Annotated in this window: 54 protein-coding genes and 1 tRNA gene (2 of these 55 only partly in view); 19 read left to right on the top strand and 36 right to left on the bottom strand. The window is 60.4% G+C overall.

The features are described 5' to 3' along the window. Both F3H58_RS03800 and F3H58_RS03795 read left to right on the top strand, forming a co-directional pair. Positions 1-1332 carry the 3' portion of a serine hydrolase domain-containing protein gene (locus tag F3H58_RS03800; RefSeq protein ID WP_149741243.1) on the top strand. It extends 180 nt beyond the left edge of the window, so 1332 of the gene's 1512 nt are visible here — the last part of the coding sequence; its start codon lies off the left edge, out of view; it ends in the stop codon at positions 1330-1332. Between the two features lie 252 nt (positions 1333-1584). After that, positions 1585-2481, top strand: a complete 897-nt coding sequence (locus F3H58_RS03795; protein ID WP_125145438.1) for a LysR substrate-binding domain-containing protein — start codon at positions 1585-1587, stop codon at positions 2479-2481. A 7-nt stretch (positions 2482-2488) separates the two neighbouring features. Here F3H58_RS03795 and F3H58_RS03790 read toward each other — a convergent pair whose 3' ends face one another. The 9 genes from F3H58_RS03790 to F3H58_RS03750 all read right to left on the bottom strand — a co-directional run bounded on the left by F3H58_RS03790 (position 2489) and on the right by F3H58_RS03750 (position 11417). Continuing rightward, complete coding sequence (locus F3H58_RS03790; RefSeq protein WP_149741242.1) at positions 2489-3355, bottom strand: D-amino-acid transaminase; 867 nt, start codon at positions 3353-3355, stop codon at positions 2489-2491. 19 nt (positions 3356-3374) lie between these two features. Then, positions 3375-4433: a DmpA family aminopeptidase gene (locus tag F3H58_RS03785; protein WP_149741241.1), complete on the bottom strand. Its 1059-nt coding sequence runs from the start codon at positions 4431-4433 to the stop codon at positions 3375-3377. Positions 4434-4577: 144 nt separating this feature from the next. Beyond that, positions 4578-5537 carry a sugar kinase gene (locus F3H58_RS03780; protein ID WP_149741240.1) on the bottom strand — a complete coding sequence of 320 codons (960 nt, stop codon included), beginning with the start codon at positions 5535-5537 and terminating at the stop codon, positions 4578-4580. A gap of 20 nt (positions 5538-5557) precedes the next feature. Beyond that, positions 5558-6616 carry an ABC transporter ATP-binding protein gene (locus tag F3H58_RS03775; protein WP_149741239.1) on the bottom strand — a complete coding sequence of 353 codons (1059 nt, stop codon included), beginning with the start codon at positions 6614-6616 and terminating at the stop codon, positions 5558-5560. 27 nt (positions 6617-6643) lie between these two features. Continuing rightward, positions 6644-7465, bottom strand: coding sequence for a carbohydrate ABC transporter permease (locus F3H58_RS03770; protein ID WP_031233854.1), 822 nt, complete (start codon positions 7463-7465; stop codon positions 6644-6646). Between the two features lie 14 nt (positions 7466-7479). Further along, on the bottom strand, positions 7480-8418 hold the full coding sequence (locus tag F3H58_RS03765; RefSeq protein ID WP_065655583.1) for a carbohydrate ABC transporter permease: 939 nt from the start codon (positions 8416-8418) through the stop codon (positions 7480-7482). Further along, positions 8418-9749 (bottom strand): ABC transporter substrate-binding protein, encoded by a 1332-nt coding sequence (locus tag F3H58_RS03760; protein ID WP_149741238.1) that lies wholly within the window; start codon positions 9747-9749, stop codon positions 8418-8420. The genes F3H58_RS03765 and F3H58_RS03760 overlap by 1 nt, the downstream gene beginning before the upstream one ends. A 105-nt stretch (positions 9750-9854) precedes the next feature. Beyond that, the gene (locus F3H58_RS03755) at positions 9855-10511 is read right to left on the bottom strand and encodes a GntR family transcriptional regulator (protein WP_149741237.1); all 657 of its coding nucleotides are present in this window, start codon (positions 10509-10511) and stop codon (positions 9855-9857) included. A gap of 21 nt (positions 10512-10532) precedes the next feature. Continuing rightward, positions 10533-11417 (bottom strand): dihydrodipicolinate synthase family protein, encoded by an 885-nt coding sequence (locus tag F3H58_RS03750; RefSeq protein WP_149741236.1) that lies wholly within the window; start codon positions 11415-11417, stop codon positions 10533-10535. A 305-nt stretch (positions 11418-11722) separates the two neighbouring features. Between F3H58_RS03750 and F3H58_RS03745 the strand changes: the two genes are divergently transcribed. The 7 genes from F3H58_RS03745 to rutF all read left to right on the top strand — a co-directional run bounded on the left by F3H58_RS03745 (position 11723) and on the right by rutF (position 16999). Beyond that, a complete protein-coding gene (locus tag F3H58_RS03745; RefSeq protein ID WP_065655579.1) occupies positions 11723-12334 on the top strand; it encodes a biliverdin-producing heme oxygenase in 612 nt (203 codons plus the stop codon). 460 nt (positions 12335-12794) lie between these two features. After that, on the top strand, positions 12795-13886 hold the full coding sequence (gene rutA / locus F3H58_RS03740; RefSeq protein ID WP_149741235.1) for a pyrimidine utilization protein A: 1092 nt from the start codon (positions 12795-12797) through the stop codon (positions 13884-13886). Beyond that, the gene (gene rutB, locus F3H58_RS03735; protein WP_060723695.1) at positions 13883-14623 is read left to right on the top strand and encodes a pyrimidine utilization protein B; all 741 of its coding nucleotides are present in this window, start codon (positions 13883-13885) and stop codon (positions 14621-14623) included. The genes rutA and rutB overlap by 4 nt, the downstream gene beginning before the upstream one ends. 26 nt (positions 14624-14649) lie before the next feature. Continuing rightward, positions 14650-15036, top strand: a complete 387-nt coding sequence (gene rutC / locus F3H58_RS03730) for a pyrimidine utilization protein C (RefSeq protein WP_004443491.1) — start codon at positions 14650-14652, stop codon at positions 15034-15036. Positions 15037-15049: 13 nt separating this feature from the next. Continuing rightward, positions 15050-15841: a pyrimidine utilization protein D gene (gene rutD, locus F3H58_RS03725; protein ID WP_188128756.1), complete on the top strand. Its 792-nt coding sequence runs from the start codon at positions 15050-15052 to the stop codon at positions 15839-15841. A gap of 16 nt (positions 15842-15857) precedes the next feature. Next, positions 15858-16448, top strand: a complete 591-nt coding sequence (locus F3H58_RS03720) for a malonic semialdehyde reductase (RefSeq protein ID WP_020810327.1) — start codon at positions 15858-15860, stop codon at positions 16446-16448. A gap of 26 nt (positions 16449-16474) precedes the next feature. After that, the gene (gene rutF, locus F3H58_RS03715; protein WP_149741234.1) at positions 16475-16999 is read left to right on the top strand and encodes an NADH-dependent FMN reductase RutF; all 525 of its coding nucleotides are present in this window, start codon (positions 16475-16477) and stop codon (positions 16997-16999) included. A gap of 272 nt (positions 17000-17271) precedes the next feature. Here the strand turns inward: rutF and F3H58_RS03710 are convergent, their stop codons facing one another. From F3H58_RS03710 to F3H58_RS03700, 3 genes are all read right to left on the bottom strand, one after another. Further along, a complete protein-coding gene (locus F3H58_RS03710) occupies positions 17272-18717 on the bottom strand; it encodes an NAD(P)(+) transhydrogenase (Re/Si-specific) subunit beta (protein WP_149741233.1) in 1446 nt (481 codons plus the stop codon). 19 nt (positions 18718-18736) lie between these two features. Next, the gene (locus F3H58_RS03705; protein WP_149741232.1) at positions 18737-20311 is read right to left on the bottom strand and encodes a Re/Si-specific NAD(P)(+) transhydrogenase subunit alpha; all 1575 of its coding nucleotides are present in this window, start codon (positions 20309-20311) and stop codon (positions 18737-18739) included. A 197-nt stretch (positions 20312-20508) separates the two neighbouring features. Then, positions 20509-22392, bottom strand: coding sequence for an MFS transporter (locus F3H58_RS03700; protein WP_188128755.1), 1884 nt, complete (start codon positions 22390-22392; stop codon positions 20509-20511). A gap of 508 nt (positions 22393-22900) precedes the next feature. On the opposite strand from F3H58_RS03700, the gene F3H58_RS03690 reads away from it, so the two are divergent. Beyond that, positions 22901-23935 (top strand): aspartate-semialdehyde dehydrogenase, encoded by a 1035-nt coding sequence (locus F3H58_RS03690; protein ID WP_003522626.1) that lies wholly within the window; start codon positions 22901-22903, stop codon positions 23933-23935. 221 nt (positions 23936-24156) lie between these two features. Next, positions 24157-24972 carry a lytic murein transglycosylase gene (locus F3H58_RS03685; RefSeq protein WP_003522625.1) on the top strand — a complete coding sequence of 272 codons (816 nt, stop codon included), beginning with the start codon at positions 24157-24159 and terminating at the stop codon, positions 24970-24972. A 177-nt stretch (positions 24973-25149) separates the two neighbouring features. On the opposite strand, the gene F3H58_RS03680 is transcribed toward F3H58_RS03685, so the two are convergent. Together F3H58_RS03680 and pdxY are read right to left on the bottom strand one after the other, a co-directional pair. Beyond that, positions 25150-25791, bottom strand: coding sequence for a carbonic anhydrase (locus F3H58_RS03680; RefSeq protein ID WP_149741231.1), 642 nt, complete (start codon positions 25789-25791; stop codon positions 25150-25152). 175 nt (positions 25792-25966) lie between these two features. Then, positions 25967-26842, bottom strand: a complete 876-nt coding sequence (pdxY, locus tag F3H58_RS03675; protein WP_149741230.1) for a pyridoxal kinase PdxY — start codon at positions 26840-26842, stop codon at positions 25967-25969. A gap of 246 nt (positions 26843-27088) precedes the next feature. Here pdxY and F3H58_RS03670 point away from each other — a divergent pair, with 246 nt between their 5' ends. Continuing rightward, positions 27089-28549, top strand: a complete 1461-nt coding sequence (locus tag F3H58_RS03670; protein ID WP_149741346.1) for a phospholipase D-like domain-containing protein — start codon at positions 27089-27091, stop codon at positions 28547-28549. A gap of 49 nt (positions 28550-28598) precedes the next feature. Beyond that, positions 28599-29444: an endonuclease/exonuclease/phosphatase family protein gene (locus F3H58_RS03665; RefSeq protein ID WP_149741229.1), complete on the top strand. Its 846-nt coding sequence runs from the start codon at positions 28599-28601 to the stop codon at positions 29442-29444. Between the two features lie 32 nt (positions 29445-29476). Here the strand turns inward: F3H58_RS03665 and F3H58_RS03660 are convergent, their stop codons facing one another. From F3H58_RS03660 to F3H58_RS03645, 4 genes are all read right to left on the bottom strand, one after another. Continuing rightward, positions 29477-29674, bottom strand: a complete 198-nt coding sequence (locus F3H58_RS03660) for a hypothetical protein (RefSeq protein WP_188128754.1) — start codon at positions 29672-29674, stop codon at positions 29477-29479. A 288-nt stretch (positions 29675-29962) separates the two neighbouring features. Next, the gene (locus tag F3H58_RS03655) at positions 29963-33157 is read right to left on the bottom strand and encodes an efflux RND transporter permease subunit (protein ID WP_149741227.1); all 3195 of its coding nucleotides are present in this window, start codon (positions 33155-33157) and stop codon (positions 29963-29965) included. Positions 33158-33287: 130 nt separating this feature from the next. Continuing rightward, positions 33288-34478: an efflux RND transporter periplasmic adaptor subunit gene (locus tag F3H58_RS03650; RefSeq protein ID WP_003522618.1), complete on the bottom strand. Its 1191-nt coding sequence runs from the start codon at positions 34476-34478 to the stop codon at positions 33288-33290. A 56-nt stretch (positions 34479-34534) separates the two neighbouring features. Further along, positions 34535-35341 (bottom strand): alpha/beta hydrolase fold domain-containing protein, encoded by an 807-nt coding sequence (locus F3H58_RS03645; protein ID WP_149741226.1) that lies wholly within the window; start codon positions 35339-35341, stop codon positions 34535-34537. A gap of 248 nt (positions 35342-35589) precedes the next feature. Between F3H58_RS03645 and F3H58_RS03640 the strand changes: the two genes are divergently transcribed. Beyond that, the gene (locus F3H58_RS03640) at positions 35590-36489 is read left to right on the top strand and encodes a LysR family transcriptional regulator (RefSeq protein WP_003522616.1); all 900 of its coding nucleotides are present in this window, start codon (positions 35590-35592) and stop codon (positions 36487-36489) included. A gap of 9 nt (positions 36490-36498) precedes the next feature. Here F3H58_RS03640 and F3H58_RS03635 read toward each other — a convergent pair whose 3' ends face one another. Then, positions 36499-37398 (bottom strand): LysR family transcriptional regulator, encoded by a 900-nt coding sequence (locus F3H58_RS03635; protein ID WP_149741225.1) that lies wholly within the window; start codon positions 37396-37398, stop codon positions 36499-36501. A 162-nt stretch (positions 37399-37560) separates the two neighbouring features. Here F3H58_RS03635 and F3H58_RS03630 point away from each other — a divergent pair, with 162 nt between their 5' ends. Both F3H58_RS03630 and F3H58_RS03625 read left to right on the top strand, forming a co-directional pair. Then, a complete protein-coding gene (locus F3H58_RS03630) occupies positions 37561-38742 on the top strand; it encodes an MFS transporter (protein WP_149741224.1) in 1182 nt (393 codons plus the stop codon). 61 nt (positions 38743-38803) lie between these two features. Then, entirely contained in the window at positions 38804-39637 is an 834-nt protein-coding gene (locus F3H58_RS03625) for an aldo/keto reductase (protein WP_149741223.1), read from the top strand. Between the two features lie 150 nt (positions 39638-39787). Here the strand turns inward: F3H58_RS03625 and F3H58_RS03620 are convergent. From F3H58_RS03620 to F3H58_RS03565, 11 genes are all read right to left on the bottom strand, one after another. Further along, positions 39788-39862, bottom strand: a tRNA-Gly gene (locus F3H58_RS03620). A gap of 686 nt (positions 39863-40548) precedes the next feature. Next, entirely contained in the window at positions 40549-41037 is a 489-nt protein-coding gene (gene dps, locus F3H58_RS03610; RefSeq protein WP_003522611.1) for a DNA starvation/stationary phase protection protein Dps, read from the bottom strand. Positions 41038-41159: 122 nt separating this feature from the next. After that, positions 41160-41918 (bottom strand): iron ABC transporter ATP-binding protein, encoded by a 759-nt coding sequence (locus F3H58_RS03605; protein ID WP_149741222.1) that lies wholly within the window; start codon positions 41916-41918, stop codon positions 41160-41162. Further along, positions 41915-42883: an iron chelate uptake ABC transporter family permease subunit gene (locus tag F3H58_RS03600; RefSeq protein ID WP_149741221.1), complete on the bottom strand. Its 969-nt coding sequence runs from the start codon at positions 42881-42883 to the stop codon at positions 41915-41917. Before F3H58_RS03600 ends, F3H58_RS03605 begins: the two co-directional genes overlap by 4 nt. Beyond that, complete coding sequence (locus F3H58_RS03595) at positions 42876-43841, bottom strand: ABC transporter permease (protein ID WP_149741220.1); 966 nt, start codon at positions 43839-43841, stop codon at positions 42876-42878. The genes F3H58_RS03600 and F3H58_RS03595 overlap by 8 nt, the downstream gene beginning before the upstream one ends. Positions 43842-43917: 76 nt before the next feature. Beyond that, positions 43918-44853 (bottom strand): siderophore ABC transporter substrate-binding protein, encoded by a 936-nt coding sequence (locus F3H58_RS03590; protein WP_149741219.1) that lies wholly within the window; start codon positions 44851-44853, stop codon positions 43918-43920. 382 nt (positions 44854-45235) lie between these two features. Continuing rightward, positions 45236-45493 (bottom strand): hypothetical protein, encoded by a 258-nt coding sequence (locus F3H58_RS03585; RefSeq protein WP_003522606.1) that lies wholly within the window; start codon positions 45491-45493, stop codon positions 45236-45238. A 127-nt stretch (positions 45494-45620) separates the two neighbouring features. Beyond that, positions 45621-47138 carry a tripartite tricarboxylate transporter permease gene (locus F3H58_RS03580; RefSeq protein WP_020809148.1) on the bottom strand — a complete coding sequence of 506 codons (1518 nt, stop codon included), beginning with the start codon at positions 47136-47138 and terminating at the stop codon, positions 45621-45623. Positions 47139-47245: 107 nt separating this feature from the next. Beyond that, positions 47246-47740, bottom strand: coding sequence for a tripartite tricarboxylate transporter TctB family protein (locus tag F3H58_RS03575; RefSeq protein WP_149741218.1), 495 nt, complete (start codon positions 47738-47740; stop codon positions 47246-47248). Beyond that, on the bottom strand, positions 47737-48681 hold the full coding sequence (locus F3H58_RS03570) for a Bug family tripartite tricarboxylate transporter substrate binding protein (RefSeq protein ID WP_149741217.1): 945 nt from the start codon (positions 48679-48681) through the stop codon (positions 47737-47739). Before F3H58_RS03570 ends, F3H58_RS03575 begins: the two co-directional genes overlap by 4 nt. A gap of 336 nt (positions 48682-49017) precedes the next feature. Beyond that, complete coding sequence (locus F3H58_RS03565) at positions 49018-50085, bottom strand: ABC transporter substrate-binding protein (RefSeq protein WP_502706411.1); 1068 nt, start codon at positions 50083-50085, stop codon at positions 49018-49020. An 82-nt stretch (positions 50086-50167) separates the two neighbouring features. On the opposite strand from F3H58_RS03565, the gene F3H58_RS03560 reads away from it, so the two are divergent. Together F3H58_RS03560 and F3H58_RS03555 are read left to right on the top strand one after the other, a co-directional pair. Then, complete coding sequence (locus F3H58_RS03560) at positions 50168-50848, top strand: response regulator (protein ID WP_003491888.1); 681 nt, start codon at positions 50168-50170, stop codon at positions 50846-50848. Further along, positions 50845-52239: a sensor histidine kinase gene (locus tag F3H58_RS03555; protein ID WP_149741215.1), complete on the top strand. Its 1395-nt coding sequence runs from the start codon at positions 50845-50847 to the stop codon at positions 52237-52239. The genes F3H58_RS03560 and F3H58_RS03555 overlap by 4 nt, the downstream gene beginning before the upstream one ends. Before the next feature lie 12 nt (positions 52240-52251). On the opposite strand, the gene F3H58_RS03550 is transcribed toward F3H58_RS03555, so the two are convergent. From F3H58_RS03550 to hmuQ, 6 genes are all read right to left on the bottom strand, one after another. Then, the gene (locus F3H58_RS03550; RefSeq protein WP_026363923.1) at positions 52252-52557 is read right to left on the bottom strand and encodes an addiction module antidote protein; all 306 of its coding nucleotides are present in this window, start codon (positions 52555-52557) and stop codon (positions 52252-52254) included. A gap of 2 nt (positions 52558-52559) precedes the next feature. After that, positions 52560-52856, bottom strand: a complete 297-nt coding sequence (locus F3H58_RS03545) for a type II toxin-antitoxin system RelE/ParE family toxin (RefSeq protein ID WP_149741214.1) — start codon at positions 52854-52856, stop codon at positions 52560-52562. Between the two features lie 45 nt (positions 52857-52901). Beyond that, positions 52902-53786: a formyltetrahydrofolate deformylase gene (gene purU, locus F3H58_RS03540; RefSeq protein ID WP_149741213.1), complete on the bottom strand. Its 885-nt coding sequence runs from the start codon at positions 53784-53786 to the stop codon at positions 52902-52904. Between the two features lie 218 nt (positions 53787-54004). After that, positions 54005-54781 (bottom strand): YbaY family lipoprotein, encoded by a 777-nt coding sequence (locus F3H58_RS03535; RefSeq protein ID WP_149741212.1) that lies wholly within the window; start codon positions 54779-54781, stop codon positions 54005-54007. Positions 54782-54957: 176 nt separating this feature from the next. Continuing rightward, positions 54958-55482 carry a heme utilization cystosolic carrier protein HutX gene (gene hutX, locus F3H58_RS03530; protein WP_020809737.1) on the bottom strand — a complete coding sequence of 175 codons (525 nt, stop codon included), beginning with the start codon at positions 55480-55482 and terminating at the stop codon, positions 54958-54960. Between the two features lie 9 nt (positions 55483-55491). Further along, the gene (gene hmuQ / locus F3H58_RS03525; RefSeq protein ID WP_003522597.1) at positions 55492-55839 is read right to left on the bottom strand and encodes a heme-degrading protein HmuQ; all 348 of its coding nucleotides are present in this window, start codon (positions 55837-55839) and stop codon (positions 55492-55494) included. Positions 55840-56026: 187 nt separating this feature from the next. Between hmuQ and F3H58_RS03520 the strand changes: the two genes are divergently transcribed. Further along, positions 56027-56582, top strand: partial view of a heme/hemin ABC transporter substrate-binding protein gene (locus F3H58_RS03520; protein ID WP_149741211.1) — the 5' portion only. 338 nt of this gene lie beyond the right edge of the window; only the first 556 of its 894 coding nucleotides appear in the window; it begins with the start codon at positions 56027-56029; its stop codon lies off the right edge, out of view.

Genomic DNA, 56582 nt, shown 5'->3' with positions numbered 1-56582 from the left:
GTGCGTTACGCCTCCGTCACCAAACACGCTTTCTGTGCCATGGTGCTTGCGCATTCCGATCTGATCGGGCTTGACGATCCGCTCGGCAAGCATCTGCCGGAGCTGCAATCGCCGCTCCGCGAGGTGACGGTGGGGCAGGCGCTGGATATGAGTGGCGGGCTGCCGGATACGCGGGAATGCCTCTCCCTGCTTGGTCTTTCCGTTTACACGGAGACAAAGGCCGGCCCGCTTCTCGAATACTTGTCGCGGCTCACCCGGCTGAATTTCGATGCCGGCAGCGAGGTGTCCTATTCCAATACGGGCTACCGTCTGGTGGAAGCGGCGCTGGAGCGTCGCGGTTTCCGTTTCGATGATTTCGTTCAGACGCAGATTGCCGGCCCCTTCGGCGTGTTCCTGAAGGCGCCGGATGTCTGGAACGATCCGGTCGATGGCCTCGTGCCGGGCTACTGGAGGGCTGAAGACAACTGGCAGCTTTCGGCCGCCGGTCTGCATATTTCCGCTTCGGGTAGCCTTGCCGGCAGCGCCGAAGCATTGACCCGCTGGCTGCAGGGGCTGATGCGGGGCGAGGGCAGTTTTGCGGACGTTCTGGAAAGGCTCTCTGCCGAACGTTCGCTGGCAGATGGGCGGATGAGCGAATATGGCCTCGGCCTGCGCTGGTCCCATCTGGGAGACAGGCGCTTCGTCGGTCACGGCGGTTCGCATCCCGGCTACAAGACTTACTTTCTGCTCGATCCGGAAAACGGCACGGGTTTTGTCGTGGTGTCGAACCGCGAGGATACCAACGGCTTCAAGATCGCACTTGAAAGCATGGCGGCCCTCACCGGCCTGCCTTTGCCCAAGCCGGCCGCCAGCTTGCCGGAAGGCCTTTACGTGACCGAAAGCGGGCCGTGGTGGCTGGAAATCAAGGGCAGTACGTCGACTTTCATTGATGGTGACGACACGCTTTATGAGGATGCGGATGGCTGGGTCTCTTCCCGCTCCGCATCGTCTCCGATGCGCCTCAGGCTAGAGGGTGATGCCATTGTCGGCGAGGCCGGCCACGCCGCCCGCCGCTTCCTGCCGGTCGGCGATCATGCGGTGCCGGATGATCTTTCGGACTCGTGGCGCTCGGATGAGGGCGCCGAATTTTCGATCAGCGGCTCATCGCTGACGATGGGCATCGGCCCCACGCGCCGGAGCATGCCCTTGAAGGCGCTCGGCAATGGCCGTTTCCTTTTCACGCTCATCGATGGGCCGTGGACGAAGCGCGTCTGCCTCAACCGGCTGGGTGACGACCGGATCGAGCTGGTATCAAGCCGGGCGCGGATGATCGAGTATTCCAGAAGCTGCTAACGGTCTGAAACCGATCCCGTTGCGCACGACAAATTCGACGTCATCCTCGGGCCTGTCCCGAGGATCTGCAAGCGATTGATTTTGTTGACGTGCTTAGATCCTTGGGACAAGCCCAAGGATGACGAGAGCGAGGCTCGGGCTGTTTCCTCACAGTCCGAAGTTTCTAGTGGGTTTCAATCAGGTTCCATTGCTCCTAATAAAGACCCGTGTTCCCGGCAGGCCGGGACAACATCTTTGTGGGAGAACAGGCCCTTGGAAGTCAAATGGCTCGAGGATTTCCTGGCGCTGGCCGGAACGCTCAATTTCTCGAAGGCGGCGGATGAGCGGCACGTGACGCAATCCGCCTTCAGCCGGCGCATCAAGCAGCTGGAAGCCTGGGTGGGGGCGACGCTGGTCGACCGCGCTTCCTATCCCTCCCGGCTGACCGAGGCGGGGGTGAAGTTCGTGCCGGTGGCGCAGGAGACGCTGAAGCAGCTTTACCATGCACGGCGCACGCTTCTTCAAGAAGAGGGGGCCGATGCCAGAACGGTGCGGCTGACGGCGTTGCATACCCTCTCCTTCACCTTCTTTCCCGACTGGCTGAAACGGGTGAACGAGAAGGCCGGGCCGCTGTTTTCAGTGTTGAGGCCCGATTCCGGCAGCATGGAGGAAAACCTCAATTCTCTTGTGGACGGGCAGAGTGATTTCCTTCTGACCTATGCCCATCCCGAAGTTCCGATGCTGCTCGACGCACAGACCTTCGAGTTCCGCGTGCTGGGTGCGGAAAACATCATTCCCGTTTCCGCGCCGGCGAAAGACGGTTCACCGCTGCATGAACTCATGGAAAATGCACGAAAACCATTCGCCTATCTGGACTATGAAAAGGCCTCGTTCTTCGGGCCGTTGCTGCGCGATCTGCTGAGCGCGCGCCTGCCGCAATTCGAGCGGGTGCATGAGGGCAGCATGTCGGTGGGGCTGAAAGCCATGGCGATGGCCGGCTGGGGTGTCGCCTGGGTGCCGGAAAGCCTGATGCGGCACGAGCTGGACAGCGGCGCGCTGGTGCGTGCCGCCGATGACAGTTTCGATATTGCCGTCGATATCAGGCTTTATCGTTCGAAGGAGAACCGCCGGCCCGTGGTCGAGCGCATCTGGGCGGTTCTCGAGGGCTGATACCTGCTTAAATCGCGGTGCGGCGGGCGTTTTCGAGGTAGAGCGCGCGCAGGCGGCTTACCATCGGGCCGGGCTTGCCGTTACCCACCGGCTTGCCGTCGATCTTCGTGACCGAAACCACGAAGTTGGAGGCGCTGGTCAGGCAGGCCTCATCGGCATTCAGCGCCTCTTCCAGCGTGAAAGGGCGTTCTTCCAGCGTGAAGCCGGCTTCCCTGGCCAATTGCAGGGCGGCGAGGCGGGTGCAGCCGGGCAGGGTCTTGTTGCTGTTGCCGCGGGTGATGATCTTCTTGTCGGTGGTAATGATATAGGCGGTGGAAGAAGCGCCTTCGGTGACGAAACCATCCTCGATCATCCAGGCTTCGTCACAACCCTCGGCCTTGGCGATGCGCTTTGCCATGACCTGCGGCAAAAGGCAGACGGTCTTGATGTCGCGGCGTTCCCAGCGCTGGTCGGGAACCGATTTGACGGCGATGCCGGCTTCCTCGACCGAGGTGCCGATCAGCTTCTTGGCCTGGGTGAACATCACCAGCGTCGGCTTCAGATCGGCGGAGAACAGGAAGTTGCGGTCTTCCGCACCACGTGTCAACTGCAGGTAGATCATGCCTTCGACGAGATTGTTGTCGGCAATCAGCCGGCGCTCGGCTTCGACGATTTCCTTGGTCGTAACCGGCAGCGGCACGTCGATTTCACGGGCGCTGCGTTCCAGCCGGGCCATATGCAGGTCGCTGTCGATCAGCTTGCCTTCCAGAACGGACGTGACTTCATAAATGCCGTCGCCGAACAGGAAACCGCGGTCGAAGATGGAAAGGCGGGCGTCCGCTTCGGGCAGGAATTCGCCGTTGACGTAAACGATGCGGCCGGATGGGCTAGTCATGAAAACTCCGTCTGGAAGATCAGGCTGAAAGAAGGGTTTTAAGCGTGTCGATGGAAATGGCTTCGACTTTGGAGACCTTGCCGGTGCCGGCATTAAAGCCGGTTGTCGTTTCTGCGGCGCACAGCGAATTGAGGATCGCCTCCTCCGTCGCCTCAATCGATGCTTCGAAGAGCGGCGAAATCGCATCGTTGGAAAGTTCTGGATAGTCTGCGACGGCCTTGCGGCGCGCAGGCGTGCGGCGCAGCCGCTCATCGGTGGAAAATGCCAGCGCATAGTCACCGGAGCCATTGCTGAGTGCTGCACCCGTGCGCGCCAGCCCGCCGAAGCTTCTGGCCGCCAGACGCTTCAGGTTGCGGGAGGAGAGTGACGCGTCGGTGGCGACAATGATGACGATCGAGCCGTCCTTGTCCTTATGGTCAGGGCTGACATAAGGCGTGCCGCAGACCAGCAGATGGCCGCCGTAGTTGGACTGGACGAGAATGCCGAGCGTATAGGTCGTTCCGGCAATGGTGACGATGCGGGATGCGGTGCCGATGCCGCCTTTCATGCCGAAGGCCACCGTGCCGGTTCCGGCACCCACGCCGCCCTCCGCGACGGGGCCTGCGGCCGCGTTTTTGAGCGCGGCTGATATCTCATCGACCGTCGGGCGGCCGGCGCGGATGTCGTTCAGGCGGGAATCGTTGGTTTCGCCGACGACGGCATTGATCGAGACGACTTTCTCATTGCCCGGCTGCGACAGCGTGTGGCGGTTGATCGCCTCGATGGCCCGGCCTGTCGCCAGCGTATTGGTGAGGATAACAGGTGTTTCGAGCTCGCCGAGTTCCTCGATCTGGGTCGAACCGGCAAATTTGCCGAAGCCGTTATAGACGGCGAAGGCGGCGGGCAGCTTGTTCTGAAACAGGTTGCCGCCATGCGGCAGGATCGCGGTTGCGCCGGTGCGGATCGTCTCGCCCTCGATGACGGTCGAATGGCCGATGGTCACGCCTTCGACATCGGTGATGGCGTTGAGCGGGCCGGTTTCGAAATGGCCGGGCCGGAAACCGATATCGCGCAGTCTCGGGCGGGTCGTCTGATGCATCGGGCGATCACTTTTGCGGAATGCAGGCTCAAGGTGGAACAGGCGCGGCTTCATGAAAAGCTTTGCTCTGACTTGACGTTAGACTACTTCGCCGCGAAACGGCATCGCAAAAATGGAATAGTTTTATGCGGGCAATGGATGCGCTCAGGAGGCGCGCAGCGCGGCTTCGCCTTCACGCTCCAGCCATTGCCGCATCGCGTCTTCCGTTTCTCCGCGGGTCGGCGCGCCGATGCGGCCGCCGAAGACGGTGCATTTGAGCGCGGCGGCAACGGAGGAGAGGCGGATGGCGGCGCGGCTCTGCATGCCCTCGGCCATGGCCAGCGCAAAGGTGCCGTGGAAGATATCGCCCGCCGCCAGCGTATCCACTGCCTTGACCTGCATCGTCGTCTGGAAATGCACCGTCGGATCGCCGGCCTCCGTCCACCAGCAGCCCGCCGGACCGGCGGTGACGGCGATGAAGGTTTGCGGATAACGGGCATGCAGCACCGGCAGCATGTCTTTCACCGTTTCAAGCCCCGTCAGCCGGGCGGCGGCGGGTTCGGAAAAGACGATATGGGTTGCGGCAGGGGCGAGCTTCTCCAGCGTTTCCACCGGTGCAACGTCGCCATCCAGAATGGCGGGTTTGCCGAGCATACGCGCCACATCAAGCACATCAAGCGCCAGCTCCGGCCAGCGTACATCAACCAGAACGGCATCGAAGGCAGCAATATCCTCCGGCGTGCAGGCGCGTTTTTTCTCGTGAAGGCGGTGATCGTAGAAAGGCACGATCAGCCGGTCGCCCCTGTTGTCGATGATGATCGTGGACAGGGCCGAACGTGCGCCCGGCGCGACCGTCATGCCTGACGTGTCTATGCCGCTTTCATTGAGATCACGCAGGATGCGGACGCCGGTCTCGTCGTCGCCCACCGCGCCCCACAGGCTGGCGCGGCCGCCCATGCGATGGGCGGCATAGGCAGCACTCGACGCCATGCCTTCGGCGATCTGCAGCATCTCATAGGGCAGAACCTTGCCTTCGCCCTTCGGCATGTCTGCCACACGAAACAGGGTGTCGAGCACGGCGGCACCCACGCAGAGCACATGCTTGCCGCCCGCTTCTTTTACCATTCCCTTCGCTCCAGCCCTGTTCAGATGCGCTTGCCGCTATCCTTGTCGAACAGATGCACCGTTGCCGGATCGATGGCAATGTGGATCGTATCGCCGAAGCGGACATTGAGACGCTCGCGGAACAGGCAGGCGATATCGTCACCCTTGCAATCGAGCTTGGCGTAGATTTCCGAGCCGGTGCCTTCGACCAGTTCGACCCGGCCTTCAATGCCGGTCTCGGCCGCGCGGATATGCTCCGGTCGCACGCCGTAGACGAGATCGCGGCCGCCGAGCTTGCCGAGATCGGCATGGGCGGGCAGCGGCAGGCTGAGGCCCTTTGCGGTGCGGAAGACGCCTTCCTCCACCCGACCACGAATGAAGTTCATGGCGGGCGAGCCGATGAAACCGGCAACGAAGAGATTGGCGGGATTGTCGTAAAGTTCGAGCGGTGCGCCGATCTGTTCGATGACGCCATCATGCAGCACCACGATCTTGTCGGCCATGGTCATGGCTTCCACCTGGTCGTGGGTGACGTAGATGGTTGTCGTGCCGATGCGCTGGTGCATGGCCTTGATCTCGCCGCGCATCTGCACACGCAGCTTGGCGTCGAGGTTGGAAAGCGGCTCGTCAAACAGGAAGACCTGCGGATCGCGCACCAGCGCCCGGCCCATGGCCACACGCTGGCGCTGGCCGCCGGAAAGCTGGCGTGGATAACGGTCGAGCAGTTTTTCCAAGCCCAGAATGGCGGCGGCCCTGTCGACCTTGGCCTTGGTTTCCTCCGCGCTCACCTTTTTCAGCTTCAGTGCAAAGCCCATATTATCCTTCACCGTCATGTGCGGATAAAGCGCGTAGTTCTGGAAGACCATGGCGATATCGCGATCACGGGCGGGCAAGTGGCTCACCTCGCGCGGGCCGATGTGGATCTCGCCGTCGCTCAGCTCTTCCAGGCCTGCGATCATGCGCAGCAGGGTGGATTTGCCGCAGCCGGAGGGGCCGACCAGCACGACGAACTCGCCATCCTTGATGTCGATATCGATGCCATGGATGACGTTGACCGCGCCGAAGCGCTTCTGGACGTTTTGAATATTGACCGGTGCCATGTTTTTGGTTCCCGTTATAATTTGAATTCAGCCGCCCTTGACGGCGCCGGCGGTGAGACCCGCCACGATCTGTTTCTGTGCGAACATGGTCAGCAGCAGCACCGGCAGCGTCACAATCAGAGCGGCTGCGGCCAGCGGACCCCAGCTGACCTGTTCGAAGGACAGCATGTTGTAGACCGCCACCGGCAGGGTGCGCGTTTCGCGGCTGGCCAGCACGATGCCGAAGACGAAGTTGTTCCACGAGAAGATGACCGCCAGAATGAAGGAGACGACGATGCCGGGCTTGGCAATCGGTAGCGCCACCAGACGGAACACCTGCCAGGAGGACGCGCCGTCGATGCTTGCCGCTTCTTCCAGTTCCTTCGGCGTGGTTTCGAAATAACCGATCATGATCCAGACCACGATCGGAACCGTCACCACGAGATGGATGATGATCTGTGGCCAGAGCGTGCCGAGCAGGTTCAGCCATTGGAACAGCAGGAACAGCGGAATGAGGAAGGAGAGGCCGGGCGTCATGCGGGCGATCATGATGACGACGGCCGATTTTTCCGCCTTCAGCCTTGCGATTCCGTAACCGGCCGGCACGCCGATGACGAGCGCCAGAATGGTGGCGGCGCCGGTGACGAGGACCGAATTCCAGAAATAGAGGAAGAAATTATTCTCCTCGAACACCTTCACATAGTTCGACCAGGCAAAGCGTTCGGGAATGAGGATCGGCGGATAGGCGCCGTTGTCGATTTCATATTTCAGCGACAACGAGATCATCCAGATGAAGAACAGGATGACCGGCGAAATCATCACCAGCGCCACGAAGAACAGGCCGATGCGATCAAGCGTCTTGCGTTTCAGGATTTTTGCAGACATCAGCGATCCTCCATCTCGTTCCACTGCGAGCGCTGGCGCACCATCAGAAGCACGAAGGAAAGCGCCACGATGATGATGAAGAAGACGACGGCCATGGCCGAGCCGTAACCGATGTCGTAATAGGCAAATGCCGTGTTGTAGAGATAGATGTTGATGGTTTCCGATGCGGTGCCGGGTCCCCCTTGAGTCATCGCATAGATGATGTCGAAGCTCTTGACGGCATCGATGGAGCGGATGATGACGGCGATCATCAGGAACGGCGCGATCATTGGCATGGTGAGATAACGGAACTTCTGCCAGGCATTGGCGCCATCGATCTCGGCGCTCTCATAGGGTTCGCGCGGCACGGCGGCGAGACCGCCGAGCACGATCAGCATGACGAGCGGCGTCCATTGCCAGGTTTCCACAAGCACCAGCGAGGGAATGACCGTCGACTGATTATAGATCCATTCCAGCGGGCCAATGCCAATGAAAGACAAGAGATAGTTCAAAACGCCGAGTTGCGGGTGGAACATCATGGTCCAGACGAGCGCGATGGCGACCGGGGTCGCCATCATCGGCATGACGAAGACGCCACGCAGGAAACCGCGCAGCGGAAACTGCGCATCGAAAACCAACGCCGCCAATGTTCCGAGGAATAGCGGAGCGACGACCGACAGCACGGTATAGATGAGCGTGTGCCAGAGCGATTCCCAGAACCGGGCGTCGCTGGCGAGCCGGATGTAGTTCTCGAAACCGATAAAGCTCTGCTCCTGTCCGAGCGTCCAGCGATGTGCGCTCATCCAGAGGGTGAACACCCATGGAAAAACGATCACGGCTGATATGACGACAAGTGCCGGTATGACAAAGGGCCAGTAGTTGGGAGCAAGCCTTGCGGGCCTGCTCCCTTCTTTCCGGCTGACGCCTGTTTTGGTGTTTTCGATGCTCACGGAGGCCATTATCCCTCGCTACGCGCCAGAACGGGAGCGAACTGTTCCGTCGCCTTCTTGAGTTCGGCTGCGGGATCCGCGCCGCCGATCATGTTGGTGAGGCCGACGCCGTAGATGTCGCGGAATTCCGTCACCGGAATGATGACGGGCAGCGCAAGCTGCGAGACCTTGCCGGAACCGACGACCGCATCCAGCCAGGCGGCCGGCATCCTCACGCCTTCGCGCACCTTCTGGTCCTCGAGGATCGACTGGCGGAACGGAACGCCGGCACCCGCCTGCAGCAGTCGCGCGCCCATTTCATGTGAGATCGCCCATTGGCAGAAGAGGTAAGCGGCTTCCTTCTTGCTGCTGGCCTCGACGACACCGAGACCATCGCCAAAGGTGCCGGCGGCCTGCGCTGCCGGGCCCTTCGGCATGACGCCGTAACCGACCTTGCCGACCACGCGGGATTTTTCCGGGTTCTCGATTGGCGGCGCAAAACCGACGCCATCGAACCACATGCCGATTTTGCCCTGGAGGAAGGCCGACTGCGCTTCCGCCCAGTTGAAGCCGGAGACGCCGGGAGGGGCGGCCTTGGTCATCAGGCGCTGATAGAGCTTGGCGGCTTCCACCGCTTCCTTGGATTCGGTGTTGACCTTTCCATCCGCGCCGATGGGCTTTGCGCCGTAACCCAGCATCAGCGAGGTCCAGACCGGGGTATTGGCATTCTTCAGGCCACGCGCCACGAAACCATAGGTGTTGGTCGCGGGATCGGTGATCTTTTCCGCCGCCGCCACCAGTTCCTCGAAGGTCTCAGGGTATTTCAGGCCCTTAGCTTCGAAGAGCTCCTTGTTCCAGTAGACGATCCAGTAATCCACCGAGAAGGGCAGCGAGCGCAGCACGCCGTCACTATCCTTGGCAAACAGCATGCCGGCCTCAGCGAAGTCCTTCTCAGCGAGGGATGGATCGGTCAGCGACGGGTCCTTCAGGAAGCCGCTGATATCGGCCAGCCACTTGCCCTTTTCGAACTGGCGCTTCTGCACGTGGTAGCTCAGATGCACCACATCGAAGCTCGGCTTGCCGGAGGAAAGCTCGATCACGACCTTCTGGCGCTGCTGCTGTTCCGGGGTGGCTTCGGCATTGACCTTGATGCCGGTCAGCTCTTCGAATTCGCCGAGATATTTGATCAGCGTTTCGCTGCGCGGGCTTTTGACGAGATTGACCTCAAGCGTGGTGCCGGCGTGTTTTTTCCAGTTCACCGCTGCCGATGCCGGGCGAATGCCGAGCATCGCGCCGCCGCCAAGCGCCGCCGTGCCTGCCAGAAAGGCGCGACGCGTGGGGTTGAGCAATGAATGCGTCATGTCAGTTCTCCTCCAGATTAGCCGGAAATTCTCCTCACCCCGGCTTGTTGCTTATTTTCCTGCAATCCCGGCGCGGGACCCTCTTCAGTCCCTGCCGGAATTACCCTAAACTGCCAGCGCCCTGTCCCTTGCGTTGCGGATATGGGCGGTCAGCCGCTCCACGGCGTCTTCGACGGATCGCCTCTCGATGGCTTCGAGAATGGCGAGATGTTCCTTCATCACCGACTTCACATGGCCGGCAATGCGGAAGCGCTCCTGATTGATGAGGCGCATCTTGATGGAATTGACCCGGTAGGCGTTCGAGATGATCGAATTGCCGAGCGCATCGATGAAGGCATCGTGCATGCCCCAGTCCACCTGCTGCGCATGCTCGTCCAGTTCCGGCGATTCCCCGCCGTTTTCAGCCGCTTCAGCAATATCGCGATGCTGTTTTAAAAGCTTTGCGATGGCCTCGTCGGAGGCCGAGCGGGTAAAGAGCGCGACGGCCTCCTTTTCGAGAAAGATGCGGAACTGGAACGCCTCGCGGATGAGGTTGAGGTCGATATGGGCGACCTGCAACCCCCGCTGCGGCACGGTCTTGATCAGCCCTTCCGCCTCCAGCCGCGGAATGGCCTCCCGGATCGCCCCCAGCGGCAGACCCGTCAATTCCACGAGGCGGCGTTGCGAGATGAACTGCCCCGGGCGAACGTCGCGCGCGAGAAGGTGATGCGTAAAGCTCTCATACGCCCGTTCCCGCAATGTCTGTTCGCCGGTATCTTCCATGCTCAACCTTTCAAGGTCTGTTCAGGCGGCCTGTTTGCGAAACAGCGCATCGAACGCGCCTTCGATCTGCCGCCGGTCCTCGGGTGAAATGGCGACGAGCGGTGCGCGCACGTCCGACCAGATATTTTCCCCTGTCGTGTGTGATACCAGCACCTTGACCGCTGGCGTAACCGGGAATTTCAGAAGTTCCACAACAAGATCTTCGACGCGCTTGTCGTCTTTGCCGTCGACGGCCATGGCACGGACTTCCTGTGTCAGGAAATTGGCGACGCCGGAGATCGCGCCCTGGCCGCCGAGGCGAACCCCCTTCGCCAGATCGCGCTCATCGCCGATCAGGATGGCGAGATCGCCATGTTCTTTCAGCAGACGCTCGGTATGGCTCCAGTTGCCGGAGGAATCCTTGACGCCGGTGACGATGCCGGGGAATGCCTTTTTCAGCCGTCCAACCAGCTCGACCGACAATGTCACCATGGTCACGGAAGGGATGTTGTAGACGAGAATGTCGCGAGCGCCCTTGCCAATCTTTTCGAACACCGCCGAGAACCAGGCAAACAGGCCGTCATCGCCGACATTCTTGAAATAGGAGGGCGGAGCAAGCAGAATATTGCGGGCGCCGGCCTTCAGGGCCTCGGCCGACTGGTCGGCGGCGTCTTCGATGGAATCCACCAGAACGCCGGTGACTAGACGGGAAGGCGCAATGCCCGCCTCAATGAAGCGGGAGAGAATGACCTGCCGTTCACGGCTGCCGACGGAGCATCCTTCGCCCGTGGTGCCGAAGAGTGTGACGCTGTCGCAGCCATTTTCAAGGCAGCGTCGGGCATGGGCGATCATGGCGTCGATATCGACCGTTCCGTCCTTTTTGAAAGGAGTGGTCAGGGCTGCCGAAAGGCCAAATTTCTGGGTCAAGTAAGATGCTCCTCGAAGGTGATTGCGCATTGATAACGCGCTGACATGTTAGTTGTAAAGAGGTAATTGCAGTTTGATTGTTCGGACGATGGGAATCGAGGAATTCGCTTCGTCGTGCGTTGAGCGCCAATGCTGCGAGGCGTTCGTGCGGAAGGGTTGTACAGGGGCAGGGAGGTTGATTTACCTTGGCGACAGCGGGCTTATGCCCTTTGCAGGGCGAGCGGACAAATGCGAAAATAAATTTGACTGTTGGAGTAAAGATTTTTATCAGCAATCTGAATATTAGGGATAAAGGGACCATCACCATGACCATTGCGGAGCCGTCAGCGCCTGTAGCAGACATTGAGCAGAGCCGCGTCAAGCGCCTGAAAGCTGCGACGCGCGGCGCGCATGGCGATCTCGATGCCTTCATCATGGCATCGAAGCCGTTCGAGAGCCGGGAGAACTTCGGCAAATTCGTGGAAACGCAATATCTTTTCCATCGTGACCTCGATGTCTTCTTTTCCAATGCGACGCTCGATGGCCTGCTTCCTGATCTCAAGGGCCGCCGCCGTCTCTCCATGATCGAGCAGGACCTTGCCGATCTCGGTCTTGCCATTCCCGAAACGGCCGAGCCGCGTTTCACCGGTGAAACGCCGTTCGATCTGCCCGAGGCCATGGGTTGGCTTTATGTGGTTGAAGGCTCCAATCTGGGCGCTGCTTTCCTGCTGAAGGATGCGGCCAAGCTTGGTCTGAATGAAGACTTCGGCGCACGCCATCTGGCCGGCGCTCCGGAAGGACGCGGCCTGCACTGGCGCACTTTCACCGCCGCGCTCGATGAAATTTCGCTGACGGTCGAAGAGGAAGAGCGGGTCATCGCCGGTGCGGAAGCCGCTTTCCGGGCCGTACATGCCTATGCGCGGCAACGCCTCGCCTGAGATTTCGGCATAGCTTTGCGATTGTTGTTCTCATCGCGCAGACGTGCCCCGTGGCACGTGTGTGTTCGATTGAGTCGTAAAATCCCTGCACCGTCACCCCGGACTTGATCCGGGGTCCAGTGCGATCAAGTCCTTGATCGCGAAAGGCTCCTCTCACGGCGCAGACGCGCCGTGGCTGGTGCCGGCTCAAGGCCGGCATGACGGAGGGGAGGTTTTCGGACGCCGCGCAACGCTCCGCGACCGATATAAGAGCCGCCCATTTCCCACAGATTGCGTTCGATATTTGCCGAATAAACAGGCAAATAATTTTATCGAATGATAAAATTTTTATCTTTTGGTAAAAATAATTCGCCTCCAAAATTTTATCCATTTGATAAAATTATTTTATTTGGTCTGGCACAGAACCTGCTACTCTTTTGCCAAGTCAGGAGACACCTGATGCAAAAAAGGGAACAGCAAGATGGAAGTTGGTGTTTTTATCCCGATCGGGAACAATGGTTGGCTGCTGTCAGAAAACGCGCCGCAATACAAACCGAGCTTCGACCTGAACAAGGCCATCACCTTGAAGGCGGAGCAATATGGTTTCGAGTTCGCTCTTTCGATGATCAAGCTGCGCGGCTTTGGTGGCAAGACCGAATTCTGGGATTACAATCTGGAATCCTTCACGCTGATGGCAGGCCTTGCCGCCGTCACGTCAAAGATCAAGCTGTTCGGCACCGCCGCGACGCTGGTCATGCCGCCGGCGATCGTTGCCCGCATGGCGACGACGATCGATTCCATTTCCGGTGGCCGTTTCGGCATCAACCTCATTACCGGCTGGCAGCGGCCGGAATATAGCCAGATGGGCCTCTGGCCGGGCGACGATTATTTCGGCGATCGTTACGAGTATCTCGGCGAATATACGACAGTGCTGAAAGAGCTGCTGACGGAAGGTCAGTCGGATTTCAAGGGCAAGTTCTTCCAGATGGATGATTGCCGCATGAAGCCGGTGCCGCAGGGTGATGTGAAGCTCATCTGCGCCGGTTCTTCCAATTCCGGCATGGCGTTTTCGGCCAAGTTCGCCGATTACAGCTTCTGCTTTGGCGTTGGTGTCAACACGCCAAAGGCCTTTGCGCCCACCAATGAGCGGCTTCTGGCGGCAACGGAAAAGAGCGGCCGTGAGGTTAAATCCGTCGTGCTGACCATGATCCTTGCCGAGGAAAAATCCGAGGATGCCTGGGCGAAGTGGGAACACTACAAGGCAGGTGCCGATGAGGACGCGATCAAGTGGCTCGGCCTGCAGAGCGCCGTCGACACCAAATCAGGCTCCGACACCAATGTCCGGCATATGTCCAACCCCGTCTCTGCGGTCAATATCAACATGGGAACCTTGATCGGCTCCTATGAGGAAGTGGCGGCCATGCTGGATGAAATGAGCGAGGTGCCGGGGACGGGCGGCGTGATGCTGACCTTTGATGATTTCCTCGAAGGGGTCGAAAAATTCGGCAAATACGTGCAGCCGCTGATGAAGAGCCGCGCGCATGTTCAAGCGGCACTGGAGGCAGCGGAATGAGCGAAGCCGTCGTGGCAGGTTACAAGGGCCCGGAAAGCCGCTCGGAAAGTGTCACGCTTCCCGCAAGGCCGGAGCCGATTACTCTGAAACCCAGCGAGACCGCCGTTGTCGTGGTCGACATGCAGAACGCCTATTCCACCGAGGGCGGTTATGTCGATCTGGCCGGTTTCGATATATCAGGGGCGAAGGGGACCATCGCCAACATCAAGAAGACTTTGGATGCGGCGCGGGCGGCAGGCGTTCAGGTCATCTACTTCCAGAATGGCTGGGACAAGGATTATGTCGAGGCGGGCGGGCCTGGTTCGCCCAACTGGCACAAGTCCAATGCGCTGAAGACCATGCGCAAAAGGCCGGAACTGCAGGGCCAGCTGCTCGCCAAGGGTACATGGGACTACGCCATTGTCGATGAGCTGCAACCGCAGCCCGGCGATATTCTGGTGCCGAAAACGCGTTACAGCGGTTTCTTCAACACCAATATGGATAGCGTGCTGCGCGCCCGCGGCATCCGCAATCTGGTCTTTGTCGGCATCGCCACCAATGTCTGCGTGGAAAGCTCGCTGCGGGACGCCTTCCACCTCGAATATTTCGGGGTGATGCTGGAGGATGCTACCCATCATCTGGGGCCGGACTATATCCAGCAGGCGACGGTCTACAATGTCGAGAAGTTTTTCGGCTGGGTGGCCACCGTCAATGATTTCTGCGGTGTCATATCGCAGGCCGCACCCGTCACCGATTGATTGAGAAAAACAAAGAGGAGAACGAAATGCCGAAAAAGATCATCGTACCTGTTGGCACCAGCAAACCCATCGCTCCCTTTTCGCCGGGAACACTTGCCGATGGCGTGGTTTACGTGTCCGGCACGCTGCCCTTCGACAAGGACAACAATGTCGTGCATGTGGGCGATGCCAGCGCCCAGACACGCCATGTTCTGGAAACCATCAAGTCGGTCATCGAAACCGCCGGCGGCACGATGGAAGACGTGACGATGAACCATATCTTCATCACCGACTGGGCGAATTACCAGGCCGTCAACACGGTCTATGCCGAATATTTCCCCGGCGACAAGCCGGCGCGTTATTGCATCCAGTGCGGCCTCGTAAAGCCAGACGCGCTGGTGGAAATCGCCACCGTCGCCCATATCGGCAAATAGGGCGAAACGGCAGATGATGCATTTCGAGGTTCATGGCCGGACTGATCCTGACGCGCCTACAATCCTGCTGTCATCGGGACTGGGCGGATCGGGCGCCTATTGGGCGCCGCAGATCGAAGCCCTCTCCGATCATTTCCGGATCGTCACCTACGATCATCGCGGAACCGGCAGGACCGGTGGCGAGGTGCCGCTGGGTGGCGGCATATCGACGATGGCGGATGATGTGCTGGAAATCGTTTCGGCGCTGAACATCGAGAAATTCCACTTCATGGGCCATGCGCTTGGCGGTCTGATCGGCCTCGATATCGCGCTGCGCAGGCCCGGCCTTATCGACAGGCTCGTTCTCATCAATGCCTGGAGCAAGGCGGATCCGCATTCCGGGCGCTGCTTCGATGTGCGGATCGAGCTTCTGGAGAAATCCGGCGTTGAGGCTTTCGTCAAAGCCCAGCCGCTGTTTCTTTATCCGGCCGCCTGGATGTCGGAACATCAGGAGCGGCTGGCGCGGGACGATGCTCATGGCGTCGCGCATTTTCAGGGCAAGGGGAATGTGCTTCGGCGCATCGCGGCACTGAGGGCCTTTGACGTCGATAGTCGCCTCGGCGAGATCGGCAATCCGGTTCTGGTGGTGGGGACGAAAGACGATCTTCTGGTGCCCTACACCCGCTCCATGCGTCTCGCTGAGGGTTTGCCGCAGGGGGAACTCTGCCTTCTCGATTTCGGGGCGCATGCGGTCAATATTACTGAAGCTGACCTTTTCAATGCTCGGCTTTTGCAGTTTCTGCTACCGGCAACACGAACATTCTGACGGGATTTTTAGGACAATGACGACAGCACTCGACGACAAGGCACTTGCAGCACTTTTCACCGCGGCGCGCACCCATAATGGCTGGGCTGACAAGCCGGTCGGCGACGAGACGCTGAGAGAGCTTTACGATCTGACGAAGATGGGTCCGACCTCGGCCAATTGCTCGCCGGGGCGTTTCGTGTTCGTGCGCAGCCAGGAAGCGAAAGAAAAACTGCGGCCGGCGCTTTCTTCGGGCAATCTCGAAAAGACCATGGCAGCACCCGTCACCGTGATCGCCGCCATCGATCGCGAATTTTACGAGAAACTGCCGATGCTGTTTCCGCATGCCGATGCCCGTTCGTGGTTCACCTCCAGCCCGGCCGTGGCCGAGGAGACAGCCTTCCGCAATGCCACGCTCCAGGCGGGTTATCTCATCCTTGCAGCCCGCTCATTGGGACTGGATACCGGGGCAATGTCCGGTTTCGACAAAGGCAAGGTGGATACGGCGTTTTTCGCAGGCACGACGTGGAAGTCCAATTTCCTGATCAATCTCGGCTATGGCGATCCGTCGAAGCTTTTCGGACGGTTGCCCCGCCTTGGCTTCGAAGACGCCTGTGTGCTGGCTTGATGGCCTGTTAAGGAAGGATGGGTTAGATGCAGATGATGTCTCTTGAAAAGGAAGCGGAAATGGAGACGAAGACTGCTGAGCAGCGCAGCCTCGATTATAGAAACGCCATGGCGCGGCTCGGTGCGGCGGTCAATATCGTCACCACGGACGGGGCGGCAGGCCGTGCAGGCTTTGCAGCGACGGCGGTTTGCAGCGTTTCCGACAATCCGCCCACGCTTCTTATCTGCCTCAACCGCAATTCTTCCGCTTACAGGGTGGTGAAGGCCAATGGCGTCGTCTGCGTCAACACGCTCGCCGCTCATCACGAGGTGCTGAGCACGCTTTTCGGCGGCAAGACGCCAGCGGAAGAGCGTTTCGCCGCCGCGAGCTGGGGTGTGCTCGAAACCGGCGCGCCGGTTCTGGAGGACGCGCTTGTCTCTTTCGACTGCCGCATCCGCGAGGCGCATGACGGCGGCACGCATGATATTCTGATCTGCGAGGTTGTGGATATGAAGATCAATGCGGGCGATGAGGCGCTGATGTATTTCAACCGGCGTTACCGGGTGCTTTGAGCGCGGTCTTTTGAAAGTTCGAAGTGGCGGCAGTCTGTCGACAAAGTCCCGCAGAACGGTTCCGTTTGGCGCGGCCGTAGCATCCGCACACCGTCACCCCGGACTAGATCCGGGGTCCAGCGCGATCAAGTCCTTGATCGCGAAAGACTCTTTTCACGGCGCAGACGCGCCGTGGCTAGATGCCGGATCAAGTCCGGCATGACGGACGAAACGTATCGTCGTTTCTCGGAAATTCGAAGGCGTTTCCGGCCTCCCGGGAACGCCCTTTTCATTTACTTGATCAGCGGCAGAAGATCGTTGATCGACTTCTTGGCGTCGCCGTAGAACATGCGGGTATTGTCCTTGTAGAACAGCGGGTTCTCGATACCGGAGTAACCCGTGCCCTGGCCGCGCTTGGAGACGATGACCAGTTTGGACTTCCACACTTCCAGAACCGGCATGCCGGCAATCGGTGAGTTGGGATCGTCCTGGGCGGCCGGATTGACGATGTCGTTGGAGCCGATGACGATGACGACGTCGGTATTGGGGAAGTCGTCGTTGATCTCGTCCATTTCCAGCACGATATCGTAAGGCACCTTGGCCTCGGCCAGCAGCACGTTCATGTGGCCGGGAAGACGGCCTGCGACCGGATGGATGGCGAAGCGCACGGTCTTTCCGTCGGCACGCAGCTTGCGGGTCAGTTCGGAGACCGCGGCCTGCGCCTGCGCCACCGCCATGCCGTAGCCGGGAACGATGATGACGCTGTCGGCGTCATTCAGCGCTGCGGCCACGCCTTCGGCGTCGATCGCCAGCTGCTCGCCCTCGATTTCCATCGCCGGACCCGTCGTGCCGCCGAAGCCGCCGAGGATGACCGAGATGAAGGAGCGGTTCATAGCCTTGCACATGATGTAGGAGAGGATCGCACCCGAGGAGCCGACCAGCGCACCGGTGACGATCAAGAGATCGTTGCCGAGCGTGAAGCCGATGGCCGCCGCAGCCCAGCCGGAATAGCTGTTCAGCATCGAAACGACGACAGGCATGTCGGCGCCGCCGATGCCCATGATCAGGTGATAACCGATGAAGAAGGCGGCAAGCGTCATCAGCACCAGCGTCCATGCGCCGGCGCCGTTGCAATACATGATGAGCAGCACCAGCGACAGGATCGCAGCGCCGGCATTGAGCAGATGCCCGCCCGGCAGTTTCTTCGCCTTGCCGTCCACCTTGCCGGCAAGCTTGCCGAAGGCGACGGCCGAACCAGTGAAGGTGACTGCACCGATGAAGACGCCAAGGAAGACCTCGACCTTCATGATCGCCAGTTCAACCGGCGTCTTGTGGGCGAGAATGGCGGAAAAGCCCGTCAGCAGCGAACGCGCGGTCTCATCGAGCGAGGCGACATGCGCTTCCTCGATATGGGCGTTGAAGCCGATGAAGACGGCGGCGAGGCCGACGAAGGAGTGAAGGGCTGCAACAAGCTGCGGCATTTCGGTCATCTGCACGCGGCTTGCGACGAAGTAGCCGAGAACGGAGCCGCCCGCCAGCATCAGCAGCACCACGAGCCACTGCCCGACGCCCTTGCTGATCTCAGGGCCGAAGACGGTGGCGACGATGGCGAGACCCATGCCGACAATGCCGTACCAGACGGCGCGTTTGGCGCTTTCCTGTCCGGAAAGGCCGCCAAGAGAAAGGATGAAAAGAACGGCTGCGGCAACATAGGCCGCGGAAACGATACCAATGGTCATTGAATGTCCCCTACACGGCTCAGGACTTCTGGAACATGGCGAGCATGCGCCGTGTCACGAGGAAACCGCCGACGATGTTGATCGTCGCGATCAGGACGGAAAGCGAGGCGAGGATCACCACCAGCCAGTTGCCGGAACCGATCTGCAGCAATGCGCCGATGATGACGATGCCGGAAATCGCGTTCGTCACCGCCATCAGTGGCGTGTGCAGCGAATGGCTGACATTCCAGATGACCTGGAAACCGACGAAGCAGGCCAGCACGAAAACGATGAAGTGGCTCATGAAGCTTGCCGGTGCGAAAGCGCCCACCAGAAGCAGGATCGCAGTACCGACGGCGAGCAGGCCGACCTGGCTTTTCGTCTGCGCCTTGAAGTCCGCGTGTTCCTTGGCGTGCTTTTCCTCAGGCGTGAGTTCTTTTGCTCTTTCCTTCGGCTTCTGCGCGGCAATCGCCTGAATTTTCGGCGGCGGCGGGGGGTAAGTGATTTCACCCTGATAGGTGACCGTCGCACCGCGGATGACGTCGTCTTCCATGTTGTGAACCGGCTTGCCGTCCTTTGCGGGCGTCAGATCGGTCATCATGTGGCGGATGTTGGTGGAATAGAGCGTCGAGGCCTGCGTGGCCATACGGCTCGGGAAATCCGTATAGCCGATGACGATGACGCCATTCTCTGAGACGACGCGCTGGTCGGGAACCGTCAGATCGCAATTGCCGCCGCGTTCGGCAGCGAGGTCGACGATGACCGAACCCGGCTTCATCATCGCCACCATGTCGGCGAGCCACAGTTTCGGGGCGTCGCGGCCCGGAATGAGCGCCGTGGTAATGACGATATCGATCTGCGGCGCGAGTTCGCGGAATTTTTCGAGCTGCTTCTCGCGGAATTCCGGCGAGGAGGGGGCGGCATAACCGCCGGTGGCCGCGCCATCCTGCTGCTGGTCGGCGAAATCGAGATAGACGAATTGCGCGCCCATGGATTCGATCTGTTCGGCCACTTCCGGGCGAACGTCGAAGGCATAGGTAATGGCGCCGAGCGATGTGGCCGTGCCGATGGCGGCAAGACCGGCAACGCCTGCGCCGATGACCAGCACCTTGGCGGGCGGCACCTTGCCGGCGGCGGTGACCTGGCCGGTGAAGAAGCGGCCGAAATTATTGCCGGCCTCGATGACCGCACGATAACCGGCGATATTGGCCATGGAGGACAGGGCGTCCATCTTCTGGGCACGGGAAATGCGCGGCACCATGTCCATGGCGATGACATTTGCGCCCTTTTCCTTCGCCTGCTCCAGAAGGTCCTTGTTCTGGGCGGGATAGAAGAACGAGATCAGCGTCTTGTCCGAAGACAGGCGATCAATCTCCGACGTTTCCGGCGGACGAACCTTGGCGATGATGTCGGAACCGGCGTAAAGCGCATCGGCGCTGTCGACGATCGTTACACCGGCTGCGCGATAGGCGTTGTCGGAAAAACCCGCCGCCTTGCCTGCACCGGTTTCAAGAATGCAATCATATCCGAGTTTCTGCAATGCCTGGGCGCTGTCGGGCGTCATGCCGACGCGCGCCTCGCCCTCATATAATTCCTTAGGTGTCCCGATTCTCAAAATGGCTCTCCCTCTGCCTGATAATATAGGGGGGTCATAACCTATTCAGGGGGGCTTTGTCTCCATATTGATTTTGTCTTGCCTGCGACGGAATGACAGCCCGCTGCGACAGTCTTGTTCGATATGCGGACCTACCGCGCAATAAAATAACCCGGCGCTTCAGCGCCGGGTTCCGAAAATGTCAAACAGGGTATGGCTCAATCCATGGCGTGGATATCGCGATCCTTGGTTTCCGGCAGGAACAGCAGGCCGACGACCAGCGTGATGCCTGCGAAGATGATCGGGTACCAGAGGCCGTAATAGATGTCGCCCTTCGCCGCGCTCATCGCAAAGGCGGTGGCGGGCAGAAGACCGCCGAACCAGCCGTTACCGATGTGGTATGGCAGCGACATGCCGGAGTAGCGGATGCGGGTCGGGAACAGTTCGACCAGCAGGGCCGCGATCGGGCCGTAGACCATCGTTACGTAGATGACGAGGACGGTCAGTACCGCGATGATGACGACCCAGTTCACGGCGGCCGGATCGGCCACCATGGAGAAGGTGCCGCCGCCGGCTACGGTGTAGACAGCCATTTCCGCGGCACCAGCGGCTTCTGCCGGTGTCAGCAGCTTGTCCGCCACCAGCTTGTCGGTCGCGACCATTTTCTTGTCGGCAGCGCGAACGGCCTCCGCATTGAGGTTAAGCTCCGGATTGGCGGCAATGAAGGCATCCAGTTTCGCGTCCGGCACCTGCGCCGCGCCGCGCACCAGCGGGTAGCCGCCATCGTGAAGCGCCATGTTGACCTGCTTCTGGAAGGCCTTGTCCTTGGCTGCCGCATCCGCGCCGGCGGCAGCCGCGTCGTAGCTAGTAATGGTGGCATCGCCGATCTTCACGGTGGCCGGCTGGCCGGCTGTGCCCGCAACCACGTCGTAAGGCACGGAGTTGCGCGTCAGGAACGAGGTGGCGATATCGCAGGATGTGGTGAATTTCGCCGTGCCGGTCGGGTTGAACTGGAACTTGCAGTCGCCGGGGGCTGCGGTCACGGTGGCGCGAACGGTGGACTGCGCTTGCGCCAACGCCGGGTTGCCCGCCCATGTCAGTGCCTTGAACAGCGGGAAGTAGGTCAGCATGGCAAGGATGAGACCGGCCATGATGATCGGCTTGCGGCCGATCTTGTCGGAAAGCCAGCCGAAGATGACGAAGAAGCTGGTGCCGAGGATGAGTGCTGCCGCTACCATGATGTTGGCGGACTGGCCGTCGACCTTCAGGATGCTCTGCAGGAAGAACAGCGCGTAGAACTGGCCCGTATACCAGACAACTGCCTGGCCGATGACGGCGCCGACAAGCGCGATGAGCGCGATCTTGGCGTTCTTCCACTGGCCGAAAGCTTCGCTGAGCGGCGCCTTGGATGTCTTGCCTTCTTCCTTCATTTTCTTGAAGGCCGGAGATTCGTTCATTTTCAGACGAATCCAGACCGATACGCCGAGCAGCAGAACGGAGACGAGGAAGGGAATGCGCCAGCCCCAGGCGGCGAAGGCTTCCTTGCCGAGCGCGAACTGCACGCCGAGAATGACCACCAGCGACAGGAACAGGCCGAGCGTCGCCGTCGTCTGGATCCACGAGGTGTAATAGCCCCTGCGGCCGTTCGGTGCATGTTCGGCAACATAGGTTGCCGCACCGCCATATTCACCGCCAAGCGCCAGACCCTGCAGCATGCGCAGAACGATCAGGATGATCGGAGCGGCAATGCCGATCTGCGATGCGCCGGGCAGGACGCCGACGAGGAAGGTCGAAACGCCCATGATGAGGATGGTGATTAGGAAGGTATATTTGCGGCCGACAATGTCGCCCAGACGGCCGAATACCAGCGCGCCGAAGGGGCGCACGAGGAAGCCGGCAGCGAAGGCCAGCAGCGCAAAGATGTTGCGTGTCGTTTCCGGATATTGGCTGAAGAAGTTCGCGCCGATATAGATCGCGAGCGAGCCGTACAGATAAAAATCGTACCATTCGAAGACTGTTCCGAGAGAAGAGGCGAAAATCACCTTCTTCTCTTCACCCGTCATTGGACGGGCGGCGCCGCTCACGGCTGCAATATCTGCCATTGTCTGTCCTCCACAGATGTCCCAATTGGCGCATTGCGGAGCCCATCTCTCTCCTCCGGACTCCCCATAAGGGTGCAATGCGCGGAGTGTCAGAGTGACAGAAAATTAACCGCAATAAGAGCGATGCTTTCGGATTATGACTTTAGTCTAATGCAAGGCGTCCCGAAAATGTCGCGAGGCCGATTTTACGGCTTGCGCAAGACGCCTCCAAACGCGCCTTTTTTCTTGACACAACCGAGAAACCTTCTAATAGCTTCTCGCGAAGAAGGAGCATCACCTTGCGCATGCATGTTGCAGACATGTTCGTCATGGAAGGACCGGCACAATCCGCCGGCGATGATCCGCGCCTTTCTCATTCTACCCGAATTACGGCCAAAACGACGATTAAAACCGTCTAACGTCTCTGGCCACCGCTCTCTCCCCGGTTTGGCTGGGGATCGAGGAAGCCGCGATTTGATGCGGGTTCCCACCTCACCAAAAAGAGGAGAGACAGAAAGAGAGCTTGATCATGGGTTTCAAAGTTGCAATTGCAGGCGCCACCGGCAACGTCGGTCGCGAAATGCTCAATATCCTGGCCGAACGCGGTTTCCCCGCCGATGAAGTCGTGCCGCTCGCTTCCGCCCGCTCGCAGGGCACGGAAGTCTCCTATGGCGACCGCACGCTGAAGGTCTCGAACCTCGAGAACTACGATTTTTCCGACACGGATATTTGCCTGATGTCGGCCGGCGGCGATGTTTCCAAGAAGTGGTCGCCGAAGATCGGCCAGCAGGGCTGCGTTGTCATCGACAACTCTTCCGCATGGCGCTACGACCAGGACGTTCCGCTGATCGTTCCGGAAGTCAATGCCGATGCGGTTGCGGGCTTCACCAAGAAGAACATCATCGCCAACCCGAATTGCTCCACGGCACAGCTCGTCGTCGCGCTGAAGCCGCTGCATGACTTCGCCAAGATCAAGCGCGTTGTCGTCTCCACCTACCAGTCGGTGTCCGGCGCCGGCAAGGAAGGCATGGATGAGCTGTTCCAGCAGACCCGCGCCGTGTTCGTGGCCGATCCGGTGGAAGCCAAGAAGTTCACCAAGCGCATCGCCTTCAACGTCATTCCGCATATCGACGTCTTCATGGAAGACGGCTACACCAAGGAAGAGTGGAAGGTTTTGGCCGAAACCAAGAAGATGCTCGATCCGAAGATCAAGGTCACCTGCACGGCCGTGCGCGTTCCGGTCTTCATCGGCCATTCGGAATCGGTCAATATCGAGTTCGAAAACGAGATCACCGCCGATCAGGCGCGCGACATCCTGCGCGAAGCGCCGGGGTGCCTCGTCATCGACAAGCGCGAAAACGGCGGCTACATCACCCCGGTTGAATCCGCCGGTGAGGACGCGACCTACATCTCGCGTATCCGCGAAGATGCGACGGTCGAAAACGGTCTCAACCTGTGGGTTGTTTCTGACAACCTGCGCAAGGGTGCTGCCCTTAACGCCGTCCAGATCGCCGAACTGCTGATCAATCGTGGCTTCATCAAGCCGCGCAAGGCGGCTGCCTGATCAACGATACGATTTTTTAAGGTTCGTTAAGTATAACCCGTCTGTTCTGTGTGGGGCAGGCGGGTTTTATAATTGGCGAGATCACGGCCAGTTTATTTGCAGGCCTTGCTGCCGAAAGGCAATTTAGGCCGCCAAAAGACAGTTTTGGCACCTGAATCATACAGTATTGACGGTTTGGTTCTCGGGAAAAATTCCCCAAAGGATATCGAAGGCAGATTTTGATGCGGGCAATGAAGGTAATTCTGGCTGGTGTGGCCATGGTTTCGGTTCTGGCAGCGACGCCGGTTATGGCTGCGCAATGCGGCAACACTTCGGCGGGCTTCGATGCCTGGGTCGGCGCCTTCAAGCAGGAAGCGGCGGGCCGCGGCGTCAGCGCCTCGGTGCTCGATCGTGCCTTCTCCGGCGTCTCCTACAACCAGGCGACGATCCGCGCAGACCGCGGCCAGCACAGCTTCAAGCTCTCCTTCGAACAATTCATGCAGAAGCGCGGCGGTCAGACGATCATTTCGCGCGGCAAGACCATGAAGAAGAACAACGCTTCTCTCTTTGCTTCCATCGAGCGCGCCTATGGCGTGCCGGCCGGTCCGCTTCTGGCCATCTGGGGCATGGAAACCGGCTTTGGCGGCTTCATGGGCAACCAGCACACGCTTTCCGCCGTGGCGACGCTCTCCTTCGATTGCCGTCGTTCGGATTATTTCACCGAGCAGCTTTATGCGGCCCTCAAGCTCGTCGGCAGCGGTTCGCTCAACGTCAACGCCAAGGGTGCGGCCCATGGTGAAATCGGCCAGACGCAGTTCCTGCCGCTGAACGTCGTGCGTTACGGCGTTGATTTCGACCGCGACGGCCGTATCGATCTCGTCGGTTCGCGCGCCGACGCGCTGGCTTCCACCGCGAACTTCCTCGTCGGTCATGGCTGGCAGCGCGGCGCCGGTTATCAGCAGGGACAGGCAAACTACGCCGCCATCCAGGGCTGGAACGCCGCAAGCGTCTACCAGCAGGCGATTGCCTTCATAGGCAAGGCGATCGACGGCCAATAAGGCCGCTTTCCACGCGCGAATTCCCACTTCCGTCATGCCGGACTTGATCCGGCATCCAGTCACGGCGCGTCCGCGCCGTGAAAGAGTCTTTGGCGATCAAGGACTTGATCGCGCTGGACCCCGGATCTAGTCCGGGGTGACGAGCGTTGAATTTGACTGGTAACTATTACCTGCCAATCACAGATCCGGGCGACGGAAATCACCCGTCTTGCCGTCCATAACCCACAATTCGCCGGTCGAAATATCGAACCATGCGCCGTGCAGCTTCACCTTACCGGCGGTTTCCTGCGCTTTGACGAAGGGGAAACCGCGCAGGTTGGCGATGGAGTTGCGGATGGAAACGCGTTCCAGCGCCGTCTGCCGCTCGGAAGCTGTCATCACGTCGTTGCTCTGAATTTGCGAGGCGGCCGACTTGACCATGTTCATCCATTTGCCGATGAAATCGCCGGGGGAGAGCGGCTCGAGATTGGGGTCGAGTGCAGCCTGAATGCCGCCGCAGCGGCCGTGGCCCATGACGACGATATCCTTCACCTTCAAAACCTGAACGGCATATTCGATGGCCGCCGAGGTGGCGTGGTACTGGCCGTCCGGCTCGAAGGGCGGCACCATGTTGGCGACGTTGCGGACGACGAAAAGCTCTCCCGGTCCGCAGTCGAAAATGGTTTCCGGCGCGGAGCGGGAGTCACAACAGGCAATGAACAGGGTCTGCGGCTTCTGTCCGGTGTCGGCCAGAACGCGGTATCTTTCGCGCTCGTCGACATAGCGACCGTTCATGAAGTTCTTGTAGCCGTTGAGAAGGGTTTCCGGAAAATCTTTCATCTATCGCAGTACCGTTGTGGTTGGACCGAGATCAAGAAAAGAACTCGGTGCGTTGAAGACCAATCCTTTGGAGCATTTTCGCTTTTCTTCGAACCGCGAAATCGCTCCAACTCCTTGTTTGTCGCATTTCCGGACGGAAAACCGAGGGCCACTTTTCCTGGAAATGCTCTAGCCGCTATTTGCGCTTGCTGCGCGAAGGATGCAAGAGATGACGCATCTGCACCATGGCCATGGGTGTGGAGAGGCTGGAAGAGTCCGTCTCCAGCGTCAGTTCGTTCATCTCGCGTTTTTTGGTGCGGGCCAGAATTTCGAACACGCTGGCGGTTGCGAGCTGCAGCGCCTTTTCGTCATCCATGCCTTCCAGAAGGCGAGCGAGAAACAGCGCCGACATCAGGTCGCCGAGACCGTTCGGTGCATTTTCGATGGCGCGATGTTCGGCAAGCAGCGCGTGTCGGCCGCTGAGATAAAGATTGCCGGTGCCGCCCGTCATCATTGGGACGGCTGAGGTGACCAGCATTTTCGGCGGACCCAGCGCAAGTGCGGCATCCATGATGGCATTGTTGGTTTCGAGCTCCGCGCCGCTCATCCAGGCGAGTTCATAACGGTTCGGCGTGGCGACAGTGGCAAGCGGGATGAGGTGATCGCGGATGGCTTCTGCGGTCTCGAGCGGAATGTAAAGCCCGCCGAGATCGCCCATGACCGGATCGCAGGCGTAAATCAGCGACGGGTTCTTTTCCTTCAGATTGCTGATCAGCCTTGCGACGGAGCGCACCTGCGCGGCGCTGCCGAAATAACCGGTCAGGACAGCCTTGACCTCGCCGATCCATTTGGCGTTTTCGAGATCGGTCATGGCCTTGTCGAAATCGTCGTCCTGAAAGCGCATGCGGGTGGACGGGCCATGGCCGGGGTGCCAGGGCATGACGATGGTGGGCACCGCCCAGACCGGATAACCCAGCGTCTCCAGTGCAAACACTGCTGCCCGGTTGCCGACCGATCCACGCATGACGTGGCTGGAAATGACGATGACGGCGCCCTGTGTATTTTCCTGCATCACGGCCTTCTTGCTTTCAAATGCCGCAGAGGCCCGCAAGTGCCCCTGCCAGAGATCGAGATGCGCTCTCATGACATATCGCAAGACCGGTTTCCACCGTTAATCCCGCAAGGGTCTGTCCCGCTAAAGCATGGCGTGATGCTCGTTTCGTTGCGGGATTGCCGAAGTACTCTATATTTTTGTTTGCGCATCGGGTTCTCCGAAAACCGCGTTACACTTTTTGAGCCGATGCCCTATAGTTGCATCATGCTCGATCTCGTCATTGCCTATTGGCCGCATATCCTTGCCGTTCTCTCCATCCTGATGGGAACCGTGGCGGCCGTGCATGCCACGATGACGAAGGAGGAAGTGCGTTCCGCGCTGGGCTGGGTGGGCGTCATCGTGCTGTCGCCGATCGTCGGCGCGGTTATCTACGCCATTGCCGGCATCAACCGCATTCGCCGTTCGAACATCACGCAGCAGCGGTCCTTCATGCAGGACGAGATCATGGATCGCGTGGCGCGTCTGGATGCGAGCGGCGACATGATCGCTGCGCGCTTCGGACGCCGTTTCGAGGCGATGAAGACGCTGGGCGACCGGGTGACGCGCCATGCGCTGACGACAGGCAACGGCATAGAGCCGCTGGTGACGGGGGATGCCGCCTATGCCGCCATGCTGGGGGCCATCGACGAGGCGAAACGGTCGATCATTCTCGAAACATATATTTTCGACAATGACCGGATCGGCGCCCGCTTTGTCTCCGCACTCGAAAGGGCGAAGGTTCGTGGCGTGGAGGTGCGGGTGCTGGTGGATGCGGTGGGTGCGCGCTATTCGGTGCCGAGCATCCTGCCGACGCTCAGGGAAAAGGGCATCGTCTGCGACGTCTTCAACGGCAATGTCATCATGGGGCTGCGGCTGCCCTATGCCAATCTGCGCACCCACCGCAAGATCCTTGTGGTGGACGGGCGCATCGCGTTTAGCGGCGGCATGAATATCCGCGAGGGGTTCACCCAGGAATTCGGCGGCGAAAGCCAGTCGCACGATACGCATTTCAAGATCACCGGGCCGGTCGTATCGGATTTTTTTTCCATCGCGGCGGAGGACTGGCGCTTCACGACAAGGGAGCTTCTGGATGCGCCGGTCTGGGATATCGCCATTCCCGATGGCTTGCCGGGCTCGCAGATCGTTGCCCGCGTCTGCTCCTCCGGGCCGGACAAAAGTATCGAGACCAGTCACAAGATGCTGATGGGCGCGTTTTCCGTTGCGCGCTCCTCCATTCTCATCATGTCGCCCTATTTTCTCCCCGATCGGGAGCTTATTTCGGCACTCATTACCGCAGCAAGGCGGGGAGTTGTTGTCGATATCATCGTGCCCAAAAGTAACAATCTGGTGCTTGTCGACAGGGCAATGACGGCGCAGTTCGACCAGATGTTGAGGAATTACTGCCGCATCTGGCGGGCGACGGGGGCTTTCAATCATTCCAAGCTTCTGGTGATCGACGGGCGCTGGAGCTACATTGGCTCTTCCAATCTCGATCCGCGTTCGCTGCGATTGAACTTTGAGATCGATCTCGAAGTTATGGATGAGGAATTCGCCGCGACAATCGGCGAGCGCATCCGGGATGCACGGGCAACCGCCTTGCCCGTGCGGCTCAGCGAACTGAATGCGCGGCCATTCGTTGTCCGTTTTGTGGAGCGTGTCCTGTGGCTCGCTTCGCCTTATCTTTAGAGTGCGGTGGGCCCGACAGGGCGCTGCGCGAGACCGGAGGCATAAACGCGTGAAAAAGAACGGTTTGCTGGATGATGAAAAAACGGCTTTGACGAAAAACACCAGCCTGTCCGCCTTCGTCCTGCAGTCGCTGCGCGACCGCCGCCAGCGCCAGAATGCGGCGCCAGCGACGAAAGACCATTCCTTCCCCGTCATCGCCTCCTACAATGTGCATAAATGCGTCGGCCGCGACCGCAAGTTCGATCCCGACCGCACGAGCCGCGTCATTCAGGAAATCGGCGCTGACATCATCGCCCTTCAGGAGGCGGACAGCCGTTTCGGCGAGCGCACGGGCCTGCTCGATCTCGCCCGGCTGGAGCGGGAAAGCGGCCTCATTCCCGTGCCAGTGCAGGCCGGCGTGAAGGCGCATGGCTGGCACGGCAATGTCGTGCTGTTCAAAGAAGGGGCGGTCAGGGATGTGCATACGCTGAAATTGCCGGGGCTGGAGCCGCGCGGCGCGCTCGTCGTGGAGTTGGATCTAAAGCGGGGCGGCACGCTGCGGGTCATCGCCGCCCATTTCGGGCTTCTCAGACATTCCCGCGCCCAGCAGGCGAAAGCGTTGATCAGCCTTCTCGAAGCGCGCAACGAATGCGCGACCGTTCTCATGGGAGACCTGAACGAATGGCGTCTCGGCAACGGGTCGTCGCTCAATACGTTCCGGGATGCTTTTGGCGCTTTGCCGCCGGCGGTGCCGAGCTTTCCGTCCAACCTGCCGGTGCTGGCGCTCGACAGGATCATCGCCAATCGTAAAGGGTTGATCGAGCAGGTGGAAGCACATGACAGCGTGCTGGCGCGCATCGCCTCCGACCATCTGCCGTTGAAGGCGGCGGTGCGGACAGATCTGCTTCCGGCCTGAGCCGCTGTCCCATCCGGCGCGCTGACAGTCCTTCACGCCGTCGTCAAATGACCGCTACGCGAGCGCGCTTCGAGCAATGATGTGCGAATGGCCTCCATCAGCCGCTCCCGGTTGTTCCGGGTCTTGCCCCTGTCCAGATTCTGCGCGGAAAGGGCGAGATCAAGCCCCTCATGCATCACAATCGAATAGGCAACGGTGGTTGCCCAGTTCTCGTAATCCTGCTCCATCATGTCGCCCCTGAACTAAATCATTTAGTCCGAATCACCCTGATCTCGAAAATTACCACGAAATATAAAGCATAAAATATCATTGTTTATTTCAGCGCTGGTTTACCCTTGCGGATATATTGCCTTTTGTCAGTTTAATGCAGCGCAATATAAGTGTGATCTCTGCTTAAGTATTTGAAACAGATTCTATTTCAGCGATGTCGTATGAACGCCCCAACCATGAAAAACGCCGCGCATCTTGGGATGCGCGGCGGGCTTGCTTCGAAGGTGGCGGTGGATGGGAGTGCGGTCTCAGCCGGCCTTTTCGAGCTTGTAGTCCGAATTGGCCGGTTCTTCCTGCTTGTGCTGGATGAGCGGACGATTGCCCGCCAGCCTGCGCACCAGCACGTAGAAGACCGGTGTCATGAAGATGCCGAAGAACGTTACGCCGATCATACCGGAGAACACCGCGACACCCATGGCCGCACGCATTTCCGCACCTGCACCGGTGGAGACGACCAGCGGCACCACGCCCATGATGAAGGCGAGCGAGGTCATCAGGATCGGGCGCAGGCGAAGCCGGCTTGCCTCGATGGCCGCCTGAAGCGGTGTTCGTCCTTCGAATTCCAGCTCCCGGGCGAATTCCACGATCAGGATCGCGTTTTTCGCCGAGAGACCGACAAGGACGACGAGGCCGATCTGCGTAAAGATGTTGTTATCCCCTCCCGTCAGCCAGACGCCCGTGAGGGCCGCAAGCACACCGAGCGGGACGATCAGGATGATCGCAATCGGCAAAGTGAGGCTTTCATATTGCGCGGCGAGCACGAGATAGACGAGCAGCAGCGCCAGCGGGAAGACCACGATGCTGGAATTGCCGGCCAGAATCTGCTGGTAGGTCAGGTCCGTCCATTCGTAGTCGACGCCTGCGGGCAGGGTTTCGGCAAGGATTTTTTCAATCGCTGCCTGCGCCTGTCCCGAGGAGAAGCCCGGTGCCGGACCGCCGTTGATATCGGCCGCAAGGAAGCCGTTATAACGGTTGGTGCGCTCCGGCCCCGTCGTCGCATTTACCTTCAAGAGCGTCGACAGCGGGATCATCTGACCCGATGCGGAGCGAACCTTCAGGCGGCCGATATCTTCGGCATGGGCACGGAACTGGGAATCCGCCTGAACCCGCACGCTGTATGTCCGTCCAAAGGCGTTGAAGTCGTTGACATAGAGCGAGCCGAGATAGATCTGCAGCGTCTGGAACACGTCGCTGACGGAGACACCCAGCTGTTCCGCCTTGGCGCGGTCGAGATCGGCGAAGAGCTGCGGCACGTTGATCTGGTAGCTGGAGAAGATGCCTGCCAGCTCCGGTGTCTGATATGCCTTGGCGATGACGGCCTTCGCCGCTTCGTCCAGCGTCTGGTAGCCGTAGCCGGCGCGGTCTTCGATCTGCAGTTTGAAGCCGCCTGTCTGGCCGAGACCGTTGACCGGCGGCGGCGGGAACATGGCGATAAAGGCATCCTGAATGCCGGCGAACTTCTGGTTCAGCTGCATGGCGATGGCGCCGCCGGAGAGTTCCGGTGTCTTGCGCTTTTCGAAATCGTCGAGAACCGCAAAGACGATGCCGGAGTTGGAGCCGATGGTGAAGCCGTTGATCGACAGGCCCGGGAAGGCGATGGCGTGGCTGACACCGGGCGTTTCCATGGCGATCGCGCTCATCCGCTTGATGACGTTCTCGGTGCGGTCGAGCGTTGCGCCATCGGGCAACTGGGCGAAACCGATCAGATACTGCTTGTCCTGCGCCGGCACGAAGCCGCTCGGCACTGTCGTGAACATGCCATAGGTGGCAGCCACCAGCGCCATGTAAACGATCATCACCAAGCTCTTGCGTGTCACCAAGCCGCCGACCGTCTTGCCGTAGCCGTTCGAGGCCGCGCCGAAGGCACGGTTGAAGCCGCGGAAGAACCAGCCGAGGATCTTGTCCATGAAGCGGGTGAGCCAGTCTTTCGGGGCACCGTGTTCCTTCAGCAGCAGGGCCGCAAGAGCGGGTGAAAGCGTCAGCGAATTGATGGCCGAAATGACGGTGGAGATCGCAATCGTCAGCGCGAACTGCCGGTAGAACTGGCCGGACAGGCCGGAAATGAAGGCAAGCGGCACGAAGACGGCGACGAGAACCAGCGCAATGGCGATGATCGGGCCGGAGACTTCGCGCATGGCCTTATAGGTGGCGTCACGCGGTGAGAGCCCGTTTTCGATGTTTCGCTCGACGTTTTCGACGACCACGATGGCATCATCCACCACGATGCCGATGGCGAGCACGAGCCCGAACAGCGTCAACGCGTTGATGGAAAAGCCGAAGGCATACATGACGGCGAAGGTGCCGATGATCGAGACCGGAACGGCGATCAGCGGAATGATCGAGGCGCGCCAGGTCTGGAGGAAGAGGATGACGACAAGCACCACGAGGCCAACGGCCTCGAGGAGTGTATCGACAACCTTCTCGATGGAGGAGCGCACGAATTTCGTCGTATCGTAGACGATCTCGTATTTCACGCCATCGGGCATGGCCAATTGCAGATTGTCCATGGTGGCGCGGACATTGTCGGCGATTTCGATGGCGTTGGAGCCGGGGGCCTGAAGGACCGCGACAGCCACGGCGGGCTCACCATCGAGCAGCGAACGCAGCGTGTAGTCTGCTGCGCCGAGTTCGATGCGCGCGACATCGCGCAGGCGGGTGATTTCGCCATTGGCGCCGCTCTTGACGATGATGTTGCCGAATTCTTCCGGCGTCGTCAGACGGCCCTGGGCATTGACGTTGAGTTGCAGGTCGACGCCGTTCGGGCTCGGCGAAGCGCCGATGACGCCGGCTGCGGCCTGCACGTTCTGCTGGCGGATGGCGTCGGAGACGTCACTGGCAGCCAGATCATGTTCGGCCACTTTCTGCGGGTCGAGCCAGACGCGCATGGAATAGTCACCTGCGCCGAAGACCTGCACCTGGCCGACACCTTCGATGCGGGCGAGGCGGTCCTTGACGTTCAGCGTCGCATAGTTGCGCAGGTAGGTGATGTCATAGGCGTCGGTCTTGGAAACAAGGTTGACGACCATGATGAAGTCGGGCGAGCTCTTCACCGTTGTGATGCCGAGGGCGCGCACTTCCGCCGGCAGGCGCGGTTCGGCCTGCGACACGCGGTTCTGCACCAGCTGCTGCGCCTTGTCGGGGTCGGTGCCCAGCTTGAAGGTCACGGTCAGCGTCAGCACGCCGTCGGACGTCGCCTGGCTGCCCATATAGAGCATGTCCTCGACGCCGTTGATCTGTTCTTCCAGCGGTGTCGCGACGGTTTCGGCAATAACGGTCGGGTTCGCACCGGGATAGGTGGCGCGCACGACGACGGATGGCGGAACGACTTCGGGATATTCCGAAATCGGCAGGGCGCGCATGCCGAGTAGGCCTGCCACCACAATCAGGACCGAAAGCACGGCAGCGAATACCGGCCGGTCGACAAAAAATCTGGAAATATTCATATCCAGTCCCTCTCCGGGTCTTTGGGAATGCGAAGGCCGTTCCGGCGGCAATTCTGCCGCCGGTGAAGGCCGGTTCTGTCTGAAGGGGCGTCTCGCGGGAGGCGGGACGCTTACTGATCAAAGAGGCGGGTTACTGCGAAGCAGCAACCTTGTCTTCCGCCTGCGGTGCGATGGTCGCGCCGGGGCGAATGCGCTGCAGGCCGTTGACGACGATCGTATCACCGGCGGCAAGGCCGCTTTCGATGATGCGCTGGCCATCGGCCGGTGCGCCCGGCTTGATCTGGCGGTAGCTCACCTTGTTTTCGGCATCGACCACGAAGACGAAGCGCTTGTCCTGATCCGTGCCGATGGCCCGGTCGCTGATGACGATGCGGTTTTCCGGCTTCGGTTCACCCATGCGCACCCGCACGAACTGGCCGGGAATGAGCCTGCCGTCCGGATTTTCGAAGACGGCGCGGACACCGATGGTGCCGCTTGCCGAATCAACCTGGTTGTCGATCAGGTGCAGCGTGCCCTTGATCGGCGTGCCCTCATCCGAAAGCGTGCCGATTTCCACCGGGATCTGTTCGAGAGCGGGGAGGGCGCCATCCGTCTGCGGCAGTTCGGCAAGCGCCTTGGCCACGACGCCTTCGCTGGCGTTGAAGCTGGCATAGATCGGGTTGACCGATACCAGTGTCGTCAGCGCCGGCGATGTGGAGCCGGCGGCGACGAGGTTGCCGGCGGTGATTTCGATGCGGCCGACGCGGCCGGAAACCGGGGCGAGGATTTCGGTATAACCGAGATCGAGCTGAGCCGTGGTCAGTGCTGCGCGGGCGGCGCGAAGCTGGGCTTCGGCATCCGCAAACGAGCTTTGACGCTGGTCGAGATCGCTCTGGGAGATGGTGCGATTGTCGGAAAGCCTGCGGCCACGGTCGAGTTCCGTTTTGGCAAGGCTGACCTTGGCTTCGGCGGAAGCAACCTGGCCTTCAGCACCCGCAACGGCGGCCTGATAAGGGGCCGGGTCGATGGTGAAGAGAGGATCGCCTTCCTTCACCAGCGCGCCCTCGCGGAAATGCACGGCCTTGATCTGGCCGGCGACGCGCGAGCGGATCTGCACCCGGTCAACGGCTTCGAGACGGCCGGAAAACTCTTCCCAGCGCATCACGTCGCGGCTTTCGACCTTGGCGACGGTAACCGGGATTGCCGGTGTTTCGGCCGGCGTGGAAGCGGCCGTTGCATCGCGGCTGGTGGGGAGGTCGAAAAACAGTGCTGCTGCTGCAACGGACATGGCAAGTCCGATGCCGGCACCCGTCAGGGCCCGGCGCTTTGTGTTCAGCGTCATGGGTATCTCCTTGGCCCCCGATCGGGAGCAGGTCGTTCATAAATAAATGCGAATTTTCAGTGTTTTAACTGGTCAACGTAGGTCTTGAACTCCGAACAGACGGATGACACCCATCCGCCGCCCTCTCCTTGATAAAGCCCCGTCCAGCCGACACCGGCGGGGAAAACATGCTGCCGGACGCTGACACCGGAGGCGATGAGGCGGTCGGCATAATTGACCGTTTCGTCGCGCAGAGGGTCGTCCTCGGCGGTAAAGATCAGCGCCGGTGCCACCCGGTTCAGCCGCGTGCACTGGCAGGGCGCGGCATAGGGGTGGAAAAACCCGCACGCCTTGGCAAGGTAATGGCTCCAGCCATCGGCCCAGCGCTGGCGCATGCCGATCCTGTCCGCATCGCGGAAGGATTCCGTCGTCATCATCGGGTCGATCATGGGCGACAGAAGAATCTGGCCTGCGAGTTTGCCCGGCATGCGGTCGCGGGCCTTCAAGGCAAGCCCCGCCGCCACATTGCCGCCAGCCTCTTCGCCGGCCACGAACAGCAGCGATTTCGCGCCGCCATAATGCTTGCGGTCCCGGCTCAGATGATCGAGCGCCTCATAGGCGCAATCGATGACCATCGGAAACTCGTTGCCGGACGCCTTGCTATAGTCGGCTTCCACGACCACTGCGCCGCTTTCCGCGAGCGCGCGGGCCACCGGAAGCTCGGGGCAATTGCCGCCCGGCTCGAGACCGGGTTCCAGAAACGATCCGCCGCGCAGATAAAGCACGACAGGCGGATGGCTGCAGAGGCAGGAACCTTCATAACGGCGCACGGAGAGCTTCGACGCGGACGTCTCGCTACCCATATTTTCCCAATGCGCGTTCATGAACCCAGATCCTTTGCGCCACCACTTAAAGCGTGTTGCGATCCTTCGGATTCGCTCCTGCGCTTTAAGTTTTATCTTGCCGCATGTCGTCACCGCAAAACCGCAACGCACTTTTGCGCGATATGCTTCAAGGCGGATCATATTGCAAAATCTGAAATCCATATTATTGTTCGGATCGAAACGATCAAGCATGCAAATTTGAAAACACTATTCCGAAATAACGGATAATCATATCTCCGAGGCAGTGAATGGATCAGCTCTCCGCCATGCGGGTTTTTACGCGGGTCGTGGAAACCGGCAATTTCAGCCGCGCCGCCACCGCGCTGAACATGCCGAAAACCACTGTTACCAATATGGTGCAGGCGCTGGAGGCGCATTTGCACACCACACTTCTCAACCGCACCACGCGCCGGGTGATGCTGACAACGGACGGCGCTCTCTATTATGAGCGGGCCTCACAGATTTTATCGGAAATCGAAGAACTTGACGGTAGCATGTCCAGCGCGCAGGTGCAGCCATCCGGCCGGTTGCGCGTAGAAATGGCCGGTGTCTTCGCGGACTTGGTGGTTATCCCACATCTTTGCGAATTTTACCAGCGTTATCCGCAAATCCGTCTCGATCTCGGTGTCGGCGACCGTCTCGTCGATTATATCGCGGAGAATGTCGACTGTGCGCTGCGGGTCGGCGTGCTGCGCGATCAGTCGCTGATTGCCCGTAAAGTGGGCGAACTCCGGTTCGAGACATTTGCCTCGCCGTCCTACATCGAAAATTTCGGTATGCCGCAAGAACCGGAGGATCTGGAGAAGGAGCATTATTCGGTGGGCTACCTCAATGCCACCACCGGCCAGATCATGCCGGCCTCCTTCGACAATGGCGTGCGTAGCGTCGAGCTAACCCCGAATTATGTCGTCTCGGTCAATGACAGCCGCACCTATCTCAATGCCGCGCTGGCCGGCATGGGCATCGTGCAGCTTCCCGTTTTCATGGTGAAGGATGCGCTTTCGCGGGGAGAACTGGTGCCGGTGCTTTCCGAATGGCGGCGCGAGGCCATGCCGATCTATGTGGTCTATCCGCAGACCCGGCATGTAACCAACAAGGTCCGCGTTTTTGTCGACTGGCTGGCCAAGCTGGTGCACGGCCTGGTGTGAGCCGGCCAGTCACCGCCCGACCCTTGCTGCGACAAAATCGATGAAGGCGCGAACGCGGGCAGCCAGATGTTCGTGACCGGCATAAACCGCGTGGATCACTTCCATCTCCTCGGCATTATAGTCTTCCAGCACCGGCACGAGCAGGCCCGCCTCGATATCCGGCTCGATATGAAATTCGCCGACCCTTCCCAGCCCCAGGCCCGTCAGGCAGAGCCTTCGCATGGCCATGCCGCTGTTGACCGAGACATTGCCCGTTACGGGCAGGCGGTAGACTTCCGTAGAGCCGGGGTTGCGAAACGGCCATTCGTTGAGGCTGCGGCTGAAATTGAAGCTGAAGCAATTGTGCCGCGCCAGATCCTGCGGTGTTTCCGGCATGCCGTGTCGTTCGATATAGGCGGGGGAGGCGACGATGACGCGGCGGACTTCCTTCAGCTTCCTCGCCTTCAGGGATGAATCTCCCATCGCGCCCGAGCGGATGGCGATATCGGTGCGTTCCTCGATCAGGCTGATGACGCCGTCGGTCAGCGAGATATCCAGCTCGATTTCCGGATAAAGCGACAGGAATTCCGGCGCAAGCGGCAGGAGGTAACGTTCGCCGAAGCCCAGCGTGGCGTTGACGCGCAGCAGGCCGCGCGGCACCACCTTGCCGCCGCTTGCCACGATCTGTTCCGTTTCGGCGATGTCGGCCAGAATGCGCCTTGCGCGGGAAAGGTAGACTTCCCCCTCCGGCGTCAGCGTCACCACACGCGTGGAGCGGGCAAGAAGACGGGTGCCGAGGCGGTCTTCTATCCGCGTCACCAGCTTGCTCACAGCCGAGGGTGAAAGCTTAAGCCTGCGCCCGGCGGCCGAAAAACTGCCGAGTTCAGCCGCTGCCACGAAGACTTCCATTTCTCCGGCCCGATTGTCCATCGCCGCTCTGCCTGTGAAACTAATTCAAAGGTATTTATCCATCTTTGCCGATTATCATGCAAGTCCCCTTCGCCCATATTACGGTCCATAGATTTGATCCAACCGGACAGCACCGCTGTCCAGAACGCCCGCGATCCCGCTGCGGGCGAAGAGGTATTCGTCATGCCATTGGCCATATTTGCCCTGACGATCGCGGCCTATGCGATCGGCACCACGGAGTTCGTGATTGTCGGTCTTCTGCCGACGGTCGCGACCGATCTTTACATCACCCTGCCGCTTGCCGGCCTCATCGTCAGCGTTTATGCGCTGGGCGTCACCTTCGGTGCGCCGATCTTGACGGCGCTGACCGGCAGGATCGAAAGAAAGCCGCTGCTGCTCGGCCTGATGGCCCTGTTCATCATCGGCAACAGCGCTGCGGCCCTGTCGCCCAGCTATGAGATGCTGCTTGTCGCCCGCGTCATCGCCGCCTTCGCCCATGGTGTCTTCTTCTCGGTCGGCTCCACCATCGCCGCCGATCTCGTGCCGGAAAACCGCCGCGCCTCGGCCATTGCCATGATGTTCATGGGGCTGACGGTCGCCATCGTCACCGGCGTTCCGCTCGGCACCTATATCGGGCAGGTCTTCGGCTGGCGTGCGACCTTCTGGGTCGTTGCCGGACTTGGCGTCATCGCCTTCGTCGGCATTGCCACGCTTCTGCCGAACACGCTCAAGAAGGCGCCGCCGGCGAGCCTCTTCGATCAGGTCCGTGTTCTCGGCTCCGGTCGCCTGCTTATCGTTTTCGCCATGACCGCGCTCGGTTACGGTGGCACCTTCGTCGCCTTCACCTTCCTTGCGCCGATCCTGCAGGATGTCACCGGCTTTTCCGAAAAGAGCGTCAGTTTGATCCTCGTGCTTTATGGCATCGCCATTGCGGCCGGCAATATCGGCGGCGGCAGGATCGCCAACCATAACCCCGCCAGGGCGCTGATTGGCCTCTTCCTGGCGCAGGCCATCGTGCTGCTCGTCTTTTCCTTCACCGCCTTCTCGCCGGTGCTGACGCTCATCACGCTTGCCGCGCTCGGTTTCCTGTCCTTCGCCAATGTTCCCGGCCTGCAGCTTTATGTGGTGCAGCTTGCCAAGGAACATCGCCCCGGCGCTGTCGATGTCGCCTCGGCGCTCAACATCGCCGCCTTCAACCTCGGCATCGCCATTGGCGCATGGCTTGGCGGTCTGGTGGTGGAATCGCCGATGGGGCTTGCCGCAACCCCGTGGGTCGGCGCCATCCTCGTCGCCGTGGCCCTGCTCCTGACCCTCTGGAGCAGCGCGCTCGACCGCCGCGCCGCGCTGACCCTGAAAACCGCCTGAACTTTTCATAAAATTCCCGGCCGTTCCCAAGTCGGCCGGGCCACTTCAAAGGAGAAAATATATGTTTGATGTCACCGCAAATGGCGCTTCGATCCCGGCGCTGGGTTTCGGCACGTTTCGTATTCCCGGTGCCGATGTGCTGCGCATCGTTCCCCATGCGCTGAAAGCCGGTTTCCGCCATATCGATACCGCCCAAATCTACGGCAATGAGGCCGAGGTCGGTGAAGCCATCGCTGCTTCGGGCGTGGCGCGCGGCGACGTGTTTCTCACCACCAAGGTCTGGGTCGAGAACTACAGGCACGATGCCTTCCTCGCCTCCGTTGATGAGAGCCTGAAAAAGCTGAAGACCGATTATGTCGACCTGCTGCTGCTGCATTGGCCTAACGAGGCGGTTTCGCTTGCAGAACAGATCGGTGCACTGAACGCGGTAAAGGAAGCGGGCAAGGTGCGCCATATCGGCGTTTCCAATTTCAGCACGGCGCTGATGGCCGAGGCGGTGAAGTTGTCCAAGGCCCCGATCGTGACCAACCAGATCGAATACCACCCCTATATCGATCAGGACGTGGTTATCGCCGCGGCAAAGGCTGCCGGCATGTCGGTGACGGGTTATTACGGCATGGCCGATGGCAAGGTCTTCACCGATCCGGTGCTGAAAGAGATTGCCGCAGGCCGTGGCAAATCGGTGGCGCAGGTGGTGCTGCGCTGGCTGGTGCAGCAGCAGGATGTCGTTGCCCTTTCCAAAACGGTCAGCGAAGCCCGCGTCGATGAAAATTTCGCCATCTTCGATTTCGAGCTTTCAGCCGATGAAATGGCGGCGATCCGTTCGCTCGCCAGACCGGATGGCCGCATCGTCTCGCCGGAGGGGCTTGCGCCGGTCTGGGACCAGGCTGCCTGATGACAAAGACCGGGTAGGGAATGCTCTTCCCGGTTTGCCCATGCGTGAAAAATCCTTGCGCATTTCGCACGGCGATGCGCGTCACAGCCCAGGGAAAAGACGCGTCTCACATCGGGTGCAGTGAAGATTTATCTGCCTGTTCTGGAAATTTGGAGCGGGCGAAGGGATTTGAACCCTCGACCCCAACCTTGGCAAGGTTGTGCTCTACCCCTGAGCTACACCCGCTCAAATCCACCGGTCCGGGGTAGTTCGCTGAACCGTGGGCCACCGAAGCGGCGACGGGTGCTATATCGCTCAATCGTTTTTGGAATGCAACAGTTTCTTTTGCGGTTTCGGTGGAAATCCGCCTGTGTGCGGATTTATCCGAAATCTGGCGGCCATCACGGGCTGAAGAGCAGGGAATTTTCGCTGAAGATATTGTTTCAGCTGGTTTTTATCCCCCTGCCATGGGGTTGGCGGCCGGCGGGAAGGCCAGAAAATAACCTATTTACATTTGGTTAAAATCTGATTCGACAAGTGATTCGTTCGGGTGTACAAATTCCCTGTCCACAAGAAAAATCAAAACGATATTGGGAACGATGTTTGGCATATCATCATCGGGAGGATGAGCCTTGTCGTACGCAGCTTTTGAAAGAGTTGGCGCACAATTGTCGCCAGAGCAGATCACCGATCTACAGAATATTTTCGATGGCGTATGTTTCGAGTGCCTTCAAGATCGCAGCAGCCATGTTGCCAATGAGTGCGCAGCGGTTCTGATCCGCAGCGCCCAGCGCGGTATTCTCGACCATGAAATGTTGCGCGATATAGGACTTGCCGTCTTACGTCGGCATTGATTGCGCCATATGACAATAAAAAAGCGCCCGAGCATCTCGGGCGCTTTCGTGTGTGTTGTGGCGGCAGCCCCTTCCGGCTCAGCTCTTTTCCTGAACATGCGCTTCGAGGAACCAGAGCGACTTGTCGAGATCGCGCGAGGCGGCGGTGAAGATATCCGCCGTTGTCGGGTCGCCCGCCTCGTCGGAATCGTCGATAGCCTTGCGGATCATGTTCGCGACCTCGCCATATCGCTCGATCAGTTCGTCCAGATGGTCGTGGATCTTGTAGATATCGGTCGGATAGGCCTTGAGCTTCGTCGTGGAAGAGACGGATTGCAGGCTGCCGAGCGCAGTGCCGCCAAGCTGGACAACACGCTCGGCAATCGTATCGCCATGATTGTCGAGCTGGGTGCGGAAAGTGTCGAGAAGTTCATGCACGGCGATGAATTGCGGGCCCTTGAGGTTCCAGTGCGCTTGCTTGGTGATGAGCGCAAGGTCGATCACCGAGGCGAGCGATTCGTTCAGAATGCCGATCACGGTCGACTTGGCGTTGGAAGGCAGGTCGTTCTTCGTCTTGTGCGTCTTCATCGATGTCTCCTGAAGTTGCGGACGGAATGCCGCTTTGGAAAAGTCCGTCGTTTAACGTCCGGGCCTGAGGCCCTGTTCCATGCTAAGCACTGGGACAGCGAAAATCCTGCACAATCATCATGTCATTCGTAAAACAGGCAGATGCGCCGGCCGTCTATCTCCTTGACGCGGATCGGCATGTCGTAGATGTCCTTGAGGACGTCCGGCCGGATGATCTCTTCCGCCGGCCCCTGATGGCAGATGCGGCCTTCGCGCATGGCGATGATGGTGTCGGAATACCAGGAGGCGAAGTTGATGTCGTGCAGCACCAGAACCACGGTCTTCTTCAGCTCGTCAGCGGCGCGGCGCATGATCTTCATCATGCTGGAGGCGTGTTTCATGTCGAGGTTGTTGAGCGGCTCGTCGAGCAGCACGTAATCTGTATCCTGGCACAGCACCATCGCCACGAAGGCGCGCTGTCGCTGGCCGCCGGAAAGCTCGTCCAGAAACCGGCCGGCAAGGGCTTCGAGGTGCAGATATTCCAGCGCCCGGTCGATGTGGACCTTGTCCTCGATGGTGGGCCGGCCCTTGGAATAGGGGTAACGGCCGAAACCGACGAGATCGCGCACCGTCAGGCGCGAGGAGATGTGGTTATCCTGCCGCAATATGGAGAGCCGTTTCGCCAGCGAATCGGATGGGGTTTTCGTGACATCCAGACCGTCTACCGTCACTGTTCCGGCATCCATCGACATCAGCCTTGCGACGATGGAAAGCAGCGTCGATTTTCCCGCACCGTTCGGCCCGATGATGGAAGTGACGCCACCTGCCGGAATGGAGACGGAGACGCCATCGACGACGAGGCTGTCGCCATAGGATTTGCTGATCTGACTGGCGATGATCATCGCGCACCCCGCTTCAGAATAAGACCGATAAAGACGATACCGCCCAGAAATTCGATGATGATCGAGAGCGCCGTATCGAAGGCGAAGACCCGCTCCAGCACCACCTGACCGCCCACGAGGCAGATCACGGCGATGAGGATCGCGGCCGGCAACACATAGGCGTGTTTGCCATTGCCGGTAAGATAATGGGCAAGGGCTGCCACCAGCAGGCCGAAGAACATGACCGGGCCGACGAGAGCGGTCGAGACGGCGACCAGCACGGAGACCAGCACGAGGATGATGGTGACCGTGCGCTTGTATTCGACGCCGAGGCTGATGGCCGTTGCGCGGCCGAGCGAGAGGACGTCGAGCGTGTGCATCAGCCTGAGCCCGATGATAGTCACCACGCCGATGATGGCGGCGGAGACGGCAAGAAGCGTCGGATCGATGGAATTGAAGCTGGCGAACAGCACATCCTGCAGCACCGTATATTCATTGGGGTCCAGCACGCGTTGCATGAAACCCGAGAGGCTGCGGAAGAAGACGCCGAAGACGATGCCGACCAGCACCAGAAGATGCAGGCTGCGTTCCGCGCCGACGAAAAGCCAGCGATAGAGCAGGGCGGAAAAGGCGACGAGCAGCGCGGTCTCCGTGAGAAATTTCAGCTGCGGATCGATCAGGACGACGGTTGCCGAGCCGAAGACGAAGATCAGCCCGGTCTGCATCAGCACATAAAGCGAATCGAAACCCATCACCGAAGGGGTAAGGATGCGGTTGTTGGTGACCGTCTGGAACAGCACGGTTGAGACCGCGATGGCATAGGCCACCAGCAAGAGCGACAGAAGCTTGATACCGCGAAACGGCAGTACGAAGCTCCAGCTGCCCTTGGCGCCGAGCGTCATGAAGGCGGCCATGGAGATCAGTGCGAATACCGCAAGCACGAGCAGAACGGTTTTTGCACGCCGGTCGGGATGTCTCTCACGCATGATGACGTTTCCGCAGCAGGAGATAAAGGAACAGCGCGCTGCCGATGACGCCGACCACGGTTCCGATGGGTATTTCGTAAGGCGCACGCACGGTGCGGCCGATGATATCGCAGGAAAGCACGAAGACCGCGCCGAGCGTCGCCACCCAGGGCACTGAGCGGCGCATATTGTCGCCGATCATCAGGCTGACGACATTCGGCACGATCAGGCCGAGAAAGGGGATCATGCCGACGGTGACGACGACGACCGCGCTGACCAGCGAGACGATGGTGAGGCCGAGCGCCATGACGCGGCGATAGTTGAGGCCGAGATTGGTGGTGAAATCGCGGCCCATGCCGGCCACGGTGAAGCGGTCTGCGGCGAGATAGGCGGCGATGGCGAAGAGGAAGCCGACCCACAGCAACTCATAACGGCCGCGCAGCACGCCGGAAAAATCCCCCGTCATCCACGCGCCCAGCGATTGCAGGAGATCGAAACGATAAGCGAAAAAGGTGGTGACGGCGGAGATGACGCCGCCGAGCATGATGCCGATCAGCGGCACCAGCAGCACGTCGCGCAGCGGCACCTGCCTCAGGATACGCAGGAACAGCGCGGTACCGGCGAGCGCGAAAACGGCGGCCACCAGCATCTTGCCGAAGATAGGCGTGTCCGGCGCAAGCAGGGTGACGGTGAGCAGGCCGAGGCCGGCGGATTCGGTGGTGCCCGCCGTCGAAGGTTCCACGAAGCGGTTACGCACCAGCATCTGCATGATGAGCCCGGCAATCGCCATCGAGCTTCCGGCCAGTATCAACGCCAGCGTGCGCGGAATGCGACTGACGAGCAGCACGCGCAGCGCGTCTGCACTCGTGTCGGGTGCGAAAAGCGTCGCGAGCGAAACGTTGCTGACGCCGACGAACAGGCTGGTAATGGCGAGCACCAGGGCCAGAAGGAGGGCTGATATCAGTGAAAGGGACTTCACGTTGGCGGTTTCCGGAAAAGGCGAAAGCTCCCGGTAGCCTCAAGCCATCGGGAGCCCTGATGTTGTTCGGCAGGGGTTATTTCTTCTCGGAGACGGCCTTGTAGACCTGATCGAGCAGGGTGGAGAGTGCCGTATAACCGCTGCTGACGATATAGGCCGCCTGCGGATCGAGATAAACGATCTGCTTTTTCTTCCAGGCATTGGTCTGGTGCACCAGCTCGTTGTCCAGCACCTGCGCGGCGGCCTTGCCGGGGTCGGTGGCGCGGCCGATGCCGGCGTCGCGGTCGATCACGAACAGCCATTCGGGATTGACCTCGGCCAGATATTCGAAGGAGACGACATCGCCGCGGTCAAAGCGGTCGTCGATGTCGGCTGCGACCGGCTTGAAGCCGATTTCGGTGTGCAGCCAGCCGGTGCGCGAACTGGGGCCATAAACGCCGACCTTGCCGGCATTGGTGACGAGGATCATCGCTGCGCCGGAATTGGGTGCGATTTCCTTCAGCTTCGCCACTTTTTCATCGATGGCGGCATCAAGCTTCCTGGCTTCTTCCTGCTTGCCGAAGATATCGCCGAGCTTGGTGATGTTGGCTTTGACGCTGCCGATGAATTCCTTGGAATCCACCGACATGTCGATGGCGGGCGTGATCTTCGCAACGTCCGGATATTTCGCTCGCGAACGGCCGCCGACGATGACGAGATCGGCCTCGGCCGCATTGATCGCCTCATAATCAGGCTCAAACAGCGTACCGACCTTCAGATATTTGCCGTCGGCATATTTCTGCAGATAGGTGGGCAGGTTGGAGCCGACGACACCGGCGGGCTCGACGCCGAGCGCATCGAGATTGTCGAGCGAGGGAATATCGAGAACCAGAACCTTCTTCGGCGCCGCCTTCAGCACGGTCTCGCCCTGCGCGTGCTTGATCGTCATTTCTTCGGCACTTGCCGTCATCGCGCCGAGGCTGAAGGCCGCTGCCGCCAGCAGCCGAACGGGGAAGGTGAAGTTGATGGCCACTTAATATGTCCCTTGCAATATGGTTCCGAGCCGGCGGACGTGATCCCGCCGGGTTAACTTGATGTTGGCGATCAGCTTTATTGGCAAGGTCGGCGGAAATCAAAATTATGTTTTAGAACGGTTCTGAATTGCGGTGAGCGGGAAAGGGGGAGCCGCTCGTAGCAAGACTCGTTGTGATCGCCGGACGTAAGACGCAGCCTAGCCACGACATCCGTCATGCCAGACTTGATCCGGCATCCAGCCGACGCGCGTCTGCGCGGCGGGAAGGACTGCTTTCAGCCCAAGGACTTGGGCTGGCTGGATGCCGGATCAAGTCCGGCATGACGGTAAGAGTGGTCAGTCGTAGTAGAAGCGGGAACCACATCGAGGCCCATATCTTCCTTCAATCCGGCGGCCAGTCGCCGACGATTTCGCGCCTCTCCAGTTTCAGCGACCGATCCGGTTGCACGCGGTAGGTTTCGATCGCCAGCCGCCCGTCGCCCATGACGAATTCATTGCTGAGCGTGCTGCCGATGGGGGATTTGGTCAGTTTGGTGCGCGGCTGTCCGCCATAGGTGATGCTGCCGGGAATGGGCTCGACATCGGGGGCGGTGGTGCAGCCGGCAAGCGCCAGAACCATCATGATCGCAATCGTGCGCATGTTTTTCTCCTGCGGTTGGCTCAATTCTATCATGGGCGTGCGTGCATCACACATCCCGTTGGCGTGAATAAAAAAGGCCCCGCATCCGAAGATACGGGGCCAGTTGCCTTGGGAGGTTCTTGGTTTCTCAGTCCTCGTTGGCGGCAAGCTGCGTCAGCACCTCGCCACGGCCGCGGATACGCATGATGAGCGGGATGATGAAGGCGGCGGCTGCCACGATGAAGAGGCCAACGGCAATCGGCGAGGTGAACAGCACCGTCGGGTCGCCCTGGCCGATGGCAAGAGCGCGGCGCAGCTGCTGTTCCGCAAGCGGGCCGAGGATGAGACCAACGACCGCAGGCGCAATCGGATAACCGAAGATGCGCATGATATAGCCGAGGATACCGAAGGCGAGCAGCATACCGAGTTCGAAGACCGACGGGTTGGCGCCGATGGTGCCGAGCGTCGCAAACAGCAGTATGCCGGCATAAAGCCAAGGCTTCGGAATGGTCAGCAGCTTCACCCACAGGCCGACGAGCGGCAGGTTCAGAACCAGCAGCATCAGGTTGGCGATGAACAGGCTGGCGATCAGGCCCCAGACCAGCTGCGGATTGGTGGCGAACAGCAGCGGGCCGGGCTGAAGGCCATATTGCTGGAAGCCGGCGAGCATGATGGCGGCGGTCGCCGTCGTCGGCAGGCCGAGTGTCAAGAGCGGCACCAGCGTACCGGCGGCGGAGGCATTGTTGGCGGCTTCCGGACCGGCGACGCCTTCGATGGCGCCATGGCCGAATTCTTCCGGATATTTGGTCAGCTTCTTTTCGGTGGCATAGGACAGGAAGGTGCCGATTTCAGCGCCGCCCGCCGGCATGGCGCCGATGGGGAAGCCGATGAGCGTGCCGCGCAGCCAGGCTTTCCAGGAGCGTGCCCAGTCCTGCGCGCTCATCCAGACGGAGCCTTTCACGGCTTCGACCTTGTCCGGGCCGGTGCTGCCCTGGGCGACGATGAACAGCGTTTCGCCGATGGCGAACATGGCGACCGCAAGCGTCGTCACTTCCACGCCATCGAGCAGGTCGGGAATGCCGAAGCTCATGCGGGTCTGGCCGGTCAGCTGGTCGATACCGACGATGGCAAGGGCAAAACCGATGAACAGCGAGGTGAGGCCGCGCAGCGCCGAATCCCCGAAGGCGGAGGAAACGGTAACGAAGGCGAGCACCATCAGCGCGAAATATTCACGCGGGCCGAAGACCAGCGCCAGCTTGACGATATAGGGCGCGATGAAGGCGAGTGCGATGGTGGCGATGAGGCCGGCGACGAAGGAGCCGATGGCGGCGGTGGCCAGCGCCGGACCGCCTCTGCCCTTGCGGGCCATCTTGTTGCCTTCGAGGGCGGTCACGATCGAGGCGCTTTCGCCCGGCGTGTTGAGCAGGATCGAGGTGGTCGATCCGCCATACATGCCGCCATAATAGATGCCGGCGAACATGATGAGCGAACCGGCGGGATCGAGCCTGTAGGTAACGGGCAGAAGCAGCGCCACGGTCAGCGCAGGTCCGATGCCGGGCAGAACGCCGACGGCGGTGCCGAGCGTGACGCCGATCAGCGCATAGAGCAGGTTCATGGGTTGGGCGGCAACCTCAAGACCGTGCAGCAGGAATTCAAAGGTACTCATGGACAGATGTCCCCCAAGTGGACCCGATGGGCGGGCGGAACGGCTGGCATATGCGTCATTGCGCGCCTGCGGTTTCCTGTGATCTCAAATTTTGGTCGGAATGGCTGTTAGAACAACAGCCGTTCCAGAGGCCCGGCGGGCAGCGAAAGCTGCAGCAACCGCGCGAAGATGAACCAGATGAAGAAGCTCAGGGCGATGCCGATGGGGATCGAATACCAGAGCTTGCGTTTGCCGAAGGCGCGCGCCGTAAAGGCGAAAAGCAGGCCGGTGGCAATGGAGAAACCCGCGACGTTGAGCAGCAACATCTGCGCGGCAAGGCCGGCGACGACCCAGACAACCGGGGCGATTTCCTGTTTGTCGCGTTCGGGAAAATCACCGCGCCAGGCCTCGATGGCCGTCCACAGCGCCAGGCCGATAAGACAGAAGCCGATGGCATAAGGCACGGTTGCCGGGCCGACCGGAGAATAACCGGTGACGCTGGCGAGGCGGGCGCTATCCCAGAAGATCACGCAGGCGATGATGACGAGGAAGATGGCGATCGCCAGCGCCGCCCAGTCAGGGCGGCGCTTTTGATGCTGCGAAGGGTTGGAACCCTGGCTCATTTTACCAGTCCGATGTCTTTGAGGATGGCGGCGGTGGCGTCGGTATCCTTGGCGAGCTGCGCCTTGAATTCGTCACCGGCGAGATAGGTGTCCATCCAGCTCTTGGTCTTCAGGGTTTCCTGCCACTTGGCGGACTTTACCAGCTTTTCGATGTCGGCATTGACGACCTTTTCCTGCTCCGGCGTCAGGCCGGGAGGAGCAGCGACCATGCGCCAGTTCTGGACGACGACATCAAGGCCGCTTTCTTTCAGCGTCGGCGCATCGACGCCTTCCAGCTTCTCTTCGCTGGAAACCGCGAGCAGGCGCAGCGTGCCGGCCTTTACCTGGCTCTCGAATTCGCCGTAGCTCGAAATACCGGCAGTCACCTGCGAACCGAGGATCGAGGCAAGCGCTTCGCCGCCGCCGGAATAAGCGATGTAGTTGATCTTGGTCGGATCGACGCCGGCCGCCTTGGCAATCAGGCCAACGGCGATATGGTCGGTGCCGCCGGCGGAGCCGCCGCCCCAGGAAACGCTGCCCGGATCCTTCTTGAGCTGGTCGATGAGGTCGCCGATGGTCTTCAGCGGCGAGGATGCCGGAACGACGATGGCTTCATATTCGCCGGTCAGACGGGCGATCGGCGTCACTTCCTTGAGGGTGACGGGCGCGTTGTTGGTGAGGATCGCGCCGACCATCACGTAACCGCCGACGATGAGGGCATTCGGGTTGCCCTTCTGCTGGCTGGCAAACTGCGCAAGACCGATGGTGCCGCCGGCGCCCGGTACGTTCTGCACCTGAACGCTCTTGGAAATGCCTTCTTCCTGCAGCACGGTCTGCAGGGAGCGCGCGGTCTGGTCCCAGCCGCCGCCGGGATTTGCCGGGGCGATGATGGTGTAATCCGCTGCAACCGCCGGAAGCGCGATCACGCCCGCCAGGAATGTGCCGATAAGAAAATGCTTCACTTGGAAAACCCTCCTCAGGATGCCCTTTTTGGGCGTCGTTTTTCGTTTATGCGGGGGGCTTTTCGGACGCGTCTGCGCCGGCGCTGAATGCTCAGCGTGGGGCCTTGGCAATCCTGGATTTCCTCCCGCATCTTCTTCCGCCTCCACGGAATGAAGAAGAATTGCAGAGCATCACAGAAAGCTGTCATCTAACTGACGCTACGCAAGTCCTTGCGCATTTACTCTCTATTAATTTGTATCGGACGTCTACTGTGGCGTGTGGGATGGCTTTGTTTTGCGCCTTTGAAGCTTTCTCCACACCCTCATTCCTGTGACAAGCACAGGAATGAGGGGGGACTACTGCGACCGCAACGCCTCGTTCCAGCGCTCGATCAGGCGGCTGCGCTTGACCTGGTCCAGATAGACCATCAGGCCGGGGCTGACGGGCACGGGGCGCAATTGTGCGCCGTGGATGGCCTGCATGGTGTTGGCGGTGTTTTCGCCCGCCACTTCCGGACTGACGGCGGGAATCTGCAACTGCCGCGCCATGATCGTCTGGCCCTCCTTGGACATGAAGAATTCGAGATAACGACGGCCGAGCGCGGGATTGGCGGCGGCTTCCGGCACCAGCCCGATGCGCGACATGACGACGGTATAATCTTTCGGCAGCACGATGCCGACATCGGGGTGGCGCGAGGCCCAGTCGGCCGCATAGGAGCCGAGAATATTATAACCTAGCACGAAACGTCCGTCGGAGACGCGTTCCAGAATGGCCGAGGAGGTGGAATAGACCTTCACGCCCGCCGCGCCCATGGCCTTGATGACGTTCCATATATCGCCGAACTGCTCCTGATCGCGCGACATGAACAGGAAACCGACGCCGGAGCGTTCGATGTCGTAGGTGGCGATGCGGCCATGCACTTGCTTGGCGTGGCGTTCGAGATAATCGACGAATTCGGCGCGGCTGGCTGGCGGTTCTTCGGTGGTGAAGCTCGGCTTGTGATAAACGAAAACAGCCGGCTCGAAGGTCAGCGCGTAAGCGGTGTTGCGCCAGTTCGCCCAGGCGGGCCAGCGGGCGCTCATGGCCAGATCCGAGCGCTGGGCATAACCGTCATTGCTCAGCTTCACCTGCAAATCCATGGCGGAGGAGAAGGCGAAATCGGCGGTCTTCTTTCCGGCGTCAGTTTCTTTGACGATGCGGTCGTAAATCTCGCCGGTCAGCATATCCTCATAATGGACGGCGATATCGGGATTGGCCTTCTGGAAACCCTCGATCATCGGTGTCGCCAGCGGTTCGTCCAGCGAGGAATAGACCACCAGTGTCTCGGCATCCGCCTTGCCGGAGGGTGCCGGAAAGATGGCGACTTGCGCAAGCGCCGGCAAGGCCGTGCAAAGACAGAGACAGAGAAGAAGGCAGATACGCATGGAAAAGATCATGCAGCAGGCGCCGGCCATTCACAAGCGGTAAGGGTCTGGTTAAACTCGGCAATGCTGCGGGAGGAAAGATTTGCGTATTTTGCTGGTCGAGGACAATCAGGTGCTGTCGGAGGGGCTGTCGGCGCTGCTGCGCGGCAGCGGTTATGCCGTGGATGTGGTGTCCGATGGCGCTTCCGCCGATGCGGCGATTGCGGCGGAAAGTTTCGATCTGGTCATTCTCGATCTCAACCTGCCGGAAATGGACGGTATCGAGGTGCTGCGCTCCATGCGTTCGCGCCAGGACAAGGCGGCGGTGCTGATCCTGACGGCGCGCGGCACGCCGGAGGAAAAGGTCAAGGGGCTCGATCTCGGCGCTGACGACTACATGATCAAGCCTTTCGATATCACCGAATTCGAGGCGAGGGTGCGCGTGCTGCTGCGCCGCAATGCCGGGCTGCGCTCCTCGGCGCTGAGTTTCGGCAAGGTGCTGTTCGATCTCAATTCCCGCACCTTTTCGGCGGATGGGCGTCCGCTCGATATTCCGGCGCGCGAGGTGGCGCTGCTCGAAGTGCTGTTCATGCGGGCCGGCAAGGTCGTCGCCAAGGAGGCCATCGTGCAGTCGCTGACCGGTTTCGACGACGATATTTCCGCCAATGCCATCGAGCAATATGTCAGCCGCCTGCGCAAGCGGCTCGCGCCGCACGGGCTGACGGTGAAGACGGCGCGCGGCATCGGTTATTATCTCGAAAAGCTGCCGGAGATGGCTGAATGAGACCGGCCGCCTATTCGCTCAGGCGGCGACTTTTAGGCTGGCTTCTCATCTCCACCGCCATTATCGGTTGCGTTGCGCTGACCGATACCTGGCGCGAGGCGGTCAATACCGCCAATGTCGTCTCCGACCGGGTACTATCAGGTTCCGCGCTTGCCATTGCCGAGCGGGTGGTGGTGGCAGAAGACGGCTCGCTGGAAGTCGATATTCCCTATGTGGCGCTGGAAATGCTGACATCGGCCGCACAGGACCGGGTGTTTTACCGTGTCGACGGGCCGAACGGGCAATTCCTGACCGGCTACCAGAACCTGCCGACCGTGGAGAACCCGAAGGGCGATACTCCCGCCTATCGCGATGCCGTGTTCCGCGATGAACCGATCCGCATCGCCGCCATCAGACGCTTCGCTTCCACGGGCATCAATTCCGTGCCCTTTTCCGTAACGGTTGCCGAAACCACCATTGCCCGCAGCCAGCTGGCGCAGGCCATCATACTGCGCTCTGCGCTGCGCCTGCTGTTGATGATTGTGGGGGCGGCGATCATCGTCTGGATCGCGGTGACGATTTCGCTCAGACCGCTTTACAGGCTCAGCGAAGCCATTGCCGAGCGCAGCCCGAACGACCTGCACCCCATCCGCCAATCCGTGCCGGTGGAGGTGGAAAACCTGGTGGAAACGGTCAATTCCTTCATGGTGCGGCTGCAATCGGCGCTCGATGCGCTCCGCCATTTCACCGGCAATGCCAGCCACCAGCTGCGCACGCCGCTCGCCATCATCAGCACCCAGCTTGCGCTTTCAGCCCGTGCGGGAAGTTTAGAGGAAGCGCAGGCGGCGGCGCTGAAGGGCGGCGCGTCCGTGGCCCATGCCGAACATATCCTCGCCCAGCTGCTGCGCATGGCCAATATCGATGCCGCCGGTTCGAGCGAAAAACATGATTTTTCCGCAATCGATCTCGTGGCCGTTGCGCAGAATGTGACGGCCGATTTCGTGCCGCGTGCGGCCGAAGCCGGCATCGATCTCGGTTTCGAAGGCGAGGGGGAGGTTGCCATTCTCGCCGAGCCGCTCCTGATCGGCGAACTGATCGGCAATCTCGTTTCCAATGCCATCAACTATGCCGGTCGTGGCGCGGAAGTCACCGTCCGCGTCGGCAAGGAGACGGACGCCGTCTGGCTGGAAGTGGAGGATAATGGCCCCGGCATCCCCCCGGAAAAACGCGCCATGGTGCGCCAGCGCTTCGCCCGCGGCGAAGCCAACGCCGCCCCCGGCGCCGGCTTGGGCCTTGCCATCATCGAAGAGATCGCCGGGCTGTTCGGCGGGCGGCTGACGCTGGAGGATGGCGCGGAGGGGCGTGGGCTGAGGGCGCGGGTGATGTTTGGTGGCGTGGAAAAGGCGCCATAACCCGTCGGTTTATCAGGCGGCCGTGTCTGCAGGCGATTTCGCCACCAGCGAGAGCCTGTAGCCCAGCGCGTCGGCGACCTTGGCAATCGTCGCCAGTTCCGGATTTCCCTCGCCGCTCAGCGCCTTGTACAAGGTCTGGCGGGGAAGGCCAGTTTGCCTCGAAAGGTCAGTCATACCCTTGGCCCGCGCCACGACGCCCAGCGCATGGGCAAGCTCCTGGGCGTCGCCGCTTTCTGTGGCGTCGGCGATGTAAGCTGCAAGCGCTTCGTCACTATCAAGGTAGCGGGCAGCATCGTAATCGCGTGTCACAAGTGGCATGGTCACTCCTTGAGCGCTCTGGCCAGTTTCTTGGCTCTGGCGATGTCGCGGGACTGCGATGCCTTGTCGCCGCCACACAGCAATATGATGACGACATCGCCGTGCCGGACAAAATAGACCCGATATCCGGGTCCAAGGTCGATCCTGAGTTCGCTGACGCCTTCGCCAACCGGTTTCGCGTCTCCGGGATTGCCGTCCGCCAGCCGGTAAATGCGGCGTGCGATGCGGGCGCGCGCCTGCACATCGCGCAGACCCGCCAACCAGTCGGCAAACTCGCTTGTTTCCCGGATCGTGAGCATGGCGAAATGTAAACTGTGGTTGTCATTTCGTCAATGACGAAGCGTTCACCCCATCCGCTCGGAAGCATAACTTCCCGGGCTTGGCGGGAAGACGACGGTGCGGTTGCCGTTGATGAAGGTACGGTGGTGGATATGGGCGTGGATGGCCCGAGCCAGCACCTGGCTTTCGACATCGCGGCCAAGCGAGACATAATCGTCGGCGCTCTGTGCGTGGGTGATACGCACCGTGTCCTGTTCGATGATCGGGCCTTCGTCGAGATCGGCGGTGACGTAATGGGCCGTGGCACCGATCAGCTTCACGCCGCGCTCATAGGCCTGCTTGTAAGGGTTGGCGCCCTTGAAGCTCGGCAGGAATGAGTGGTGGATATTGATGATCTTGCCAGACATCTTGCGGCACATGTCGTCGGACAGAACCTGCATGTAGCGCGCCAGCACGACGAGTTCCGTGCCGCTGGTCTCGATCAGGTCCATCAGCTGGGCCTCGGCTTTGGGTTTACTCTCCTTCGTCACCTTTATGTGGTGGAAGGGAATGTCGTGGTTGACGACGACCTTCTGGTAGTCGAAATGGTTGGAGACGACGCCGACAATGTCGATCGGCAATGCGCCGATCTTCCAGCGATAGAGCAGGTCGTTGAGGCAATGGCCGAAACGGGAGACCATCAACAGCGTCTTCATGCGCTGGCCGTCCGGATAGATATCCGCCTCCATGCCGAATTTTTCCGCCACCGGCTTGAAGCCGTCGGTGATGGCCTCAAGGGTGGCGCCTTCTTCGGAGATGAAGGAGACGCGCATGAAGAACTTGCCGGTCTCGAGGTCGTCGAACTGCGAACTGTCGACGATGTTGCAGCCTTTTTCCGCCAGATAACCGGAAATCGCAGCCACAATGCCACGGGTCGATTTGCAGGCTACGGTCAGAACATAGGATGTCATTCGTTTTCCCTCAAAGACGTCGCGCCGGCATCAACCGGCGCAGTTTGGCGCGTTCCATAGCGCAGCTCCGCGGCGGAGCAAAGCGTCAAGACGAACGCAGCCAAAGTCATAGGGCGGGAAAGGGCAGCGCGCCGTGCCGGAAGCGACATGGAATGTTCCATGGCCAGCACCGTTTGGGCCAGCACGGCGACGCAGGGTGTTGCGGCAGGTTGCCGGCCTCAGGCGCGGCGCAGGCGCATCGCCGTGCGGCCGCGGCCGTCGAGCAGTTCCAGCGTGCCGCGGCGCGGCTCCAGCCTGAACGAGCGGGCGCCTTCCAGCGCTTCAATGAACTGCCGTTCCTGGCGCATGATGTCAGGCGCGCAGGCCATCTGGGTGGAAATCATCCGGCCGAAATCGATGCGATTGCGGCTGATCTTCACCTCGCCGCCGATGCCGTTGCAACCGGCATTGCCGGAAACGCGGCCCTCGCGGGTAATTTCCAGCGTCGCCTGACGGCGGCCGCGAACCCGCTCGCCACGGATGTCCTGCACCAGCCAGCGCCCGTCGATACCGGCTTCCGGCTCCGGCCGACCCGGACCCGCGCCGACGCGCTCCAGCACGAGATCGGTATCGTCGCGACCGCCGGTCAGCACCGAATAACGGCGAGTGGTGGTGAAGAGCAGCCGGTCGCGGTCGCGAATTTCGGCGCTCAGCGCATAGGAGCGGCGGCCCCGGATGTCGCGGTCATCATAACGCAGCACGAAGGGCACCGGCACCTGGCCACGGGGGCGAACGGTGGTTTCGGCAATCGTCTGCGAGGGCGCATCCGCCAGCGAAGCGTCGATCAGGCGCACGGTGACGGTCGCGCCCGGCGGTAAAGCGATGCGCTCGCGATAGGAAACGCTGCCGCGCAGGCTTGCCGGTGCGGCAGCCGCACCGCCCGCTGCAAAAAGCGGCGCAAGCGCAACAAGCCCGGCGAAACTGCGGCGCGAAAGAAGAGGTTGGCGGTCGGTCATGGTGCTTGCTCCGTGCTGGTGCCGTTCGAATTTCAGCGGATGATAAAAAACGGCACTGAACGGGCGATGAACCGGTGGTTGTTTTTTTACGCGTGAGCCGGAGAGGTCCCGGGCGAATGATGACGCGTGCGATAAGGAAAGCAGTGGGAAGGCAGCTGGCAGCCTCCCCACGGGTCTCAGCCGCGGAAACCGTCCCGCAGCGCTTCGAACTTCGCCAGCTGCCCGGCCAGCAGTTCCTTGTTCTCGTCGCGGCGGACGAAAATCTTGAACATGGCGCTGCCGGCGGCGTTCATGAACCAGACGGAACAGGAGCGGCGGCCGTGGAAGCCGCGATCGACGAAGGTGATGCCGGCGCAATTGTCCTTCTTGATGTGACCGCCGATGGGGCTGTCGCCGTGGATGTTGAACCAGCCGTGGCTTTCGCTGCCTTCCGGCAGGTGGCCCGGCACTTCGAACACGATATCGCCGGTCTGCACGATCATCAGGACTTCGCCCCAGCCGCGCATCTCGTTCCAGATGGCGTCGAAGCGGTCGGCGGCAGCGGAAACGGCGGCGCCTTCCGGCAGGATCGCCAGAATTTCGGCCGGCGTCACCTCGGCCTTGGCGGCGATGGCCTCCACGATACCGTCAGGTTTTTCGGCGAGCGCAGCGGCGGCGCGGGCCTGCCTGTCGTCGTCGGTCTTTTGGGCTGCGATGCTCATCGGGCGGCCTCAGGCGGCAATCGAACGGCGTTCGCCATTCTTGTCTTCATGGATGATGACGTCGAAGCCTTCGAAATGCGGGCCGGAGAGATATTCCACCTTGCCGCGGTTTTCGCCGGCCTTGGCGTGGGCGGCGCGGAACTGTTCGGATTTCGTCCAGGCGAGGAAATCGTCCTTGGTGGCCCAGACGGTGTGCGAGGCATAAAGCGTGTGGTCATCCGCCTTCGGGCCTTTCAGCATGTGAAATTCGATGTAGCCCGGCAATTCGCTCAGATGCGATTTGCGCTCGCGCCAGATGGATTCGAAGGTTTCCTCATAACCCGGCACGACGCGAAAACGGTTCATTGCGATAAACATGAAATTCTCCCTTTAAGTTTCCAGTTTGAGTCAGGATATCCAGCCGCGGGGAGGTTGGAAAGGGGTTCACGACAAAGCGAACAAATTTACTCCACTTATCGATTGCGCCGCCCATAAACATGTGTAAAGAACTCAAGATTAATTGGCGCAGGGAAAGCCGCGCCGGGTCGTGTTTCAGGATAGCGCCATGTTGAATTCCCGCCTTCGTTCCTTCGTTTTCGCCGCCCTCGTGCCTGCCGCAATCGCCTTTGCCGCACCTGCCGCCATGGCTTCTGACAAGGGCAATCCGGAAGCGAAACGCATCGTCGCGGTGGGCGGCACGGTCACCGAAATCCTTTATGCGCTGGGCGCAGGAGACCGCGTCGTTGCGCGTGACAGCACCAGCAGCTATCCGGCCGATGCATTTGCCAAGCCGGATATCGGTTACATGCGGGCGCTCTCGTCAGAAGGCATCCTGTCGCAGAAGCCCGATCTCATCCTCTCCGAAGACGGGTCCGGCCCGGCCGATGTCATCGCCATCCTGAAGGCAAGTGCGGTGCCTTTCGTCACCGTCGATACGCCGCCGAGCGGCGACGCCATCCCCAAAAAGATCGAAGATGTCGGCGCGGCGGTGGGGCTTTCTGACAAGGCGAAGGCGCTGGCTGGCGAGACCAAGGCCGGGCTCGATGCGCTCGTCAAAGATGTTTCGGCCGTGCCGGAAAAGGGCAGGAAGCGGGTTCTCTTCGTGCTTTCCACCGCCGGCG

Source organism: Rhizobium sp. NFACC06-2, assembly GCF_900101425.1.
In the GTDB taxonomy this organism is placed as follows: Bacteria; Pseudomonadota; Alphaproteobacteria; order Rhizobiales; family Rhizobiaceae; genus Agrobacterium; species Agrobacterium leguminum.
Note: the sequence above shows the minus strand (reverse complement) of the source record. Positions and strands in the feature narration are given on the sequence as shown.

Excerpts from the sequence above, each read along its gene's own strand:
- F3H58_RS03690 (WP_003522626.1), top strand. The coding sequence starts at position 22,901 with ATGGGTTTCAAAGTTGCAATTGCAGGCGCCACCGGCAACGTCGGTCGC.
- F3H58_RS03630 (WP_149741224.1), top strand. The coding sequence starts at position 37,561 with ATGCCATTGGCCATATTTGCCCTGACGATCGCGGCCTATGCGATCGGC.
- F3H58_RS03745 (WP_065655579.1), top strand. The coding sequence starts at position 11,723 with ATGACCATTGCGGAGCCGTCAGCGCCTGTAGCAGACATTGAGCAGAGC.
- F3H58_RS03670 (WP_149741346.1), top strand. The coding sequence starts at position 27,089 with ATGCTCGATCTCGTCATTGCCTATTGGCCGCATATCCTTGCCGTTCTC.
- F3H58_RS03760 (WP_149741238.1), bottom strand. The coding sequence starts at position 9,749 with ATGACGCATTCATTGCTCAACCCCACGCGTCGCGCCTTTCTGGCAGGC.
- F3H58_RS03575 (WP_149741218.1), bottom strand. The coding sequence starts at position 47,740 with ATGAGCCAGGGTTCCAACCCTTCGCAGCATCAAAAGCGCCGCCCTGAC.
- rutA (WP_149741235.1), top strand. The coding sequence starts at position 12,795 with ATGGAAGTTGGTGTTTTTATCCCGATCGGGAACAATGGTTGGCTGCTG.
- F3H58_RS03680 (WP_149741231.1), bottom strand. The coding sequence starts at position 25,791 with ATGAAAGATTTTCCGGAAACCCTTCTCAACGGCTACAAGAACTTCATG.
- F3H58_RS03605 (WP_149741222.1), bottom strand. The coding sequence starts at position 41,918 with ATGATCATCGCCAGTCAGATCAGCAAATCCTATGGCGACAGCCTCGTC.
- F3H58_RS03790 (WP_149741242.1), bottom strand. The coding sequence starts at position 3,355 with ATGACTAGCCCATCCGGCCGCATCGTTTACGTCAACGGCGAATTCCTG.
- F3H58_RS03565 (WP_502706411.1), bottom strand. The coding sequence starts at position 50,085 with ATGCGTATCTGCCTTCTTCTCTGTCTCTGTCTTTGCACGGCCTTGCCG.
- F3H58_RS03720 (WP_020810327.1), top strand. The coding sequence starts at position 15,858 with ATGACGACAGCACTCGACGACAAGGCACTTGCAGCACTTTTCACCGCG.
- purU (WP_149741213.1), bottom strand. The coding sequence starts at position 53,786 with ATGACATCCTATGTTCTGACCGTAGCCTGCAAATCGACCCGTGGCATT.
- rutC (WP_004443491.1), top strand. The coding sequence starts at position 14,650 with ATGCCGAAAAAGATCATCGTACCTGTTGGCACCAGCAAACCCATCGCT.
- F3H58_RS03710 (WP_149741233.1), bottom strand. The coding sequence starts at position 18,717 with ATGACCATTGGTATCGTTTCCGCGGCCTATGTTGCCGCAGCCGTTCTT.
- F3H58_RS03755 (WP_149741237.1), bottom strand. The coding sequence starts at position 10,511 with ATGGAAGATACCGGCGAACAGACATTGCGGGAACGGGCGTATGAGAGC.
- F3H58_RS03650 (WP_003522618.1), bottom strand. The coding sequence starts at position 34,478 with ATGACGCTGAACACAAAGCGCCGGGCCCTGACGGGTGCCGGCATCGGA.
- F3H58_RS03600 (WP_149741221.1), bottom strand. The coding sequence starts at position 42,883 with ATGCGTGAGAGACATCCCGACCGGCGTGCAAAAACCGTTCTGCTCGTG.
- F3H58_RS03555 (WP_149741215.1), top strand. The coding sequence starts at position 50,845 with ATGAGACCGGCCGCCTATTCGCTCAGGCGGCGACTTTTAGGCTGGCTT.
- rutF (WP_149741234.1), top strand. The coding sequence starts at position 16,475 with ATGCAGATGATGTCTCTTGAAAAGGAAGCGGAAATGGAGACGAAGACT.
- F3H58_RS03550 (WP_026363923.1), bottom strand. The coding sequence starts at position 52,557 with ATGCCACTTGTGACACGCGATTACGATGCTGCCCGCTACCTTGATAGT.
- F3H58_RS03780 (WP_149741240.1), bottom strand. The coding sequence starts at position 5,537 with ATGGTAAAAGAAGCGGGCGGCAAGCATGTGCTCTGCGTGGGTGCCGCC.
- F3H58_RS03685 (WP_003522625.1), top strand. The coding sequence starts at position 24,157 with ATGCGGGCAATGAAGGTAATTCTGGCTGGTGTGGCCATGGTTTCGGTT.
- rutD (WP_188128756.1), top strand. The coding sequence starts at position 15,050 with ATGATGCATTTCGAGGTTCATGGCCGGACTGATCCTGACGCGCCTACA.
- F3H58_RS03660 (WP_188128754.1), bottom strand. The coding sequence starts at position 29,674 with ATGATGGAGCAGGATTACGAGAACTGGGCAACCACCGTTGCCTATTCG.
- hmuQ (WP_003522597.1), bottom strand. The coding sequence starts at position 55,839 with ATGTTTATCGCAATGAACCGTTTTCGCGTCGTGCCGGGTTATGAGGAA.
- dps (WP_003522611.1), bottom strand. The coding sequence starts at position 41,037 with ATGAAGACGCACAAGACGAAGAACGACCTGCCTTCCAACGCCAAGTCG.
- F3H58_RS03635 (WP_149741225.1), bottom strand. The coding sequence starts at position 37,398 with ATGGACAATCGGGCCGGAGAAATGGAAGTCTTCGTGGCAGCGGCTGAA.
- F3H58_RS03640 (WP_003522616.1), top strand. The coding sequence starts at position 35,590 with ATGGATCAGCTCTCCGCCATGCGGGTTTTTACGCGGGTCGTGGAAACC.
- F3H58_RS03785 (WP_149741241.1), bottom strand. The coding sequence starts at position 4,433 with ATGCATCAGACGACCCGCCCGAGACTGCGCGATATCGGTTTCCGGCCC.
- F3H58_RS03535 (WP_149741212.1), bottom strand. The coding sequence starts at position 54,781 with ATGACCGACCGCCAACCTCTTCTTTCGCGCCGCAGTTTCGCCGGGCTT.
- F3H58_RS03645 (WP_149741226.1), bottom strand. The coding sequence starts at position 35,341 with ATGAACGCGCATTGGGAAAATATGGGTAGCGAGACGTCCGCGTCGAAG.
- F3H58_RS03585 (WP_003522606.1), bottom strand. The coding sequence starts at position 45,493 with ATGCGCACGATTGCGATCATGATGGTTCTGGCGCTTGCCGGCTGCACC.
- F3H58_RS03700 (WP_188128755.1), bottom strand. The coding sequence starts at position 22,392 with ATGGCAGATATTGCAGCCGTGAGCGGCGCCGCCCGTCCAATGACGGGT.
- hutX (WP_020809737.1), bottom strand. The coding sequence starts at position 55,482 with ATGAGCATCGCAGCCCAAAAGACCGACGACGACAGGCAGGCCCGCGCC.
- pdxY (WP_149741230.1), bottom strand. The coding sequence starts at position 26,842 with ATGCAGGAAAATACACAGGGCGCCGTCATCGTCATTTCCAGCCACGTC.
- F3H58_RS03775 (WP_149741239.1), bottom strand. The coding sequence starts at position 6,616 with ATGGCACCGGTCAATATTCAAAACGTCCAGAAGCGCTTCGGCGCGGTC.
- F3H58_RS03765 (WP_065655583.1), bottom strand. The coding sequence starts at position 8,418 with ATGGCCTCCGTGAGCATCGAAAACACCAAAACAGGCGTCAGCCGGAAA.
- F3H58_RS03580 (WP_020809148.1), bottom strand. The coding sequence starts at position 47,138 with ATGAGTACCTTTGAATTCCTGCTGCACGGTCTTGAGGTTGCCGCCCAA.
- F3H58_RS03655 (WP_149741227.1), bottom strand. The coding sequence starts at position 33,157 with ATGAATATTTCCAGATTTTTTGTCGACCGGCCGGTATTCGCTGCCGTG.
- rutB (WP_060723695.1), top strand. The coding sequence starts at position 13,883 with ATGAGCGAAGCCGTCGTGGCAGGTTACAAGGGCCCGGAAAGCCGCTCG.
- F3H58_RS03625 (WP_149741223.1), top strand. The coding sequence starts at position 38,804 with ATGTTTGATGTCACCGCAAATGGCGCTTCGATCCCGGCGCTGGGTTTC.
- F3H58_RS03545 (WP_149741214.1), bottom strand. The coding sequence starts at position 52,856 with ATGCTCACGATCCGGGAAACAAGCGAGTTTGCCGACTGGTTGGCGGGT.